The following is a 57,671-nucleotide window of genomic DNA, read 5'->3' on the forward strand; positions in this document are numbered from 1 at the left end:
TATAATCCCCTACTTGGAATTTTTAACAGTCCTTGGGTGGGACTAGAGGAGTTTAGAAATTTTTTAGCCTCCCCCAACTTTGGAATGCTCCTATCTAATACCTTAAAGTTAAGTGTTTATGGATTGCTTTTGGGATTTTTTCCACCAATTATACTAGCAATCATGTTAAATCAGATTTTAAGTGATAAAGCTAAAAAAAGAATTCAATTAGTTTTGTACGCACCTAACTTTATTTCAGTTATTGTTATTGTGGGTATGATTTTTCTCTTCTTCTCTGTGGAAGGCCCTGTCAATGCTATCCTATCATTCATCGGAATAAAGGCTGATTTTATGACAGATCCTGATTATTTTAGACCACTTTATATCATGAGTGGTATTTGGCAAGGAATGGGCTGGGCTTCAACTTTATATACAGCTACTTTGGTTAATGTAGATCCCTCTTTAGTGGAAGCTGCTCAATTGGATGGTGCTAATATCTTTCAAAGAATTCGTCATATTGATCTACCTGCATTAAAACCAATTATGGTCATACAATTTATCTTAGCTGCTGGGAACATTATGAATGTAGGATATGAAAAAGCTTATTTGATGCAGACGTCATTGAATCTAACAGCTTCAGAAATTATTTCAACTTACGTTTATAAAGTTGGTTTGGTATCTGGAGATTATTCTTATTCAACAGCAGTTGGTTTATTTAATTCTATTATCAATATGGTTTTACTATTCTCTGTTAATAAAATTGTTGAGCGTTTGAACGATGGAGAGGGTTTATAAGGAGCATAATATGAATACAAGAATGTTAACTAATTTCGATAAACGTGTGTTAGTCATGAACCGTGTTTTGATTGCTTTATTAGTTTTAATTACAGTAGTACCAATGGGATACATTCTGATTGCATCTTTTATGGATCCACAGGTATTAGTGAATCAAGGGATCAGCTTTAACCCAAAGGACTGGACGGTTGAAGGGTACCAAAGAGTATTTAGCGATGATTCAATTTTACGAGGATTTATCAATTCGTTACTTTATTCAACAATTTTTGCAGCATTGACGGTAGTTATTTCTGTTATGACTGCATATCCTCTATCGAAGAAAGATTTAATTGGACGTAGATGGGTCAACTACTTTCTGATTTTTACCATGTTCTTTGGTGGTGGGCTTGTTCCAACCTATTTGTTGGTAAAAAATCTTGGTATGTTAAACTCTATGTGGGCAATTGTTCTACCAGGTGCTGTTAATGTTTGGAATATTATTCTTGCTAGAACTTATTTTCAAAGTTTGCCAGATGAACTAATAGAAGCAGCGGTTATCGACGGAGCTAATGAGTTTCAAATTTTCTTAAAAGTCATTCTGCCATTAGCAAAACCGATTATGTTTGTTCTTTTTCTCTACGCTTTTGTTGGACAATGGAATTCTTATTTTGATGCGATGATTTATATTAAAGATCCTGATAAGGCTCCATTACAACTAGTGCTACGAAACATATTGATTCAAAACGAAGTCAATGCAAACATGATTGGCGCCCAAGCAGCCATCAATGAATTAAAACGAATTGCTGAAATTGTTAAATATGCGACAATTGTTATATCAAGTCTACCATTAATTGTACTATATCCATTCTTCCAAAAATACTTTGATAAAGGTATTATGGCAGGATCGCTTAAAGGTTAATAAATAGAATTAGATATCAAAATGAAATTAGTTATCCGCACTTTTAAAATTTGTGTGTGATGATAGTTAGTTTTTGTATTGAATTTGAAATAAATAAAAAAGGGGTTCATTTAAAATGAAAACAATGAATTTAAATAAATGGTTTAAGATAAGTGCTCTTCTAACTACTAGTGCTGTCTTGTTAGCAGCTTGTGGTAACTCGTCAAGTGAAACGGCAAGTAAAGATTATGGATTGAAAGATATTAAATTCCCACTCAAGGATAAAGTAACATTAAAATTTATGACTACTAGCTCAACGTTAGCTCCAAAAGATCCCAATAAAAAGTTGATTTTTAAACGTCTTGAACAGGAAACTGGAGTTCATATTGATTGGACGAATTACCAAAGTGATTTTGCTGAAAAACGCAATTTAGATATTTCATCTGGTGATGTTCCAGACGCTATTCACAATGATGGTGCTTCTGATGTAGAGTTGATGAAATGGGCAGAACAAGGAGTTATTGTCCCCGTAGAAGATTTGATTGATGAACATATGCCAAACTTGAAAAAAATCCTTGATGAAAATCCTCAATATCGTGCTCTTATCACAGCACCGGATGGCCATATTTATTCTTTCCCTTGGATTGAAGAATTAGGTGAGGGTAAAGAGTCAATTCATAGTGTTAACGATATGGCCTGGATAAATAAAAAGTGGCTAGATGAATTAGGTCTTGATATGCCTAAAACAACTGATGAGTTAGTGAAAGTTTTAGAAGCCTTCAAAACAAAGGATCCAAACAGAAATGGTAAGGCAGATGAAATCCCACTGTCATTTATTAATAGTGCTGGAAATGAAGATTTTAAAGTACTCTTTGGTTCCTTTGGTACTGGGGATAATGATGAGCATGTGGTTGTTGGAAATGACGGAAAAGTTGATTTTACAGCCGATAATGATGACTATAAAGAAGGTATCAAATTCATGCGCTCTCTATATGAAAAAGGACTTATTGATTCTGAGGCATTTGAACAAGATTGGAATACATATACATCTAAAGGAAATGATCAAAAGTACGGAGTTTACTTTACGTGGGATAAAAATAATGTAACAGGAAGTAATGAAGATTATCAAGTCCTACCTGTACTAGAGGGTCCAGATGGAGAGAAAAATGTTACTCGTACTAATAATGTTGGCTTCCAACGTGACCGCATGGTTATCACCAGTGTCAACAAAAATCTTGAATTGACTGCTAAATGGATTGATGCGCAATATGAACCAATACAATCCGTTCAAAATAATTGGGGAACGTATGGTGACACTAAGCAACAAAATATTTTTGAATTTAACAAAGAAACAAATAGTCTTAAGCATTTACCTTTAGATGGTACTGCTCCTACTGAATTGCGACAAAAAACAGAAGTTGGTGGACCATTAGCCATTCTTGATAGCTATTACGGTGATGTCACAACTATGCCTGATGATGCAAAGTGGCGTTTAGATTTACTGCAAGCTAACTATGTTCCTTACATGAAAAATGATGAAATCTATCCTAAGGTTTTTATGGAAGAAAAAGACTTAGATAAAATTGCTCAAGTCGAAGCTGATATGATGGATTATGTAACTCGTAAACGTTCAGAATGGATTACCAATGGTGGGATTGACGATGAATGGGATAGTTATTTGAAAGAACTTGAAAAATATGGTTTAAAAGACTACATGAAGTTAAAACAGAAATATTACGATGAGTTCAAAAAGAATCAAGAATAGGAGGTCAGAATGCTAAACGACTATACGACTACGAGAGCTAATCACTATATTCTGGAACATAAAAAAGAAATCAATCATCAGTTTAAACCTGTAAATCACTTTTCAGCAGAGATGGGTTGGATAAATGATCCAAATGGTTTTGTTTATTTTCGTGGTGAGTACCATCTGTTTTATCAATTTTATCCTTATGATAGTGTTTGGGGTCCAATGCATTGGGGACATGCAAAAACGTCAGATTTTGTCCATTGGGAGCACTTACCGGTAGCATTGGCACCAGATATGTCATATGATAAAGATGGCTGTTTTTCCGGATCAGCTATTGTTAAAGATGATGTTTTGTGGCTAATGTACACTGGTAATATTGAACAAGAAGATGGTAGTATCCGTCAAGTTCAGAATATGGCCTACTCTAAAGACGGTATTGTTTTTACAAAAATTGCTGAGAATCCAGTAGCTACGGGAGAATGTTTGCCGAAAGAATTGATTTCGTCAGATTTTCGTGATCCAAAATTATTTGAAAAAGATGGCAAGTATTATGCCGTGGTCGCTGCTAAGCATCAGGATGATGTGGGAACAATTGTTTTACTTGGTTCAGATAACTTGATAGACTGGACATTTGAATCAATTTTCTTAAAAGGGACACCTGAACAAGGTATCATGTGGGAATGTCCGGATTATTTCAATTTGGAAGGCACTGATGTATTGGTAATGTCTCCTATGAGAGTGGCACGTGACAAATATCATTTTAGAAACATTAATGCTTCAGTAGTCTTAACAGGAAAGGTGGACTGGGACGAGAAACGATTTAAATTAGAGTCCATTCATGAATTAGACCATGGTCATGATTTTTATGCCCCTCAATCTTTATTAGATGATAAAGGTCGACGTATTATGATTGCATGGCTACATACTTGGGGACGTCAACTTCCTCCACATGAGTTGCAACATAGATGGGCTGGTAGTATGACTTTGCCACGTGAGTTGACGTTGAAGGATACTCGAGTTCTTCAGAATATCCTTCCAGAAACTCTCGAAGCTCTTCCAATGATTGAAATGAATCAGAATCTGACTAAAACTGGATTCTTTGAAATTGAAGTCAATGGTAGGTTACAAATGAGATTAGGAACTTTAGATGACTATATTAGTTTTGGATTTGATGAAGAAGAAGGAGTTGTATTCATAGATCGCAAACACCTCAAATATAAGCTCAAAGGTGATGAAACATGGCAAACAGACTTACGATCAATTCCTATCCAAGCTAAAAAATTAGTTGTCGTGATTGACTATAATAGTATTGAAATTTTTGTGAATGATGGTGAAGAAACACTCAGTTCGGCTTATTACATCGAAGGAGATTGTTATTTAAGCCGTATTGTGTAATCATATTTTCTAGCCTTAAAAGTCTAATCTGAATGAAACGAATAAGCATCCCCAATCAACTGGTTGGGGATTTTTTCCGTATAGCAAAGGAAAATCTTAGTTTTTCATGGGATATTATTTAAGGGTTATTTTAGGTATACTAGTAGGTAAGCGTATACAAAAAGGAGGTAATGATGGCATCTATTAAGCTGGTTACGATAGGCGGTGGTTCTAGCTATACACCGGAATTGGTGGAGGGAATGATCTTAAGAAGTCATTTGATTTCTATCTCAGAGTGGTGGTTTGTTGATGTGCCAGAAGGTGAAGAAAAGCTTCATATCGTTGTAGAGCTTGCTAAACGAATGGTTGAAAAAGCAGGCTTAGATTGGAAGATAAAAGCTACCTTAAATCGTCAGGAAGCGCTAAAGGACGCTGATTTTGTGACGTCTCAATTTCGTGTTGGTGGCTTGGACGCGCGCTATCTTGATGAAAGTATCCCTCTGTCAAGGGGGATTATTGGTCAAGAGACAAATGGAGCAGGTGGACTTTTTAAAGCATTTAGAACCGTTGAAGCTTACAAATCCATTGTTTCTGATATGAAAACCTTCTGTCCAGATGCTTGGTTGATTAATTTTACCAATCCGGCAGGTATGGTGACGGAAGCCTTAATCAATAGACTAGGATGGAAGAAAACAATTGGTTTGTGCAATATCCCTATTGGCCAGCAAAAGGCAGCTGCGAGTGCATTAGCCTTGGACGAAAGTGAGCTTACCCTAAGACATGTGGGTCTTAATCATTACCATTTTCATCAGGTTTGGGATAAGAATGGCCATAATCGAACAGGTGAGTTGATTGAGCGATTTTATGGGCGTTTAAAGGCTAAAGAACAAGAGACTGTTAAAAACATTACCAACCTAGAGTTTCCTATTAGTTTTTTAAGGTCTATTCAAATGCTTCCTTGTGATTATCATCGCTACTACTTTTTAGAAAAAGAGATGTTAGCAGATGCTCTCGCCCAATATCGTGAAGGGCATATTAGAGCAGCAGTGGTTAAAGATGTCGAGAAGGAACTCTTTGAACTTTATCAAGATCCTAATCTGAAAGAAAAACCCAAACAATTGGAGCAAAGGGGCGGAGCTTATTATAGTGATATTGCCTGTCAAATTATTGTTGCTATAATCACTGATAGTCATGAAACCTTAACCGTTTCAACTGTCAATCACGGCGTGATTCCATTTTTACCTAAGGACAGTGTTGTGGAGGTTTCAGCCATGATAACCTCTCAGGGTGCTATTCCTTTGGCGACACCTGATGTTCCAAAAGTGTTAGAAGGGCAACTTCAATTGATGAAAAAAATGGAGCAAGTTACAGTGGAAGCTGCTATTTCAGGTGATTACCATACCGCTTTACAGGCCTTTTTCTTAAATCCACTGATTCCCAATGGGTCTGAAACAGAACTATTATTGAAAGAATTACTACTGGCTCATGACACTTATCTACCGCAATTTCAACCGACAATTGCTGCTATTAAGGAAGGAAAGCTATAAATGACGACAACACAGACTTATCAATTTCCTGAAGGTTTCTTATGGGGAACATCAACATCTGGACCGCAAAGTGAAGGAAGTATTGAGGGTGATGGAAAGGGAATGAATAACTGGGATTACTGGTACAGTATTGCACCTGAAAAATTTCATGATGGCATTGGACCAAGTCAAACCTCAACCTTCTATCAACATTATAAAGAAGACATTGGCTTGTTGAAGGAGACAGGGCAAACTGTTTTTCGTCCATCCATCCAGTGGGCGCGTTTAATACCTGATGGTACCGGCAAGGTTAATGGGAAAGCCGTTGCCTTTTACCGGGATGTTTTTAAGAGCATCAAAGATGTAGGTGTTAAACCCATCGTCAATTTATATCATTTTGATTTGCCCTATGCTCTCCAGGAAAAAGGTGGTTGGGAAAACAAAGAGACTGTCTATGCCTATGAAGCTTATGCAAGAAAGTGCTTTGAGTTATTTGGAGATTTAGTGGATACTTGGATCACCTTTAATGAGCCGATTGTTCCTGTTGAGTGTGGCTATATGAATGACTTGCATTATCCTTGCAAAGTTGATCCTAAAGCGGCAGTGGCTGTTGCCTATCACACCCAATTAGCTAGCAGTTTAGCCGTAAAAGCCTGCCACGATGTTAATGCTAGCCACAAAATCAGTATTGTCCTCAATTTGACGCCTGCTTATCCTAGAAGTGAGTCTGAGGAAGACCGCCAAGCAGCGCACATCGCAGAGTTATTTCAAACCAAGAGTTTCCTTGATCCGTCTGTTCTAGGGACTTATCCAGATGACTTGGTAGAAATCATTAGAAAGCATGATTTGATGCCAGAGGTAACTTCAGAAGAATTAGACATTATTCGCCAGCATACCGTAGACTTCCTAGGGGTTAACTATTATCAGCCCATGCGTGTCAAAGCACCAGAAAGCCATAGTGGTTTAGATCAGGCATTTAGTCTAGACCTTTATTTTGAACACTATGATATGCCAGGTAAAAAGATTAATCCTCATCGTGGTTGGGAAATTTACGAACAAGGGATTTACGATATTGCGATGACGATTAGAGATCATTATGGCAATATTGACTGGTTGGTAACTGAAAATGGCATGGGTGTTGAGGGAGAAGAAAAATTTCTTAAAGATGGTGTGATTCAAGATGATTATCGCATTGCCTTTATCAAAGACCATCTGATTGAACTTCATAAAGCGATTGAAGAGGGGGCTAACTGTAAAGGATACATGCTATGGACGTTTATTGACTGTTGGTCTTGGCTAAACGCCTATAAAAATCGCTATGGGTTGGTTTCGCTTGATTTAGAAACACAAGAGCGTCGTCTGAAGAAATCTGGTTACTGGTTTAAAGAACTCAGTCAAAATAATGGTTTTTCACAATAAGGAGAGAGAATATGGTCACATTTGGTTTTTCCATCTACCCTGAAAAGCATGAGCTTAACAAGATTAAATCATACATGGATTTGTTGAAAAAGTATGGTGCTGAGCGCATTTTTATGAGTCTCTTGCAATTAGAAGCAGGAGATACCACAACTTTTGACAAGTATAAGGCTATTATTCACTATGCTAATGAACTGAATATGCGCGTGATTGCTGATATTAGTCCAAGTTTTATTGAACAAAATGCTTGGGAAGATCAGTTGATTCTCAAAGCAAAGGAATTTGGGTTAGCCGGTTTACGCCTTGATGAAGCCCTCTCTATTGACGACATTGTCTCCTTAACTCAAAATCAGCTTGGTTTAAAAATTGAATTAAACATGAGTACAGATAAGACCTTGGTTAATGATCTTTTAGCGAGTGATGCTAATTTTGATAATATTATTGCCTGTCATAATTTCTATCCTCATGAGTTCACTGCCCTATCGCAGCAACATTTTAGAGAGATGTCGGCTTTTTATAATGAAAAAGGGATTGAAACTGCTGCTTTTGTTAGCAGTCAAACAGCCAAAGAAGGTCCTTGGCCACTTTCTGAAGGCTTGCCAACCGTGGAGGACCATCGCCATTTGCCAATAGCTCAGCAGGTTCAACTGATGAAAGCGGTTGGTACCATTGACAATATTCTGATTTCTAATCAGTTTATCTCTGAAGAAGAGTTAAAGACTTGTCACCAAGCTCTAGTCTCAGAAGTCAAGTGTTTGGAAGTTTCTGTTTTGGATGATCTTAGTAGCGTCGAAGAAGCGATTGTAAGCTTTGATCATAACTATCGCGGCGATATCTCAGATTATGTGATTCGCTCAACCATTCCTAGAACGATTTATACAGATGTTTCCCTCCCTCCACGAGACAATCAGTCTAAAAAAGTCAAGCGAGGGAGTCTTATCATTGATAATGACCGATACACGCGCTACAAGGGAGAATTACAGATTGCTTTAAAAGATTTTACCATTAGTGATAAGGCCAATGTAGTAGGACACATTTGTGAGACTTCCTTGCCTTTACTAGAGACGTTAGAGGCTTGGGAAGACTTTAAATTAATCATTAAATCTTAGTCACTGATTTTCAGTTTCACAACGGAAAAAGACAGGCTTTTTACCAGGTAATCTTCTGCTATAATGAGAAATGTAAGGGCTAACATAATCAGGAGTGAAAGGAGGACGAATGCTTTCTAAAAAAGAAATGTCACTAATGGATTTTTTAATAAAGCAGAGGTCTACATTTGTCTCTAGTGAAGATATTGGTCATCAGCTAGGGATGAGTGATCGCACGGTCAGAAAGTACCTCAGTCAGTTATCAGACACGATTGTTGGACATGGTGCTAGTATTATCTCTAAGAGAGGTTATGGTTACCAACTGATGGTTGATGATCAGCCGATGTTTGAGCTTTTTTGGCAAAACCTGTTAGCAGCAAAACGCAATGTGAAAGACGTTTTACAAATTGAGGAGGCAGAAGATCGTAAACACTACATCTTAAATAAACTCTTTTTTGAAGATAAACAGCAGTCCTTAAAAAGCCTTGCTAAAGAATTATTCATTAGTCGCACAACCTTAAATAATGTCCTTTCTCTGATTCGTGAGACTCTCCTGCCTTATGGTTTAACCCTATTGACAAATAAACAGATGATCACTGTTCTGGGGTCTGAAGCAGATATGAGGCGCTTTATTATGGACTATTTCTTTGTCAATAGTTTTGATGAGTCCATGTCTGGCATGGTAGAACACTATTTTGTGTCGACGATCAATTTTCCAGAATTGACCATTTTTGTCATAGATGAATGTCGCAATGCTGACTTGAAATTATCTGATTTTATTATTCAGAATTTAGTGCTACACATTGCGCTAATGCTTCAACGAATACGACTTGGTTATCCTTTAAAAAGCTTTAATAGTTCTGATGTCATTGAATCATCTGAAGAATACCGCGTCGCTAAGAGAATCTTAAATCGAGTTGAAGAGGCTTATGATATCAGTTTTCCTAAGGAAGAAGCTAATTATATCGCCCTTCATTTGACAGTTAAGAATTCATCAGTCAATCCTGCTACAACAGGATTTTCGACAGGTTTAATTGAGTATCATCTGAAAGAAAAATTTGTAGAAGCGAGCCAGCTCATTGCCGTTCCTTTTTATTTGGATAATGATCTCCTTAATGGCTTGACTGCCCATATGACACCGCTTCTAAGTCGCTTGAAAAATAAGATTCAAATGACCAATCCTCTGACAGAACAACTAAAACAGGATTACCCAGAAGTTTTCGAGATGACCAAGCATGTTTTTAAAGACATGCCGGAATTGTCACCCTATCAGGTAACTGACGATGAATGGGCCTATATTACCCTTCATCTGATGGCAGCTATTGAGCGTTATTCCAACAAAAATAAATTAAATGTCTTGGTAGTCTGTGCGACAGGATACGGTAGTGCCTTGATGCTAAAAAATCGTTTGGAAAAAGAATTTGGCGGTAGCTTGCAGATTGTGGATGCGATTAGTTACTATGAATTATCTGAAAAAAGACTTCAGTCTATTGATCTGATTATTTCATCCATTAGTCTTTCCAATCTGATGTTTTTAACGCCTGTCATAAATGTTAGCGTTTTCTTAAATGACGAAGACATTGCGAGAATAAGAAGTTATTTATCAGAAGAAATCTCTGTAAACTATAACAGTAGGGGGCAGAGGAAGCTAAGCGATGAAAAAGCTTGTCAGATTGCCGAAGAGATGTTTGTTTCAAAACGCTTTTTCTATTTTGAACAAGAACTCTCTAAAGCTGAAGTCCTTGAGACTATGGTCAGCAGTTTAGAAGAATCAAGAGATGACCAGTTCGTTGAGCAATTTTTAAAACAAATGGAATTACGTGAAAGTTATAGTCCCATTGTTTATGGTAATACGCTAGCCTTTCCGCACCCGTCATCAGCTATGTCTTTGTCTGAACAAGTGGTTGTTGGTGTTCTTAAAGAACCCCTTCAGTGGAATGAAGAGCATTGCGTTAACTTTATCTTTTTGTTGTCACCATCAAAAGGAAGCAACCCATATTTAAAACATCTGTCACCTAGTTTAGTTGACTTTGTCGAGCAGACAGAACTTCAAGAACAACTTTTAGCTAGTCCAACTGTCAATAACGTCAAAAAAATATTTATCCCTTTAATTGGGAAACATTAGGAGGAATTTTTATGAAATCAATTATGTTAGTTTGTAACGCTGGTATGTCAACAAGTATGCTAGTTACTAAAATGCAAAAAGCCGCAGAAGATAAAGGTGTGGATGTTAAAATCTGGGCCGTTCCTGTGTCAGAAGCGGCTAATGAAGTAGCCGACAACGCTATTGATGTCCTACTCTTAGGCCCACAGGTCAAATTCTTGGTTAAAGAGTTTAAGGAAAAGTATGAACCAGAAATCAAAGTAGATAGCATTAACATGGTCGACTACGGGACAATGAATGGCGCAAATGTGTTGGAGACAGCGCTTAAAATGATGGAGGACTGAGTATGACTGAACCCACAAATTTAGAAGCGATTATGGGGTTAATCATGTATGGTGGAGAAGCTAAAGGTAAAGCTGTGGAAGCCATCCGTGAGGCAAAATTAGGAAATATTGCCCAAGCAAGAACGCGAATTGATGACGCTTACAACTCCTTGAATGTTGCACATAATTCTCAGACCGAGCTATTATCGCAAGAAGCTGCCGGACAGTCAGTGGAATTATCGCTTTTAATGGTTCATGGTCAAGATCACTTAATGACGGCTCTAACCTTTATTGATATGGCAAAAGAAGTGATTGATGTTTATGAAAAATTAGCAGAGTTGAGTTAGTTTTATGGAAATAATCAAAACAGCAGATGTATCGATAACAGCTTTGTTTCAGGTTGTCACCGACTCCTTAAAGAGAGATTATCATGAAAATACGCTCAAAAAGCTAACAGACGAAGCCATTGTTCCTGGATTGAATTACATCAAAACCTTTGGGTCATCTCAGCAACACCAAATCAAAGTGGTGGTGGAAAACTTTGACGCCCCAAATCAATATGTCGTAAGCTTTCATTCCAATCGAGGAAAACAGACCATTTCTTATCATTTTAAAGCGCTAGAGGCGAACAAGACACTGATTGCTTATGCCCAAGACTTGCAAGCGAGTGATATTTTCCAAAAAGGAAACCGTTTTCTCATGAATACGGTATTCAAGAAAAGCATTGAAAAGCAAACGCAAGCACAACTAGACGCTCTAGTCATGCACGCTAAGGATCTGGACACATCAGAAAAGGAAAGACAATCATGACAAATCAGATATCGCATATCCCCAAAGACTTTCTCTGGGGATCAGCGTCAGCAGCCTACCAGGTCGAAGGGGCTTGGGATGCTGATGGCAAGTCACCATCTGTCTGGGATAATCATGTCAAACTCCCAGGAACTACCTTTAAAGGAACGACAGGTGACATTGCAGTAGATCATTATCATCGCTACAAAGAGGACGTGGCTCTGATGGCTGAGATGGGCTTAAAAGCTTATCGCTTCTCGATTGCTTGGACACGTATTTTACCAGAAGGTCGTGGTCCTGTTAATGAAGAAGGCATTCAATTTTATTCAGATTTGATTGATGAATTACTAAAACACCATATTGAACCCTTGATTACGCTTTATCATTGGGATTTGCCACAGTGCTTAATGGATGAGTACGGTGGTTGGGAGTCACGTCAGATTATTGATGATTTTAACGAATACGCTAGCGTTCTCTTTGACCGTTTTGGCGACCGGGTTAAATACTGGATTAGCCTAAATGAGCAAAACATTTTTGTTAGCTTGGGCTATCAGTTGGGGTTACACCCACCAGGTGTTCGAGATGATGAGCGTATGTACCAAGTGAATCATATTGCTAATCTGGCCAATGCTAAGGTGATTAATACCTTCCATCAGATGATTCCTGATGGAAAGATTGGACCAAGCTTTGCATACTCTCCAATCTATGCTAAAGATAGTCATCCCATCAATGTTTTAGCTGCTGAAAGAGCTGAGGACATGCAGTCCCATTTTTGGATGGACATTTACCTCAAAGGCAGATACCCTAAATTTGCTTTGGATAATCTGGCTAAGCAAGGCATCAGTATTGATATTCAAGAGGGAGATATGGCGCTCATCGCTTCAGCTAAACCAGATTTTTTAGGTATTAACTATTATCAATCAAATACCATGGCTTATAACCCAATTGATGGGGTAGGACGTGGTGAGATGAATACAACCGGTAAAAAAGGAAGTTCAGGGGAATCAGGAGTTCCTGGTTTGTATAAACGCATTGAGAATCCTTTTGTTGAACGAACAAACTGGGATTGGGAAATTGATCCCATGGGTCTTCAAATTGCCATCCAACGCATTAGCAGTCGTTATGATGTTCCTGTCCTCATCACGGAAAATGGTCTTGGAGAATACGATCAAGTTGCAGAAGATGGTCACATCCATGATGACTATCGTATTGATTATCTCAGTCAGCATGTGACAGCTATTAATGATGCTATTCAAGATGGTGCCAGCGTTCTTGGCTACTGTACTTGGTCCTTTACTGATTTACTGTCATGGCTCAATGGCTATCAAAAACGTTATGGCTTTGTTTATGTTGATAAACATGAAGTTGAAGAGGGTACCCTTGAAAGAAAACCCAAGGATAGTTTTTACTGGTATCAAGGGTTGATTAAGAAACATCACATTGCTAAAAATAATTAAAGTTTAGGAGAAACACTATGTCAAATTTTTCTGATAAATTTATGGAAATATCTGGGAAAATAGGCTCTCAACGTCACCTTGTTGCGATCCGAGATTCCTTTATTTCAATGATGCCAATTACTATGGCGGGTTCTGTTGCTGTTTTGCTCAACGTTTTTCTAAGAGATATTCCAACCAATCTAGGCTGGGAGAGCTTTACGGCAGCTATGCAACCCATTATTGATATCAATGGTTATGTTTACTTTGGTACCATCAGTATCATGGCCCTATTCTTTGCTTTTGCCTTTGGGTACAACTTATCAGTCATGCACAAGGTTAACCCTCTGGCTGGTGGTTTGATTTCGTTTGCGTCTTTTGTAGCCACTATTCCTCAAAGTATTACAGTCTCAACGGCTCTTGAAAAAGTGAGCCCGTCTAATATTGCTCTGTTAAAAGAGCTTGGTTTGACAGTAGTAAAAGCGGACGGTGCGACAAGTATTGAAGCAAGCCAATGGGGAGCTATCGCTCTTAGTTACGCTGGGGCGACAGGTCTCTTCACAGCTCTTGTTATTGGATTTCTTTCCATGTTCGTCTATGCCGCTTTGACCAAGCGTAACATTACGATAAAATTGCCTGATAGTGTTCCACCTGCTGTTAATAAAGCCTTTGCAGCGATTATTCCTGGTACAGCAGCTATTTATGCTTCAGCCATTGTGGCTTACCTTGCTTTTGCAACAACTGGTTTAGCTTTGGGAGACTTGGTGTCTACCTATGTGCAAAAACCGCTCATGGGCTTATCACAAGGTATTGGTTCAGTTGTTTTCCTATCATTCTTAGTTCAATTGTTCTGGTTCTTCGGTCTTCATGGCCACAACGTGTTAGCACCTGTGATGGATGGTATTTATGGTGTTGCTCTTAACGAAAATACAGCAGTTTATGAAGCGACACGAAAAGTTTCAGAATTGCCATGGGATTGGACACGTGGCTCATTTGACGCTTACGGGCAAATGGGTGGTTCAGGTATTACCCTAGCCTTGATTATTGCTATCTTTATCTTTTCAAAACGTGAAGAGCATAAAACCATCGCTAAATTGTCTGCGCCAATGGGTGTTTTCAATATTAACGAACCAATTATCTTTGGTATGCCAATTGTGCTTAACCCAAGTTTTGTGATTCCTTGGTTGATTGTCCCACCAGTATGTAATGCCATCGCTTATGTTGCGACCACTACGGGATTGATTCCACCAGTATTCTTAGCCGTTCCTTGGATTACACCTGCTGGACTTTATGCTTACCTTGCTACGGGTGGTAGCTTTATGGCTGGCTTGGTATCTCTCTTTAACTTATTTGTGGCTTTCCTCATTTGGACGCCATTTGTGATTTCTGCCAATAAGATTAAACCAGGAGAATAGCAATGGAAAAAAACGGCTCATCCTTTTTGATCGCTTTTGGATTTTTTATCATTGCGGTTAGTCCCACCTTCGGAAATCAATATTATAATCTGATTACGGGCTTTCTATTCATCTTTTTAGGCTTCTATTGGATGAAGAAACGTCGAAACAAGATAAACCAAAAGAAACAAGATTAGATTTTTAGATAAAAACGGTCTTTCTTGACTTTAGGAGTGACGATAAACGCTATCAAAAGCTTGTCGTCACTTTTTTATTGTCTGGGCAACAATCATCTCCAGTAGCTATTGTGATCAGATAGGAATTGGCTAGTCCTATTATCTTCGAGTTGGTTGATAGCTTTTACCATCAATGACAGTAGTAAACAAGGGAGATGAAGTTGCCATATCGTTATGATTGGTAGTTAATGAGAGGACTTATCGGTCATTTTTATTTTACCTGCTTTTTTATCGACACTTGCCAAGCAAAATGGTCCTATTATTTAGGTAGCTAAACCTTGTTTTTAAGACAGGTCAATGTAGGTTCGTTCAAAGGTGGCGTTTATTTGCTAGCGTAAGAGTTATGGCATAAAAGGATAATAGCGATTTAGAAGATAGCTTGCCATGTCTTTTTAAAGTTTCTCTGTTTCAAAAATTTGCAAACGTTTACGAAAAAGATTACAATAATGATAACACTGAAAAAGGAGATTTTTATGGCTTATCAAACGATTTACCCCTACACAAATGAAGTGCTCCATCAATTTGACAATGTTTCAGATGCAGATGTCGAAAAAGCGCTGGAAACAGGTCACCAGCTTTATAAACAATGGCGCCGAGAAGATCATTTAGAGGATCGCAAAGCGCAACTTCACAAGATTGCCGACTTACTCCGCCGCGATCGTGATAAATATGCGGAAGTAATGACTAAGGATATGGGTAAACTCTTCACAGAAGCTCAAGGTGAAGTGGAACTCTGTGCTGATATTGCGGATTACTATGCTGATAAGGCTGATGAGTTTTTGAAACCAGTTCCTCTGGAAACCGATACTGGTGATGCTTATTACCTTAAACAAGCAACTGGTGTGATCTTAGCGGTAGAGCCTTGGAATTTCCCATTCTATCAAATCATGCGCGTGTTTGCACCTAACTTCATTGGTGGTAACCCAATGGTCTTAAAACATGCGTCAAACTGTCCAGCCTCTGCCCAAGCTTTCGAAGATTTAGTTCTTGAAGCTGGTGTGCCAGAAGGAGGATTCAAAAACCTTTTCGTTTCTTATGATCAAGTTAACACTATCATTGCAGATAAACGGGTTACTGGTGTCTGCTTAACAGGTTCTGAGCGTGGTGGAGCATCGGTCGCTGAAGCAGCGGGACGTCATCTGAAGAAATCATCACTTGAACTTGGCGGAAATGATGCCTTCATTATCCTTGAAGACGCTGATTTTGACTTACTGAAAGAGACCATTTTCTTTGCTCGACTTTATAATGCTGGTCAAGTATGTACCTCTTCCAAACGTTTCATCGTTGTAGGTGAAGAAAACTATAACAAATTTGTGGATATGGTTGTGGAAACCTTTAAAACAGCTAAATGGGGCGACCCTATGGCATCTGAGACCAGTTTAGCGCCTCTATCATCAGCTGGTGCTAAAGAAGAAGTCTTGGAGCAGATTAAATTAGCCATAGATAATGGGGCAACTGTTGAATACGGTAACGAGTTAATCGATCATCCAGGCAACTTTGTTATGCCAACGGTCTTGACCAACATTACTAATGAAAATCCAATTTACAACCAAGAAATCTTTGGTCCAGTAGCTTCCATTTACAAAGTTGATACTGAAGAAGAAGCGATTGAATTAGCGAACGATTCTAGCTACGGTCTTGGTGGTACAGTCTTCTCAAGCAATCAAGAACATGCCGAACGTGTCGCAGCTCAAATTGAAACAGGTATGAGTTTCATCAACTCTGGCTGGGCATCACTTCCAGAATTGCCATTTGGTGGGGTCAAAAATGCTGGTTATGGACGCGAACTCAGTGAACTAGGTTTTGCAACCTTCTTGAATGAGCATTTAGTCTACACACCAAAACGTTAATCATATATAAAAAAGGGCTTCGATGAAGCTCTTTTTAGATAGCATTATGGTTCTTTAAAACGACAAGGTATTGACCTTCTTCAATGCTTCGCCAAGTTAGTAGTATAGTATCATCATTTCCGAGAAAATCACCATCATTTTAATCATGAAAAGGCTATACTAGAGTTAATAAAGTCATTTAAAGGAGATATTATGCAATACAAAACGCTTAAACCATTTCCAGATAACTTCTTTTGGGGAGCTTCAACGTCAGCTTATCAAGTTGAGGGAGCAGCTTTAGAAGACGGCAAAGGACCATCATGTCAAGATGTTAAGGAAATTCCAGAAGGGACTTCGGATTTATCTGTTTCAGTAGATCATTATCACCATTACAAGGAAGATATTGCTCTGATGGCAGAAATGGGCTTTAACTCATACCGCTTTTCCATCTCTTGGTCTCGTATTTTACCAGAAGGTACAGGGGCGGTAAATCCTCAAGGCATTGAGTTTTACAACAATCTGATTGATGAGTGCTTGAAATATCATATTGAACCAATCGTGACCATGTTCCACTTTGATATGCCGGCTAAATTAGATGAGCGTGGTTCCTGGTCTAATCGTGAGTCTATCGATTGGTTTGCGGATTTTGCTAAAGTGTTATTCAAAAACTTTGGAGATCGTGTCAAATACTGGCTTACCATCAATGAGCAAAACATGTTGACATTGGTTGGTCCTGTCATTGGTACCCTTCATGTGCCAGAAGGGACTGACAACTTGACGCGTGAAATTTACCAACAAAATCACCACCAATTGGTAGCCCAAGCCAAGGCTATGCAGCTCTGTCATGAGATGCTTCCAGAAGCCAAGATTGGTCCTGCTCCAAATATTTCTCTAGTCTATGCAGCATCTTCAAAACCAGAAGATGTTTTGGCATCACAGAACTTTAATGCCATCCGTAACTGGTTCTACCTAGATGCAGCGGTTTACGGTGTTTATAATCATTTAGTATGGTCATATTTGGAAGAAAATGATGTCGTGCCAGATGTAACAGCAGATGACCTAGCTATCATGAAAGCAGGGAAACCTGATTTTATTGGTTTTAATTATTACAATACTGCCACAGCAGCAGCGTCAGATGGTAGCGAAAGTGACTTCTCAACACATGCTGATCAACAATCTAAACAAGGTGTGGCTAATGTCTTTAGGACAGTAAACAATCCGAATCTTCCTAAGACAGAATTTGGCTGGGAAATTGATCCAGTGGGCTTTCGTGCAACAGTCCGCGAAATGTATAGCCGTTACCGTTTGCCATTATTGGTAACGGAAAATGGTCTGGGTGCCTATGATACTTTAACCGAAGATGGCAAAATCCATGACAGCTATCGTATCAAATACTTGCAGGATCACATCGAGCAAATACAACTTGCCATTACAGATGGTGTTGACATGATGGGTTACAACCCTTGGTCAGCGATTGATCTCATTTCAACGCATGAGGGGATTAAAAAACGTTATGGCTTTATCTATGTTGACCGTGACGATTTTGACCTCAAAACGCTCAAACGTTACCGCAAAGATTCTTTCTACTGGTACCAACGTGTTATTAAGACAAATGGTCAAGATTTGAGTGATCTGTAAGTGAGTTTAATCACATTATGAAAAAAGAGTGGGGCAGCCATCTGTAACTCAGTGAGTACGATGATTACCCACTTTTTAATATTGGCTTTTCCGCTTCTTGCTCCGAGGGTTTGACAAAACGACATTAGCTGTCCCAAAACGTTCAAAGACTATCTAGTAGAAGCATCCGTCCATCTTGTGATAGCAAAACAATTCTGACCATGAAATGACGGCATCCTTCTTTGGTCATTTGAAAGTGAGAATGCTTAGAGGCCTGTAACTTCTCACCAGTCTATGGATGAACCTGAGTATATAAGATTATAGCAACCATCAGCGAATAACATAAAACGATCTAGTCCTGCGAAGTCTAGTCTCTCCTTTTAAAAGGCAACCATTGAAAAGATGAGAGTTCTCATTTTCAAAATAGACTTGCCTGAAACAACAACAAGACGAAAATACTTCAAAAAAGTATGGCCATTAGACCATACTTTTTTGACTTATTTCCTGAACATTGAGTGGATATGCTAAATGTTCGTAAAAAGCTTAAGAAAATTGTCCAAAATGGAGTGTTTCTTAAACCTGAAAGGTTCTCACTTGAGAAGTATTGTTACCCTGTCTTAGTCACGTCCTTCAAAAACAGGAAGGCTGATGATTTCAATTTTGTAACCATCTGGATCTGTGATGAAGTAAAACATTGGTTTTTGATCTGGCAATCCTTTGATGTCTGTGATGGTGTAACCAGCTTCTTGATGAGCCTTATGAAGGCCTTCAATATCTTCAACACCAAGAGCAATATGACCATAGCCATCACCAAGTTCATAAGCAGCGTGGCCATAATTGTAGGTCAACTCGAGTTCGTATTCATAACCATCTGCACGTAGGTAAACAATGGTAAATTCTTGCTTTGGGAAGTCTAAACGACGATCTTCAGTCAATGACAAAGCGTCTGCGTAGAATTTTAAGGAAGCATCTAAATCTTTGACGCGAACACAGGTATGCAATGGTTTCATATTAGTCTCCTTTTTCGAAATGCTGACTATTTTTAATTCAATTATTATCTTATCAAAAAGGCTAGTCTTTTACTAATGATAATGTTTACGTTATGTCATTTACTAGTTGAAAGTGGAGATGACTGTGTGACGTTCTTTGCGTTGACGCGGGTGTTTAGGGTCTTCCAAGCGATAACCTAATGACATCATGCTTGCAATTCCTTCTTTGTTACTGTCAATCACACCGTATTCATCTAAGAGAGCATTAACTTTTTGATAAGGGAAGCCTTCAATGGGACAGGAATCAATGCCTAATAAAGCAGCAGAGGTCATCATATTTCCTAGAGCGATATAAGTTTGTTTTGCTGTCCAATCCCATAGACGGTCTTTGTTATCTGCGATTTCCATATCTGATTCTTGAAAGATTTGGTACTGCTTTAAGCGAGTTTTTATAGCTTCTGGTTCAGAAATACCACGGCGGACAAGGCTGTCATAGACCGACTCGCTATCGTAGCGGGCATTTTTCTCAGCGATTAAAAGAATAAAATGACTTGCTGTCTCTAACTGCGATTTAGCACCCCAAGAAACGGCTTTGATGGCCTCTTTAACGGCTGCATTTTCCAAAACGACAAAGCGCCAGCCTTCTAAACCAATGGAAGATGGGCTTAACCAAGCAGCATCTAAAATAGTGTCTAAATCCTCTTGAGGAATTTTTTTGTCTTGATAGACACGCATGGCGACACGTTTTTGATAAGCATCTTGAAGTTGTTGGCGAACGATTTGATTATCCATAATGTCTCCTTTTCTTTGGAAATATGATACCATTTTTTGGTGATGATGACGATGATTACCCCTTGAAAGTGTGTCTTAAAACGTGTTAAGATAGAGGTATTTAGGATAAAATTCACAGGAGGCATTATGGATCAGCATCAAAAAGCTAGGTCGTATTTATCAGAATCGATTTTATTTCTCATTTTCAGGGGGATTATTGTCGGGCTGTTGGCAGGATTTGTGGTGAGTAGTTTTAGATTACTTATTCAAGTAGTTTATGAAAAGGTTTTGCATTTATATGAACTCGCTCACGAACAAAGTATTTATTTAGCACTTATTCTTGGCTTATATGCCCTTATTGCTTTAATCGTAGGGAAATTGCTGCTATCAGAGCCACAAATTAAGGGATCCGGTATCCCTCAAGTTGAGGCTGAACTCAAAGGATTCATGCACTTGAATTGGTGGAGCGTACTCTGGAAAAAATTTGTAGCAGGTTTATTAGCTATTTCAAGTGGTATGCTTCTAGGTAGAGAAGGCCCTAGTATTCAACTGGGTGCTATGGTTGGTAAAGGCGTTGCAACCAAGTTTGGCTTAGCCTCTTTTGGAGAGAAAACCTTGATTGCTAGTGGTTCGGCAGCAGGGATTGCAGCAGCTTTTGGCGCACCGATTGCTGGGCTTCTTTTTGTCGTTGAAGAAGTTTATCATCATTTTTCACGAACGGTTTGGATTACGACTCTAACGGCCAGTCTGACAGCAGATCTGGTCTCCAAACAGTTCTTTGGGATGGCCCCTGTGCTTGATTTTGCTTCCCATTTAGCCCGCCTACCCTTAGAGGCTTATTGGTTGTATCTCATTATGGGTCTTGTTTTTGGCTTTTTGGCGTTTGGTTACGAAAAAGTGGTCTTGGTTGTTGGAGACTGCTACCAGAAACTAGGGAAAATACTTCATATCCAGCCAGCCTATTTTAGCATTGTTGCCCTCATTGCTATCATGCCCTTAACTTATTTTCTTCCCATCCTTTCTGGAGGAGGTCATGAAGTCATTGTCACCCTTCCTAAACTTAATCTAAGTTTTTGGGTCTTGTTAATGTGGCTAGTTATTCGTTTTGTTTACTGCATGATTTCTTATGGTAGTGGTGTTCCGGGTGGTATTTTTCTGCCCATCTTATCCCTTGGAGCCCTGTCAGGTGCGGCCTTTGGTGCCTTAGCTGTTCAACTTGGTTTGATTGATAACAGCATGTTTAGTATTTTTATTATCGCAGGGATGAGTGCCTACTTCGGCGCTGTTTCAAAAGCCCCACTGACCGCTATTGTCTTGGTTTGTGAAATGGTTGGAAATCTCTCGCAACTCATGCCTCTAGCCTTTGTTACCCTTGTGTCATATACCGTTATGGATCTGCTTAAAGGTGCCCCAGTCTATGAAGCCATGTTGGAAAAAATGTTTGCCAACAAGGAAGTCGACGTTTCTGAAAAACTCATGCTTCTGCAGTGGCCAGTATCAGATAAAATTGCTGGTAAACAAGTTCGCGAATTAGAGCTACCGCGACAAATTTTGATTACCAATCAAGTCGTCAATGGCAAAAATGAAGTCGTGTCTGGATCGTCTGTTTTGTATTTGGGGAATACTATCGATATCATCATCCGAGAGTCTGATCGTCATTTAGCTGAGAAATATTTACTCTAAGTTAGAAGACTGACGCATGAACGTAATGATTTTGAATATTTTCCACATCCATTGTAATGCTATTTGAGAAAGAAAAACTCTCAGAAAGGGTTATTTAGTCCCCTTTCTGGGAGTTTTTTTATGGATATGTTAGTCACGCATTGTCAATCTTGCTATTGATTAGAAGATTGGTCTATATTCTGAAATAACTAATGATAGATCGGTTGTTCTCTGCTATCATTGGCTGTCGGACTAGCCTTCAAAATAAAGTAGTTCTTTTGGTGTTTTGGTGAAGGTTTCAAAGCCATTTTTGGTGACATAGCCGCAATCTTCAATTCGAACACCAACCTTGCCAGGAATGTAGATACCTGGTTCTACGGAGAAACACATGCCTTCTTGGATTTCCATATCATTGCCTTCCATAATGGATGGGAATTCATGAACATCCATACCAAGCCCATGTCCAAGACGGTGGTTGAAGTATTCTCCGTAACCAGCTTTTTCAATGACCCGCCGTGCAGCAGCATCAACTTCAGCAGCAGTGACACCTGGTTTGATAAATTCTTGGGCAGTTAATTGAGCTTCTAGGCAGAGGTTATAAATATCTTTTTTGAATTGATCTGGCTGCCCAACGGCGACGGTTCTGGTCATATCACTAGTATAGCCAAGTGTTTCAACCCCCAAATCAAAGAGGAGTAGGGCATCATTTTCGATCTTGTTGACTCCCGGAATACCGTGAGGATTGGCAGCATTATCGCCAGTGAGTACCATGGTCTCAAAACTCATTTTGGAAATGCCCTGTTTTTTGAGTTCAAATTCAATCTGAGCGATGATATCAGTCTCTGTTTTATCGAGTGAAATGGTGTCAAAACCGATTTGCACAGCCTTATCAGCCCAGTCACCAGCAACCAACATCTTTTGGATTTCATCATCAGATTTAATTAATCGCATGTTTTGGATTAAAGGAGTCAAGTTGACAAAGGCACTTGTGAAGACAGCTTCTAAGCCTTTAAATTTAGTAACATTAAGGTTGTCGAATTCCACAGCCACTTTGGCAAAATCAGTTTGTGGCAAAACGGCTTTGATTTTATCCCATGGATTTTCAGCATCTTGATAGCCAACGACTGGAAAGTCGATGACGCTTTCAGCGCGTGCGGCGTCAAGCGCCGGTAAGAAAAGGAGAGGTTGCTTATCAGCCATCAAAAAGAGGAACATATAGCGTTCGTGGGGATCGCTAGCAAATCCTGTTAGGTAATTGATGGTAACAGGATCAGAAACAACAGCTGCTGGTACATCCTGTTTAAGTAAGTTCTCTAAAAGTAAATCAATTTTTGTCATGTCATCCCTTCTTTCTGTCTCTTATTTTTTCAGAAACTGCCTTAAAAATCAAGCTTTTACAGTCTTTTTCCTCAGATTCTCAAATAAATAAAAGAAAAAATAGCGTTAGACTTGAAAGTGTTTCCAAATCGTGATAGTATAGACTATGAAAGCGTGATTTTCAGGTAAAAAAATACAACGAAAGGAACATTCATATGAATACAGATGATACTATTACCATTTATGATGTCGCCAGAGAAGCAGGTGTATCAATGGCAACCGTTAGTCGTGTTGTCAATGGTAACAAAAATGTGAAAGAAAATACCCGTCAAAAGGTCCTAGAGGTTATCGATCGTTTAGACTACCGTCCTAATGCCGTAGCGCGTGGTCTTGCTAGCAAGAAAACGACGACAGTTGGAGTTGTTATTCCTAATATTTCTAATGCCTACTTTGCCCTTTTGGCTAAAGGTATCGATGATATCGCTGAAATGTACAAATACAACATTGTATTGGCTTCGAGTGATGAAGATGAAGATAAGGAAGTCAACGTGGTTAACACGCTATTTGCTAAGCAAGTTGACGGGATTATCTTCATGGGGCACCGGTTGACTGATAAGATTCGTGCTGAGTTTTCACGCTCACGCACTCCAGTCGTTCTTGCGGGAACAATTGATTTAGAGCATCAATTGCCAAGTGTTAATATTGATTACGAAAAAGCGGTTGAAGGTGTTGTTTCAGACCTAGCCAAACACCACAAAAAGATTGCATTCGTTTCAGGCCCTCTTCTTGATGACATCAATGGAAAAGTACGCCTTGCTGGCTATAAAGCTGGTTTACAATCGCATCAGCTTGACTATACAGAAGGTCTTGTTTTTGAAGCCAAATACCGTTATGAAGATGGTTTTGAACTAGCAGAACGTGTGATTAACTCAGGTGCAACAGCTGCCTATGTTGGCGAAGACGAACTTGCTGTTGGTCTTTTGAACGGTCTCTTTGCTGCTGGCAAACGTGTCCCAGAAGATTTCGAAATTATTACAAGTAATGATTCCGAAATTGTGAAATACACACGACCAAACTTGTCATCTATCAACCAGCCAATTTATGATTTAGGTGCGGTTGCTATGCGTATGTTGACTAAAATCATGAACAAAGAAGAATTAGAAGAAAAAGAAATTATTCTTAATCATGGTGTTACTAAGCGTGCATCTACAAAATAAGCAAGTGACATGACTTCTTAGTAGAGTCATGTTTTCTTATTTCTAAAAATAGTGGTAGAATAGACCAAATAATGAAAAGAGAGACAATCTATGACAAATGAAACCCTCATGCAGTATTTTGAATGGTACTTACCAGCAGACGGCCAGCATTGGCAACGCCTTATCGATGATGTTGATACCTTAAAACAACTCGGAGTCAATAAGGTTTGGATGCCACCGGCTTTTAAGGGAACAGGTTTTGAAGATGTTGGCTACGGCGTTTACGATCTCTTTGACTTAGGAGAATTTGACCAAAAAGGAACTGTTCCAACAAAGTATGGAACCAAGGAAGATTATCTGCGAGCAACCAAAGTGCTAAATGAGGCTGGCATCATGCCTATTGCTGATGTGGTTCTTAACCATAAGGCGAATGGTGATGATAAAGAACGTTTTAAGGTTTTGAAAATGAATCAGTCCAATCGTCAAGAACCTATATCAGAGCCTTATGATATTGAGGCTTGGACGCATTTTGCCTTCCCTGGCCGGCAAAAGCACTATGATGATTTTGAATGGCACTGGTATCACTTCTCAGGAACGGACTATGATGCGCTTCATAACGAAACTGGTCTATATATGGTCATGGGAGACAATAAGGGCTGGGCTGATCAAGACAGTGTTGATGAAGAAAATGGTAATTATGATTACCTTATGTTCAATGATGTCGATTTTAGGCATCCAGAGGTAGTGGCTAATCTACAAAAGTGGGTCGGTTGGTTTCTAGAAACAAGTCAGGTAGGAGGATTTCGATTAGACGCTGTTAAACATATTGATTCCGAATTCATGGCTAATTTTATCCGATATATCCGTGAGAATCACAAAGACAATCTTTATGTTTTTGGAGAGTACTGGAAGGATGACACTGAGGAAAATATCGACTATTTGGAAAATGTCGACTTGCAATTTGACCTGGTGGATGTTGTTTTACACATGAACCTCTATCAGGCCTCTCTAGATGGTCAGAACTTTGATTTAACAAGGATTTTAGACGGTAGCTTGATGCAAACTAGACCAGATTTTGCGGTTACTTTTGTGGACAATCATGACTCTCAAAGAGGTCAGTCTTTGGAGTCGACGGTGGAAGACTGGTTTAAACCCCTTGCTTACAGCCTGATTATGCTGCGCCAGCAAGGAAAACCTTGTCTTTTTTATGGGGATTACTATGGTATTGAGGGCGAGTTTGCTCAGGCTTCTTTCAAAGAAATCATTGACAAATTAGCCTACCTCAGACAAAAATATGTTTATGGCAGTCAAGTGGACTATTTTGATCATCCTAATTGTATCGGATGGGTCAATCAAGGTGATGAAAACCACCCCCACCCACTAGCAGTTGTCATGTCAAATGGTGATGCTGGTTGGAAAGACATGGAAATTGGCCAGCTACATGCTGGAAAAACCTTTATTGATTACCTAGGTCATTCAGAGGAAGAAGTGGTTATTGGTGATCAGGGTTGGGCAACATTTCCAGTTCAAGCTGGATCAGTCTCAGCATGGATCCAAAAAGGAGAATGACGCCAGTTTTTAGACAGGTTCAGATGGAAGAAACCGTTTATTTCGGATATTCACTTCCATCTTTTTTATTTTAGAAAATAAACTTCTTAGAAAGATGGTTTTATTGGCAATCATGTCTGGTCTCCTTCATTTCTTCATCGTTTAGGCGTTTTGTCTACAATACGAGTCAGTCCTTGGACTGATTTTTTGTTTTGTTAATGAAAATGTCCCCTGTTTGCGTTATAATAGGCCATATGAAAGTATTACTGTATTTAGAAGCGCCAGAACAATTGAGCAAATCAGGCATTGGTCGGGCTATCAAACATCAAAAAAAGGCTTTAGAGTTAGCAGGGATTGACTATACGACTGATCCCAATGATGACTATGATCTCGTCCATATCAATACTTACGGCCTCAAAAGTTGGCATCTTTTAAGGAAATCTCAAAAAGCGGGCAAACGTGTGATTATGCACGCGCATTCCACAAAAGAAGACTTTGAAAATTCATTTATTGGGTCAAATATGGCTGCGCCTCTTTTTAAAAAACATCTTATGCGCTTTTACCAAGCGGCGGATTATCTTATTACGCCAACAGCCTATTCTAAACAATTGATTCAATCCTACGGTATTACGACACCCATTTCAGCTATTTCCAATGGTATTGATTTGACACGTTATCAACAAAGTCATAGCAAGGAAGCTATTTTTAGGGCACATTTTAACCTTAAAAAAAGCGATAAAGTTGTCATTTCTGCTGGTCTCTTTTTTGAGCGTAAAGGAATTGATGACTTTGTCAAAGTCGCAAGACTCATGCCTCACGTCACTTTTATCTGGTTTGGCCATATTAACCATTATTTAATTCCAAGCCATATTAGACAGATTGTCGAAGGTGATCATCCAGATAATGTTATTTTCCCAGGCTACATTAAGGGAGATATCTATGAAGGTGCCATGACGGGAGCGGATGCCTTTTTCTTCCCAAGTCGTGAAGAAACCGAAGGTATCGTTGTCCTTGAAGCGCTAGCTAGTCGTCAACAGCTAGTTTTACGCGATATTCCGGTCTATGAAGGCTGGATTGATGAGCATTCTGCCTATTTAGCTAAAAATGTTGTTGGTTTTGTCTACGCTCTAGAAAAAGTTCTGGCTGGTAAAGAAAATAAAGTTGAGGCTGGTTACCAGGTTGCCGCAAGTAAGGATATCAAGTTGGTTGCAGAGCAATTAGCAGCCGTCTACCAAAAAGTATTGGAGCTCTAAAATGAGAGTTGGATTATTCACGGATACCTACTTCCCACAGATTTCAGGGGTAGCAACGAGTATCAAAACCTTAAAAACAGAGTTGGAAAAATTAGGGCATGAGGTTTTTATTTTTACAGCAGCAGAAAAAAACATTCGTATTGATGACGACCCCACCATTATTCGCTTACCAAGTGTTCCATTTGTAGCTTTTAGTGAGAGACGTGTCGTTTATTCTGGGTTGTCGTCAGCCTATAAGATTGCTAAGGAACATCATCTCGATATTATCCATACCCAAACGGAGTTTAGCGTTGGCATTTTTGGCTGGATGATTGGGAAAGAATTAGGGATTCCTGTTGTACACACCTACCACACCCACTATGAAGACTATGTGCATTATATTGCCAAAGGTCGATTGATTAGACCAGGTATGGTCAAGTATTTTGTGCGCAATTTTTTGAAAGATTGCGATGGTGTTATTTGCCCAAGTCGTATTGTCTTGAATATTTTGGATTCTTATAGGGTCAAAATCCCTAAAAGGATTATCCCGACTGGAATTGAGTTGGAGCAGTACAAGCGCCCTGAGATTCAAGAAGCAGATATTTTAGCTTTGCGGCAAGAATTGGGGATTGCTAGTGATGATACCATGCTGTTAAGTTTATCTCGCATTTCCTATGAAAAAAATATTCAAGCTGTTTTGCGTGCTCTTCCCGAGGTTATTGCAGAAAATCCCAAAGTTAAATGTGTGGTGGTTGGTAGTGGTCCTTACCTAGATGATTTAAAAGACTTAGTGGCTGCATTAGGGTTGGATGATCATGTCATTTTTACAGGGATGATAGCTCAGGAAATGACAGCTTATTACTATAAGGCAGCTGATTTTCTCGTATCTGCTTCAACCAGTGAAACACAAGGCTTGACCTATACTGAAAGTTTGGTTAGTGGGACGCCAATTATCGCACATAGTAACTCTTATTTAGAAGATTTGTTGGATTGTCCTATGTTTGGCTATCTCTATGATGATAGTGAGGGGATTACTCAGGCTATTTTAAATGCTATCGCTGATACGCCAAGAATGACAGAGGAATGTTTAACGCACAAACTTTATGAGATATCATCGGAGCGCTTTGCCTTATCGGTTTATGAACTCTACATTGATGCCATTATTTCGAAAGAGTATCAAGTGAGCACAAGTCCTTTTGCTTTGGACGGTAAGAAAAAATACACACATATTAAATTAATGAGAAATACCTTTGGAGTGCCGTCAACCCTTGTCCGAACAACAGCTCAAACCTCTGTTAGAGTATTAAAAACGCCAAAATTATTAGTTGATCGGATTAGAACGGTTTCGCTACGTGATAGGGACTCAGATGACTAGACAATAATCCAATATTTGACTTGACAATCTGTTGAATTATGATATTCTAAACCATAGAAGACACGTCTGTCAGTCGTCATTTTTGAGAGAGTATCCGGTTGGTGTGAGGATATAGATGGCCTGATGAGATACTACTTCTCATGATTTTATGCAAACATAAAAGGGTGGTTCCCTTATCGCCGTTAGAGTTCTGGGGTCTTTTTTGTCGTCCCTAGATAAACTAAGGTGGAACCACGTTACGACGTCCTTTTTGAGGGCGTCGTATTTTCTTTTCTCAATCTTCTTTTTTAAGAAGTTTGAGTCCTTCTTGAAAGTAGAAGAGAGTAAAATCAGAAGTGGTGTTTTGGACACCTGTCTAATAATCTAGCAAGACTAAAGATCTTGTTTACTAAACGAAACAAAAGGAGATTCTTATGATTAAGATTACTTTTCCAGATGGTGCCATTCGTGAGTATGAATCTGGTGTATCGACAGTTGATATTGCTGAATCTATCAGTAAATCTTTAGCTAAAAAAGCCTTGGCTGGTAAATTCAATGGTCAATTATTGGATACTGTTCGTCCGCTTACAGAGGACGGCTCACTTGAAATTGTCACCCCAGACCATGACGATGCCTATGATGTCCTCCGTCACTCAGCGGCTCACTTGTTTGCCCAAGCAGCGAAACGCCTTTTCCCTAAGCTCCACTTAGGTGTTGGACCTGCCATCCAAGACGGTTTTTACTACGATACTGATAATGCTGACGGACAAATCTCTAATGAGGACCTTCCTCGTATCGAAGAAGAAATGCAAAAAATTGTTCGCGAAAACTTCCCATGTATTCGTGAAGAAATTTCAAAAGAAGCTGCACTTGAACTGTTTAAAGATGACCCTTACAAAGTTGAATTGATTAGCGAACATGCTGACGATGCTGCTGGTTTGACCATCTATCGTCAGGGAGAATTCGTTGACCTTTGCCGTGGTCCTCACGTTCCTTCAACTGGTCATATCAAAGTGTTCAAATTGCTCAATGTAGCTGGGGCATACTGGCGTGGAAATTCTGACAACAACATGATGCAACGTGTTTACGGAACAGCTTGGTTTGACAAAAAAGACCTTAAAAACTATCTCAAAATGCGCGAAGAAGCCAAAGAACGTGATCATCGTAAACTTGGTAAAGAACTTGATCTTTTCATGATTTCACAAGAAGTTGGACAAGGTTTCCCATTCTGGTTACCAGACGGTGCTACTATCCGCCGTACTTTGGAACGCTATATTACCGACAAAGAGTTGGCTTCAGGCTACCAACACGTTTATACCCCACCTCTTGCTTCAGTAGAATTGTACAAAACGTCAGGTCACTGGGACCACTATCAAGACGATATGTTCCCAACGATGGACATGGGTGATGGTGAAGAAATCGTTCTTCGTCCAATGAACTGTCCGCACCACATTCAAGTTTATAAAAACCATGTGCGTTCTTACCGTGAATTACCAGTACGTATTGCCGAACTTGGTATGATGCACCGTTATGAAAAATCAGGAGCCCTTACTGGACTTCAGCGTGTGCGTGAAATGACGTTGAATGACGGTCATATCTTCGTAACTCCAGAGCAAATTCAAGAAGAATTCCAAAAAGCCCTTCAATTGATTATTGATGTCTACGAGGATTTCAACTTAACTGACTATCGTTTCCGCTTGTCCTATCGTGATCCTGAAGACAAGGAAAAATACTATGACAATGATGACATGTGGGAAAATGCACAGAGCATGCTCAAAGCGGCACTCGATGAAATGGAATTGGATTACTTTGAGGCAGAAGGCGAAGCAGCCTTCTACGGTCCGAAACTTGATATTCAGGTAAAAACAGCCCTCGGTAATGAAGAGACCTTGTCAACCATCCAACTTGACTTCCTACTTCCTGAACGTTTTAATCTTTCTTACGTTGGTGCTGATGGAGAAGAACACCGTCCAGTCATGATTCACCGTGGTATCATTTCAACGATGGAACGCTTCACGGCTATTTTGATTGAAACTTATAAAGGAGCCTTCCCAACATGGCTTGCACCACATCAAGTAACCGTTATTCCAATCTCAAATGAAGCGCATGTAGACTACGCTTGGGAAGTGGCTAAAAAACTTCGAGACCTTGGTATTCGTGCAGATGTTGATGAGCGTAATGAAAAAATGCAATACAAGATTCGTCAAAGCCAAACGAGCAAAATCCCTTATCAATTAATTGTTGGGGATAAAGAGATGGAAGATAAGTCAGTTAACGTTCGTCGCTATGGTAAGAAAGCAACCGAAACGGTATCCATTGAAAGCTTTATCGAAGCTATCCAAGCAGACATTGCTCGTAAATCAAGACCAGCTGAAGAAGCAGCTCAATAATAGGTTTCATCTTCAGATGACTTTCAAGGACTAGATGATTAGTCTAAGTATTTGGTTTGAGTTAGAGATTGATACAGTTTAGCATTTAGCAAAGTAGACGATATTGACAAGAAACGGTCCTAAAGCAGCTGCTAAAGGTCTTATAATTATCGTTAACTAGACCAGGTGAGATCTTTTGGGCAGACCGTTCCCTTTATGTCATAGCCGTATGGTAACTGTTAGGATTGATAGGCTATTTAGTAACTAAGCGGTCAGTTATAGCGATGATGCCTGAGAAGGTATCAGACATGATAATAAGGATTTAGCTCTCTGGGCTAAGTCCTTTCTTTTATTTTTAGAAGGATTGATAGGATGTTGACGTAGGAAACATTATCCAATACTCAATGAAACACAAAAGCAGACTAATGGATTGCTTGAAGTGAGTTGATGAGTTTGTGGATTGATGGGAAAGCTTATCACTGTGCTATCGGCTTATTTTTGCTAGAATAGACTTATGACAATGATAAACACAAAGGAAGATTTAAGGCAACAGGGCTGGCCTGATGCCTTGTTAAGCATTTTTAATGAGGCGATAGAAGAAGGAATAGATTTGACAGTCGGAGAGCCTTTTTTTAATCGTTTCTGGGCAAACAGCCAATGGTTCATGTCTCCCAAGGAGCGACTTGAAGCCTTCTTGAATGTTATTAGGATGCCCAGCGATTTGGTGGGAGAGGCTAGAGAAAATAAGCAGCTGGTTCAAAAAATAAGTTTGGACTTAGCACCGGATGATCCTTTTTGGTACGAGTTTGCTGCCTTGGTTGCTAAAGCCTTTCCAGAGAGTAGCCTAGCTCAAGCGGGAGATCTGGAAAGACGTTTGCACCAGTTTCGTTATATTATTTCTAGTCATCAGGCTCAGTTTGTTCGAGAACATTTTAAAAAAAGGGGGATGACTGATCGGGATGCACTAGCCCTTTATTTAAAAGATAAGAAACGAGAAACCTTGTTTTGTAAGGGTGATTATACCCTTAGTGAGTCTTCACGGCTCCATAATAAAATAGCCATTCAAAAAGGTCAGATCGCCTACCCTGATCAAGAGCCTTCTGCTAATATCAAGGTTCTGATGGGCTTTCATACCGAATTTATCCTTGATAGTAAGGGGTGTTTTTTAAATGAAAATGATGCTGAAGTAGTGACTGAAAATGGTATTGTTAATGGGGCGAGTTTTAATTATGGAACAAAGGGAAAGAGGCATTGGCAATTAGATGTCGATCCTGTCCGACGGCATGATCCTATGTTTCGTAAGCAGATTACGCGAGCTTTTCGAGCTCCCAATCGTCGGCGAAATTGGCTATTTAAGGTGAAAGAAGACTATGACCGAAGCTATTTTAATGCAAAGGGGAAGTACAGTGTTGATCAACTTAGTCGTCAACAGTTGGTTTCCAAGGAAGTAAAACGTTTTAAAAAGGAAATCAGGCAAGCTTAAACCAACTGGAGACGGCAGATGTTGGCTAATATGGCTTTGTAAGTCTCGCTTTGTTAACCCTGGTGATTTCCAAAATGTTACCAATCTGTGGTGTCGCTGTGGGGCGGCCAGTTATAAAAAAACGATTGGCAGCTTTAATAGAAAGATGAGGAGAAATCGTGCATACAATTTATGTGGCTGATGACGAAAAGTCAATCCGTGATTTAATCAAGATGGTTTTACAAGAGGAAGATATGATTGTCAAAACCTTCGAGACAGGTGATCAGCTCTTACTGGCTTTTATGGAAAAGCAGGCTGACCTTGTTATTTTAGATGTTATGATGCCAGGTAGTGATGGTTTTAGTATCGCTAGAAAGATCAGGCAAGTCTCTCAAGTACCTCTCTTTTTATTGACAGCGCTGGATTCTGATCAAGATTATATTGATGGTTTCAGTACTGGCATAGATGATTACCTTACCAAACCCTTTTCTCCTGTTAAACTAGCTCTCAAGGTTAAAGCTATCTTGACTAGGCAATCTTCTGCAGCAACACTCAACAAACTGAGTTTTGAATCATTAAGCCTTTTGAGCGCTCCGCCTCAGTTAATGATCGACGGACACACCATTGGCTTAACCAATACAGAATACAAAGTGATGAAACTGCTGCTAACAGAGCCGAATTATTCTGTTTCAAGAGAGCAGTTATTAGATGAGGTTTGGGAACTAGACAGCGATGTGGAGACACGAGTGACAGATGATACAATGAAACGATTACGAAAAAAATTAAGGCAGGTAGATAGTCATGTCATTATTGAAACGGTTTGGGGATATGGTTTCAAATTGTCTAAAAAAGAGAGTTCCTAAAGCACCGAGTCTAAAGATTATTCTGTTACGGCGACCTTTGTTGGTCATTGCGGGGACATTCCTACTCTTATTTTTGGGATTTAATCTGGCTGTGACGCGATTGGTGAATATCCAGACTCGCTCAGCGATTCAATCACAATTCAATCGCTTAGATGTTCTCTACCGATCAGAAAAAGCAAAACTTGAAGTAGAAGCACTAGTTGGCACGTCCTATCTTATTTTGGATCAGCAGTTTAAACCAGTCTATGTCTCAGAAAGCTTATCTCACCAGGAAGATGAAGAGTTAATAGAAGCACTCTCAGATTTTGTCGAACGTAGACAGCATTTCTGGACAATTGATAAGGCAGATGATGCGACAGATGATGAATCCGTCGTTTTAGACCGTCAAACGCAACACCGTCTTAATAAACGTTCAGGATTAGTGAGAGTCGATGGTGAGAGCTATACGATTAGGTTACAAAAATATTTTGGTAAACTAGCGGGTGACCACATCAATAGAACACAACGGTATCGAGCACAGACCTACTATGTCATCGCTTTTGCCAATGTTACGCCCATTCAAGATTGGCTGATTGGGGTGAACATGGTTTTAGGCATTTTGTTATTGCTTAGTGCTTTGACGCTATTAGCCTTCATTTGGTCTATTGCTAGGAAAACGCAAAAAGATTTTCAGAAGCTAAGCTACTATTTAATGGCGATTGGTGAGAGGATAGAAGAGCGTGAAGAACCTATGCTGCGCTATCAAGAATTTCAAGCATTGGGACAGGCCGCAACTCGCATGGATAACTTGATTAGTCGCCATCAAGAAAGTCAAAAAATCTTTTTCCAAAATGCTTCTCATGAATTACGCACTCCTCTAACATCTATTAAAGGTTATGCCGAAGGACTAAAAGCAGGTCTTATCACAGATAGCTCATCAGCAGCAGAAACGATTTATCAGGAAAGCCAAAAAATGTCTCATTTAATTGATGATATTTTGACCCTATCCCGTTTAGAAGTTCAAGGTGATAACTTGATGTTAGAGCGTTTTGCCATTAAGGACTTCCTCTATGATCTGTCTTGGCGTTTTGAACATCAGATAAAATCAGCTAATCTAAGCTTGTTACATGACTTTCCAGCAGATCATGTTGATATTATTGCCGACGAAGACTTGCTAGATAGAGCTCTGTCAACGATTATGAGTAATGCTATTCGTTATGCTGAAAGAACTATTAGCATTAGTTATGCATCATCTCCTCCTCATCTAAAGATTAGTATCGCTAATGATGGACCGCCCATTATTCAGAAAGACCTTCCTTACATTTTTGATCGCTTTTATAAGGGGGAATCCGGCCATTTTGGTATTGGTCTGGCTATGGCTAAAGAGATTGTGAGTCAGCATGGAGGTGATATTAGAGTTTTATCCAATCAGAAAGAAACACGATTTACAATCTACTTGCCACAGTAAAAAGTCTTTGCCACCATTTTGCCACAATTTTACCCCAAAATTTCCCAGCATTTTAAAACCATCTCGTGTATACTTAGAGTATCACTACAAGAAAAGAGGAATGTTTATGAAAACATTAATTCGTTTTATAGTTACTTTATTAGTCATTTTAGGATTGGGAGCTGGTGGCTATTTTGTTTACCAGCAATCCCAATTTAAGGTTTCAGAGTCAACAGCCAAGCAAACAGCGATGAAAGATGCTAATCTAACAGCAAAAGATGTCACAAGAACAAAGATTGAAAAAAGTCTTGATGATGGTTTAGCAGTCTATGAAATTGATTTAACGACCATCGATGGCGAGTACGAATACACCATTGATGGAAAGACTGGTGATATTATCACACGGGATACCGACTTGTCAGAAACAAGGCAGTCTTCATCTAAAGATCAGCAAAAACAAAACGATCATTCCGATAGCTCATCAACACAAAAAGCATCAAGCTCTAGCTCATCTGCTAAAATAAGCGCTGCTGATGCGATACAAATTGCCTTAAAAGATGCGGGACTAACAGAAGATCAAATTATTAATTTAGAAGCCGAAGAAGATACAAAGAATGGTCATTTGTACTATGAGATTGAATTTGATAATCCAGCTACCAATGAAGAACACAACTACGACATTGACACACAATCAGGAAAGATTGTCCACAAAACTAAAGAACCGTTAGACAATCACTAAGCAGCTATGGAAGCATCTTAAGAGAGAAGCAGGAAGAAAAATACCTGACTTCTCTCTTTTTTCTTATGTCAGATCTAGTCTGGCGCTACCTAGCAGGTGTGCGATAAATACGGCAAAGCCATGAGGATACTGACTTGATGAGACAATTCTTGAGCAACTCCTAACGGATTTCGTGTTATCATCTGAACCCAAGCGTACAGGACAAAATCAACAACATCAATAATCGGATTCGCAACTTTTCCCCAGCTTATTGACAGCCGGTGTAACCAAATAGTAATATGATGACAGTTTATCATTATTAATTGATACAACAAGAGGATATCTTGTGTGCTACAAAATGCATGTGCTATTTTTCAGCTACATGCCTCTTTTCGAAGTATTTTCATAGATTTGGTAAACTAGCACAAGTCGTTTCTTGTTTTCAAGGGCATTACAAGACATTTTCTATCTAAAAGTGGGCAATGTCAACACAAACCGTTTTTTGAAAACGACCATTTCTTTATGCGATTGATGGGCCAATTTTTCTGATCTGTTTTACGGAAATCTAGTGAAGAAGCCATACCATTAGGAGACTTGTATGTGTACTGTCATGGGAACAAGATAAAGCGCATCAGAGAGTATTGTACAATTGAGCTCTTTGTTGTTGCTTTGCCTGATAAGTTATTGGTTAAATCTAACATGGCCAAGCCTGATGACTACTGTCAACCAGAAAACCGTGATAGGGGTATGGGGATTGAGTCTAGGATGATTCAGCATCGAGTCGGCTGGGTTGGAATGAACTAGTTGTCCTTCCCTCAGTCTCATAAGCCATGCCGCAATGTTCCGAGGTTTAACGCAGAACGGCTAGCAAAAGTAAGTCTGGTTAAAAAATATGGTACAATGTGTCTATGATTGCAATGGAAGAAATGGAGACCCTAACCCTAAAAAATCTCCCCTTAATTACAGTGATTACAGGTGAGGACTTGGGTCAATACACTCAATTAAAAGAATTATTCTTAACACAGATAGGCTATGATGCTTCAGATTTAAATATGACTTATTTTGATTTAAGCATAGTACCTTACAGCGATGCTGCCTTAGATTTGGAAAGTTTGTCCTTTTTCGCGGAAGAAAAAGTGGTGCTTTTAGATCAGTTTGCAGATATTACGACGAACAAAAAATCTTATCTCTCTGACAAGGAATTGAAACAATTCGAAGCCTATGTTGAAAATCCTGTGGAAACCACACGATTGGTCATTTTTGCCCCAGGGAAATTAGATGGCCGAAGTCGACTGACCAAGCGTTTAAAAAGGGATAGTCGCCTGTTTGAAGCTGCTCCTCTAAAAGATACTGAACTACGTGCCTATCTTCAACATTACGCCCAAAAACAGGCTATTCAGTTCGAAGAAGACGCTCTTGAAGCTTTGATGATTAAATCTAACTTTGATTTTTCAGATAGTCTTAGTAATCTAGCTTTTTTAGAAAGTTACCAAAAAAAAGGTCTGATCACGACGGATGATATTGAAGAAGCTATTCCTAAAAGTCTGCAGGATAACATTTTTGACTTAACAAAGTTAATGTTAAACAGTGAGGTTGATGCTGTTCAGAGTCTTGTCAAAGATTTACGGTTGCAAGGAGAAGATGATGTCAAGTTGATTGCCATTATTCTGGGGCAATTTCGTATGTTTTTACAGGTTAATATACTGGCTCAGCGAGGAAAGACTGAGCAACAGATGGTTGAGGAATTGTCAGCTATTTTAGGGCGCAAGGTCAATCCTTATCAAGTCAAATTCGCTTTGAGAGACTCTGCGCATTTAAGCCTAACGTTTCTGCAAAACAGTATCCGTTACTTGATAGAGGCTGACTATCAGATTAAGCAAGGCTTGGTTGATAAGGATTATCTGTTGGACATTGCCTTATTGAAAATCATGACGAACACCGCAAAGGTGTAGAAATAAAATCATCGTAAGCGAATGACTCGTTTGTCCTTATTATGGTATTTTTTCAGTGGTTTATTTACTTGCCCAGTGCTAGTCTCTTTATTGTGAATGATAGAACACATCTCTTAAACAAATTTCTTGAAAGCATTCTCAAAAAAGGTTAAGATTAAAGTACCAAATAAATGAAAGAGGTACTAACATGGCAATTACATTACCAGAACTTCCATATGCTTACGATGCACTTGAACCACAATTTGATGCGGAGACAATGACGCTTCACCATGATAAGCACCATGCGACATATGTGAACAACGCCAATGCTGCTTTGGAAAAACACCCTGAAATTGGCGAAGACCTTGAAGCTCTCTTGTCAGATGTGAACAGTATTCCTGAGGATATCCGTCAAGCGCTTATCAACAATGGTGGTGGACATCTTAACCATGCCCTATTCTGGGAGCTTCTTTCACCAGAAAAAACAGAAATCACAGAAGATGTGAAAGCAGCTATTGATGACGCTTTTGGTTCATTTGATGCTTTCCAAGAAAAATTCACGACAGCAGCTACAACACGCTTTGGATCTGGCTGGGCTTGGTTAGTGGTTAACGCTGAAGGTAAACTTGAAGTGACCTCAACACCAAACCAAGACACGCCACTTATGGAAGGCAAAAAACCAATCCTTGGACTCGATGTTTGGGAACATGCTTATTACCTTAACTATCGCAATGTACGTCCAGACTACATTAAAGCCTTCTTCGAAATCATCAACTGGAATAAAGTTGACCAACTTTACAAGGCTGCTAAATAATTTAGGAAGAGTAGGGAAACCTGCTCTTTTTGTTTGGCTATTAAAAATCTTAACAATATCAACACGTCTGTCTCTTAGTTCTAGAAGTTTAGTGAAAAAGGAGAAATTTTTCCTCAAAACAATTGAAAAATATCAATTTTCCTTTATAATATTAGAGGTTAGGGGAAAAGTTGTGAATTTTAAACGTATCAATCAAATATTATTAGGTGCTATTGTTATAAGTTTCGTCTTGTTGGTGATTGTTGGCTTTGAAGACTACATTAAGCCTTTTTTTGCTGTAGCAGATACTAATAAGACACAGCGCATTACGAAATCATCATCAAGTAGTCGCCAGAAAGAAACAACCAGTAAACGTTCAAAAAGAAAAAGACAGAATTTTGCTGAGAAAAGCCAGGCAGATAAAGATGCTGCTCAGTTAGCAGATTCGGGTATGATGGCAACTTATGGTTTAACTTTTGATTATGCTCATATGACCTTGCCTGAAGTTGTGACAGCCTATATGGATTTACAGGGTATTGATCATAGTAATATCGCCTTTTCTTACAAGGATATAACGACTGGTAAAACTTATGCTATGAATGATACACAACCAATGACAGCTGGTTCTACCTATAAGTTGCCTTTAAATATGTTGGTCGTTGATAAGGTTGCCAAGGGGAAACTGTCGATGACAGAGCGCTTTGATATCACCAATACCACCTATGAATACAAGCCCGAGCATGATTCTTATGTCGCTGCCTTCAACGGAGCCATGACCATTCCAGAAATGCAGGAATACTCGCTCGTTTATTCTGAGAACACACCAGCTTATGCTTTGTCAGAGCGTTTAGGAGGTATGACAAAAGCTTATCAAAAATTAGATCGCTATGGAAAGTCGAAAGCAAAGGTCAAAACCATCCAACGCGAAGGTAACAAAACAACAAGTGATTACTATATTCAAGTGTTAGATTACCTATGGCACCACCAAAAAAAATATAAAGATATTCTTTATTATATTGATCAATCTTTCCCAGGCCAATACTATGAAACCTACTTACCTTCTGAGATACAAGTTTATCAAAAACCAGGCTATGTCCGTGAAGCTTTGAATATTGACGCGATTGTCAAAGAAGAAAATCCTTATATGGTGGCTTTATATACTCGTTACTTGGGAGGGTCTGACGAAAACTCAGAAGAAATCAATCCCTACGGTTATAATCAGTTAGCTCAAGTGGCTTATGTGATAAACCAATGGCACCGAGTTAATATGAATGGTCTGAAAGAAAACTAATCAACAAAATCAAAAACGAAGTAGTCAGACTAAAGACAAAGTCCTTAGAACTAAGTTTCTGAGGGCTTTTTACTAATTTTCAGCGTATATTAATAAAAGAGAAGAGCTCGTGAGGGTACCGTATGTTCTATAAAGAAAAACCTGACTATAATAGCAACCAATTTGAATATTATAGTCTTGACCAGCTCATTCCTGAGGATCACTTTCTTTGTCAAGTGGAGCAAGTCATCAATTTTGAGTTTATTTATGAGTTAGTATGAAGATACCTATTCTTCTGATAATGGTCGCCCGAGTTTGGATTCTGTCATGTTAATCAAGATCCCTCTTATTCAATGTTTCGATGGAATTCACTTCATGCGCCAGACTATCAAAGAGGTTGGAGCGAATACTGCCTATCGTTGGTTTCTTGGGTTAAGTTTGGCATGTCTCAATATCAAAAAGCTGGTAAAATTAATGACAAGAAGACCTTTTGATTTTGGTCGAGTTCAATTTTATTATCCATTTTTTGACTTCAAAAGCATGAGAAACCAAAAAAGACAAACCTCTTTTTGGAGGTTTGTCTTCAATCTGAACGACGTTAGTATTTTTCCAACTTCGTTTTTTTTGATGGTTTTAATTTACTTTGTCAGAGCGTTTGAGGAACATGGCATCTCCAAAACTAAAGAAACGGTATTGTTCATTGATGGCATGTTTGTAGGCCTCTAAGATAAAGTCGCGACCTGCAAATGCTGATACTAGCATGACTAGGGTAGACTTGGGTAAATGAAAGTTAGTTGAAAAGGCATCGACAACCGTAAAATCATAACCTGGTTTAATAAAGATGTTAGTCCAGCCAGAGTCGGCTGCTAACTTGCCGCCTAATTTATTACCAATGGTTTCAAGTGTACGGATGGATGTCGTTCCAACAGCGACAACACGCCCCCCAGTAGCCTTAACCTGGTTAAGAGTATCAGCAGCTTCTTGGCTGAGTTGGTAAAATTCTGAGTGCATTTCGTGTTCGTCCACATTGTCTACGGAAACAGGGCGGAAGGTACCGAGTCCAACATGAAGGGTAAGATAGACTAACTTGACGCCTTTAGCTTGTATTTTTTTCAACAGTTCAGGTGTGAAATGAAGACCAGCTGTCGGGGCAGCAGCAGAGCCATTTTCCTTAGCATAAACCGTTTGGTACCGGTCGCGGTCATCTAATTTTTCATGAATATAGGGAGGTAGTGGCATCTCACCTAGACTTTCAAGAACTTCTAGGAAAATCCCATCATATGAAAAGCGAACGATACGACCTCCGTGATCAAGTTCTTTAATGATTTCTGCCATGAGGCGCCCATCACCAAAAGACACTTTTGTTCCAACTTTGAGCCGTTTAGCGGGTTTGGCAAGGACTTCCCAGTCATCACCAGCTGTGTTTTTTAACAGGAGAAACTCGACGTGCCCATGAGTATCAGTTTTTTCGCCATAAAGACGAGCAGGGAGGACGCGCGTGTTGTTCAAGACCAAAGCATCACCAGGGTTTAGCTCGTCAATGATGTGATCGAAGTGAGTATCTGTCATTTCTTTGCTTACTGGATCTAAAACGAGCAGTTTGGAGCTATCGCGTTTTTCTAGAGGCGTCTGTGCAATCAGTTCTTCAGGTAAATCAAAATCAAAATCCTTAGTATTCATAAGTCTCCTTTAATGTTTTGTCATTCTTATCTCTTGAAACAGCATTCTTATTGTAACACTTGTTTCTAGATTTGTTTAGTCATAGGGTTAGAATTCTTATCTTGACAAAAATTGGTATATACCATATAATGAAAGTATCAATTGATATAGACCAATAACAAAGGAGTTCAAAATGAAAGTCATTACTGTAAAAAATGCTCAAGAAGGTGGCAAACTTGCTTTTACATTGTTGAAAGAAAAGATGGCACAAGGTATTCAAACATTAGGTTTGGCAACAGGTTCAACTCCTGAAACCTTTTATCAAGAAATCCGTCAGTCTGATTTGGATTTTTCAGAAATGACCAGTATCAATCTTGATGAGTACGTCGGCTTAGATCAAGCAAGTGACCAATCCTATGCTTATTTTATGAAAGAGCATCTCTTTGATGCTAAACCGTTCAAAATGACTTATTTGCCAGATGGTAAGGCTACAGACTTAGAAGCAGCAGCCAAAGACTATGACCGGATTATTGCTGAAAATCCAATCGATTTCCAAATCTTAGGTATTGGTCGAAATGGTCATATTGGCTTTAATGAGCCAGGGACATCTTTTGATCAGACGACTCATGTGGTAGATTTGGCACCCTCGACTATCGAAGCCAATAGTCGCTTCTTTGATAGTATTGATGATGTTCCAAAACAAGCCATGTCAATGGGGATTGCCTCAATCATGGCTTCAAAAACCATTGTTTTAGTAGCCTTTGGATCTGAAAAAGCTGATGCCATCAAGGAAATGGTGGAAGGCCCAGTTACAGAAGAGCTACCAGCTAGTGTTCTTCAAAAACATGATGATGTCATTGTCATTGTAGATGAAGCTGCAGCTAGCAAATTAGCATAATCAAAAACCCAGTCTGAAAAAATCAGGCTGGGTTTTAGGATGTCTTAAAGTGACCAATCAATGTCTGGGCCAACTGGAATGATACCATTGGGATTGATGGTTTTGTGGCTGCCGTAGTAGTGGGTCTTGATATGATCAAAATCAACCGTATCAGCTATTCCAGGGAGGTTGTAAATACGTTTGGTGTATTGCCATAAATTAGGGTAGTCGATTAAGCGTTTTAGATTGCACTTGAAATGACCAAAGTAAACAGGATCAAATCGCACTAGGGTTGTAAAGAGTCTGATATCTGCTTCAGTCATTCTGTCACCGACCAACCACTCCTGAGTTTCCAGATGCCTTTCAAGGTTATCAAGTCCAGCAAAGAGGTTTTGTAGTTCTTTTTCGTAAACGGTTTGTTCTGTGGCAAAACCAGTTTTATAAACCCCGTTGTTAACTTTATCATAGACTAGACTATTGATGTCGTCGATATCAGTCTGATATTCTTTAGGATAATAGTCGTCAGTATTTCCGGTAATATCATTAAAGGCTGTGTTAAACATGCGAATGATGTCAGATGACTCATTGCTGACAATAGTTTGGGTTTTCTTATCCCATAGGACTGGCACGGTCACACGACCAGAATAGTTAGGATCAGCTTTTAAATACACTTGGTACAGGTATTGACTATTGAAAAGACTATCAGATATAACACCTGGATAATCTTCAAAAGTCCAACCATTGTCTAGCATGTAGGGATTAACAACAGACAGGGAAATATGGTCTTCTAAATCCTTCAATCGGCGCATGATTAGCGTTCGACTTGCCCAAGGACAAGCGAGAGAAATATAGAGATGGTAGCGACCAGACTCAGCCTTAAAGCCAGCTTTACCAGTCGGACCAGCACTACCCTCAGCCGTTATCCAGTTGCGAAATTGAGCCTTGGAACGAACGAATTTACCTCCTGTTGACTTAGTGTCATACCATTTATCCTGCCATTTGCCCTCTACTAAAAGTCCCATTTATTTCCTCCTTTATATGTTACTAACTAGTATTATATCATTATCTGAACGCAATGGCTAATGAAATTATCTCAGATGATCTTAGCTCGACACTGTGATTGCTAGCTTATTTTAGATGATTTACGATAAGCAAAGACTTCAGTTTGAGAAATAGCATCGAATTAACAGGTATTAATAAAAAAATATCGATAACGACTGTATTGAGACATATTGTCCTATCTTTTTCGAATGAATAGGTAGGAGGAGATATGTTAATTGCAAAGACAGTTGATGGACGATTAGCCAGGGCATTTGATAATGACCTAAATGAAACGCACTATTATTGCCCTGCTTGTTTAGGTCCTGTCCATTTCAAAAAGGGGGCGATTAAAACTTGGCATTTTGCACATCTATCGACTCAAAACTGTCAATTTAGTTTTGAAAACGAATCGGCTGAACATTTATCTTTAAAAGCTAAGCTTTTTACTTCCTTATCTCAGAATCATCAAGTAGCCATTGAACACTATTTTTCTAAATACCAGCAAATAGCAGATGTTTTTGTCGCACCTAAGTTGGTGTTGGAAGTTCAGTGCTCACCAATCAGTAATCAGAAGTGGGCAGAGCGAACAAAGGCATACCAGTATCAAGGGCTCTATCCCATTTGGCTCTTTGGAGAAAAGTTGTGGTTGAAGAAACGTTTATCACCTTTTCAAAGAACGGTTCTCTCTTATAGTGATCGACTTGGTTTTTATTTTTGGGAGTTGGACAATGCTAAAGAAGAATTACGATTGCACTATTTGATCCATGAAAAATTGGATGGAGAGCTGGTCTATTTGACGAAAACGTGTTCATTCTCTGATGACATCATGACCTTGTTACGATTTCCTTTTCAAAAGAAGAAGCTTGTCAGTTTGACTTGTTCGGGTATGACAAATCCTCAACAGTTCATTCAAAAGCAGCTGTTTTACAAAAATCCAAAATGGTTAAAAGAGCAGGAATTGGCTTATCAGCGCGGTGACAATTTGTTAATGCAAGAGACTGACTTTTTCTTCCCACAAATCAAACCACCTCAAATTAGCAGTCAAAATTATTCAGAGCATGAAAAAATTGAGCGCTATTTTAAGCAGTTTGAGCGCTATTATAAAAATCAACGGTTGAAAACTTCTCAGACCCTGTATCCACCCTACTTTTATGATAAAATGGTAGAAAAACAGACAAGGAGAACAACATGACTGATAATCGTAGCCATCTGAAAAAAGAAGAAACCTGGGATTTGACTACCATTTTTGAAACGGATGAGGCGTGGGAAGCAGAGCGCCAAGCGTTAGAAAACGATTTGAAAGCTTCTCAAAGTAATGCAGGCCACCTTTTGGATTCAGCTAAGAGTTTATTGCGTATTACGGAAACTGCTCTAGAGTTGATGCGTCGTTTAGAGAAACTATATGTGTACGCATCTATGAAAAATGATCAAGATACAACGATTGCAACTTATCAAGAGATGGAAGCAAAAGCGACAGCCTTATCGTCACTTTATAGTCAGACCTTTGCTTTTTATGAACCTGAATTTTTGACCATGTCAGAGCAGCAACTAGAAGACTATAAGGCAGAAGAGCCTGGCCTTCTTTCTTATGATCATTATTTTGAAAAATTATTAGCCACTAAAGATCATGTCTTGCCGAAAGAGGCTGAAGAATTATTGGCAGGTGCCTCTGAGATTTTTGGTTCTGCTGCTGAAACCTTCTCTATCTTTGATAATGCTGATGTGACCTATCCTTGGGTTACCAATGATGAGGGAGACCTTGTGGAATTAACCCATGGTAATTTTATTAGCCTTATGGAATCTAAAAATCGAGAAGTTCGTAAAGGTGCCTATGATGCTTACTATGGTGTTTATGAGCAGTTCCAACACACCTATGCTAAAACCTTACAAACCAATGTCAAGGTTCATAATTACCAAGCGAAAGTTCGTGGGTATGAATCAGCTCGCCATGCCGCTCTTTCGGCTAATTTCATTCCTGAAGAGGTTTACGATACCTTACTGGCAGTTGTGAATAAGCACTTGCCACTCTTACATCGTTACATGAAGTTACGCCAAGAGTTACTGGGTCTTGATGATCTCAAGATGTATGACGTTTATACGCCGCTTTCAGAGCATGATATGGCTATTACTTATCCAGAAGCACTTGAAAAATCTCGTCAAGTCTTGACAGTGTTTGGTAAAGATTATAGTGATCGCGTTGATCGTGCCTTTTCAGAGCGCTGGATTGATGTTCATGTTAATAAGGGCAAGCGCTCAGGAGCATATTCGGGTGGTTCATACGATACCAATGCCTTTATGCTGCTCAACTGGCAGGATACTTTAGATAATCTTTATACCTTGATTCATGAAACAGGCCATAGCTTACATTCAACTTTTACTCGTGAAAATCAACCCTATGTCTATGGGGATTACAGCATTTTCTTGGCTGAGATTGCCTCAACAACCAATGAAAATATCTTGACGGAAACTCTGCTCGAAGAGGTGACTGATGATAAAGAACGCTTCGCTATTCTCAATCACTATTTGGATGGCTTTAAAGGAACTATCTTCCGTCAAACACAGTTTGCAGAATTTGAATTGGCCATTCATCAGGCTGACCAAGAAGGAAAAGTCTTGACCAGTGATTTTCTTAACCAAACATACGCTAAACTTAACGAAAAATATTATGGTTTAGCAGCTGATGATAATCATAACATTCAGTTTGAGTGGGCTCGTATTCCGCATTTTTACTATAATTTCTATGTTTATCAATATGCGACTGGGTTTGCAGCAGCTTCCTACCTAGCAGACAGAATTGTCCATGGAACAGACCAAGACCGAGAAAACTATCTAGATTATCTTAAAGCTGGTAATTCGGATTACCCACTGAATGTCATCGCTAAAGCAGGTGTTGATATGACAAGCGCTGATTACTTAGAAGGAGCTTTCAAAGTATTTAAGCAACGCTTGGAAGAATTGGAAGCATTGGTGGCAAAACGAGAAGTCAACTAAAAGGAGACACTGGTTATGCTTCAATCGATGATTAGCAAGCTGTTCAAAGACCAATCTATGGTTTTGAAAAAACAAGATAAGCCAATAACCATTTTAAAAAAGAAAAGAGATCGTTTTTACCTTAAAGAAAATCCTGAAGATATGCTTAGGGTAACAAAACTCGCTTTCAATCCGCCGTTGCCTTATTCGGGACCTGGTGTGTCAAGAGGAGCCGTAGCTGGTGCTGGTGTTTATGCCGCCTTGGGTAGAGATCGCCTAAAAGGAGCCATCGTAGGCGACTGGTTAGAAAAAAGAAGAAAAGGTAGAGAAGTCCATCAGATGTCTTTGATTTTAGAGTCTGAGACTGGACGTCAAGAAACCATTGACATGAAGGTTAAGCAAGATTCTGCAATCAAAATATATCGATTTTTCAAAGAATCCTAACAGATGGACCAGATCAAACCCAATTGATCTGGTTTCTTGATGATGCCGCGTTTGAAGTGCAGCCTTATTTTGGAAATAACTAAGGAACCTAGAGATAATTGGCACAGATGTGATGTCAAATAGAGAAACCTTCAAAAGCTACTAATAGCATAAATTCATAAAGTGAATTGAGCTACTATTGCCGGGAAAGTCATTAATTTAGGTAGGCTTTGTCTAAAGTCTTAGAAAATTATACAGACAAGACTAGTTGGTTAATCCTCAAAAATATCTAAGGTTTTGGTCAGGACGAGTCAATAATCATGATTTTTTCTGGCTAGAAAATGGATGCAGTTGATGTCGTAAGAGTAAGAGAGTAAGACAATGTATTGGCTGTATTACTTTTTTGAAACACAGTCAAAGAGACCTTGTGACGACGTTGTTATAGTGTGCTGTACTGAGAACGTGGGATTTCACAGGATTTGAAGGTTACGATGGGGTGTAATCAGAAGAATTGAAAGACAATTGAACAAGCTGGTGAATATTGGAATAGTTCATCACATTTGAAGGATTGTAGGAATCAATATATAGTAGCTCAACCTGTCTTTTATCAGGTAGATTCGGAGAAGCAAGATGGCTAGAACAACTTTTATATGGGACTTTGATGGCACTTTGGTAGATTCTTATCCAGCTATTCTGGAATCACTGAAGATGACCTATCAGGCCTTTCAGATTCCATTTGATGCTGGCGCTGTGGAAAAGTATATTTTAGAGAAATCGACAGGTGACTTATTGTTAGAGCTGGAGAGAGTTTATCATATTCCATTCGAACGGTTGAAGAAAAAGCAATCGATGGAACAGGCGGCGCGTGATGATCGTATTGTCTTAATGCCAGGAGCCAGAGAGGTTTTAGAATGGACAAGAAAGCAAGGGATTCAAAATATGATCTACACGCACAAGGGGGCGACTACCGAATCAGTTTTGAAAAAATTGGGTATCTCTGACTATTTTAGAGAAATCATAACCTCAGCCGATGGTTTTAAACGAAAACCGCATTCTCAAGCAGTGGATTACCTTGTGGAAAAATACCACTTAGCTAGAGCCTCAACGGTCTATATAGGCGATAGAAGTATTGATATGGATTTAGCATTTCAGTCAGGTATTAAGTCCATTAATTTGACGCAAGTAGACAATACGTTTAATCATAAGATAACAAAATTGACCGATATTTTTGAGATTATCGATTAACGACCATTTTGTTTTGGAAACGGTGCAACTGACTTTATCAACAGATACGAACAATCCAGTATCGTGAGTCTTTCTGTTACAAACATGCTTGTATAGCCTTCTTGACATTTGTCTGGTCATAAAATATACTATGCCTATGGTAGAAAGTTATTCACAAAACGCAAACCACAATATGAGACGTCCTGTTGTTAAGGAAGAAATTGTGGATTATATGCGAACACACTTATTAGAAAACCAAGGTCATTTAGCAGAGATTGAAGCGTTTGCCCATGAGCATAATATTCCTATTATTCAGCATGAGGTAGTAGCTTATTTTCGTCTATTAATGAAAACTTTGGCTCCTAAACATATCTTAGAGATTGGGACAGCAATAGGTTTTTCAGCTCTTTTGATGGCAGAGTTTGCACCAGAATCTCAAATCACAACGATTGATCGTAACCCTGAGATGATTGGATTAGCTAAAGAAAATTTTGATCAGTATGACAGTCGCAAACAAATTAGGCTTTTAGAAGGGGATGCAGTAGATTTGATCAAGGGCTTGGATCAAGAGTATGATTTTGTCTTCATGGATTCAGCTAAATCTAAATATATTGTATTCTTACCGGAAATTCTTAAACATGTGAAAAAAGGTGGCCTTATTGTCTTTGACGATATTTTCCAAGGAGGAGATATTGCCAAGCCGATAGAAGAGGTGCGACGTGGGCAGAGAACCATTTATCGAGGCTTACATCGACTTTTTGATAGCACCCTAAAACATCCAGGACTAACTGCAAGTCTTATTCCAATGAGTGATGGGTTATTGTTGTTGAGAAAAGATGAGGATGACGTTATCCTCTCAGATTAAGCCACATTTAAGCTAACTTATGCTATAATGGATAGCGTTAATGAAAGTGGGAGTAATCCAGCAGTGATTAACTCCCTTTTTGAAGGAGTTCCACGAAATGAAAAAACAAACCAAATTGTTGACAGGTGTTGTTACCTTGATGTCAGTATTAACCCTAGCTGCTTGTTCTCAAGAAACAAGTCCAAAGGACAATCTTGTTACGATGAAAGGTGATACCCTTACTGTATCAGACTTTTACAATCAAGCTAAAGAAACAACGGCAGGAAAACAAGCGATGCTTACCTTGGTATTGGATCGTGTTTTTGAGAAACAGTATGGTGACAAAATTAGTGATAAAGAAGTCACTAAGGCCTATAACGAGCAAGTTGATGCTTATGGTTCAAACTTTGCAGCTGCTCTAACTTCAGCTGGTATGACGGAAAAAACTTATAAACAACAAATTCGTATTAAAAAAATGATTGACTTTGCTGTTGAAAAAGCTGCTAAAAAGGAATTGACAGATAGTAATTATCAAAAAGCTTATCAAAACTATACCCCAGAAACCACAGCACAAGTCATTAAATTAGACACTGAAGAAAAGGCTAAAGAAACGCTTGAGAAAGCTAAAGCTGAAGGAGCTGACTTTGGCAAGATTGCTAAGGAGAATACTAAGTCTGATAAAGTAGACTATAAGTTTGATTCATCAGATACAACCTTGCCGAAAGAAGTTAAAGAGGCAGCCTTCAAACTTCAAGAAGGCGAAGTGTCAGAAGTGGTCAAAGTGGTTGATACAAAGACTTATAAGCCAGACTACTATATTGTTAAAACAAACAAAAAAGAGGCTAAAAATCCAGATTGGAAAACTTACAAGAAACGTTTGACAGAAACCATTATCAATGATAAAAAATCAGACGCAAGTTTCCAAAACCAAGTGATCGGCAAAGCGCTTGAAAAAGCCAATGTCAAAATCAAAGACAAGAGCTTTAGCAATATCTTGTCACAATATACGGCAACGAACTCAAGCACACCGTCAAGTTCCTCAAAATAGTCTGTCTTGACCAAAAGAAGAAAAATGATTATAATGTAGACAGTAAGAATAATCTTTTAGAGGTCTTCTTCAGAAAGCTGATGGTTGTTGCGAATCAGCGAGGCTTAAAAGATTTGCTACTTACTCGTTAACAATTTGACATAATAAAGAGAATGACAAGTTCATTGAATGAAGGTGGTACCGCGGTTTTCGCCCTTCGTTTGGTGGACTTGTCTTATTTTGGAGGAAAGCCTATGAAGACCTTTCACGTTAAGCAAAAAATGTTATCTCTAGGTGGTAAATTCACGATTGCTGATGACTTAGGCATACCAACCTATCAGGTCGAAGGATCATTTTTAAAATTTCCCAAAACGTTTACGATATCAGATATCGAGGGACGAGAAGTCAGTCGAATTGAAAAGAAATTCCTCAGTTTCTTACCCCGATTTGATGTGAAATTAGCAGACGGGAATCACTTTGTTATCAAGAAAGCTTTCACTTTTTTCAAATCTCGGTATCAGATTGAAGGTCTGGGAATCGAGGTTAAAGGAGATGTTTGGGATTTATCGTTTAATTTGCAAAAAGATGGGCATCAGATTGCTAACATTAAGAAAGAGTTATGGCACTTGACCTCTACTTATATCGTCGAAGTCTACGATGAAACTTATAGTGACTTGGTCATTTCCCTGGTTATAGCTATTGATTATGTCAAAGAGCAAGAAGCCGCACAAGCCTCATCAAGTTCTGTTTAATGAAACTCGGTGGGTGACAATAAAACCGCTCAGAAGCGTACACAAAAAAGGAGATAGTAATGAAATCTTTATCATCAGCAGAAATTCGCCAAATGTGGCTTGATTTTTGGAAATCAAAGGGTCACTCTGTTGAACCCTCTGCCAACTTGGTTCCTGTTAATGATCCAACATTGTTGTGGATTAACTCAGGTGTCGCAACTCTCAAAAAATATTTTGACGGGTCAGTTATTCCTGAAAATCCACGTATTACCAATGCTCAAAAATCAATTCGAACCAATGACATTGAAAATGTTGGTAAAACGGCTCGCCATCATACCATGTTTGAGATGCTTGGTAACTTCTCAATTGGGGATTATTTCCGTGATGAAGCGATTGAGTGGGGATTTGAACTCCTAACCAGTCCTGAATGGTTTGCTTTTCCAAAAGAAAAACTCTACATCACTTATTATCCTGAAGATAAGGACACCTACAATCGTTGGATTGCCTTAGGGGTAGAACCTGACCATCTTGTTCCTTTAGAAGAAAACTTCTGGGAAATCGGTAGCGGCCCATCTGGACCTGATACTGAGATTTTCTTTGATCGCGGAGAAGCCTTTGATCCTGAAAATATCGGCATCCGTCTGCTTGAAGAAGATTTGGAAAATGATCGTTATATCGAAATCTGGAATATTGTCTTATCACAATTTAATGCAGATCCTGAAATCCCACGTTCTGAGTACAAAGAATTACCAAGTAAAAACATTGATACGGGTGCAGGTCTAGAGCGTCTGGCAGCTATTTTCCAAGGAGCCAAAACAAACTTTGAAACAGACCTCTTTATGCCAATTATCAGTGAAGTGGAGAAATTGTCTGGTAAGACTTATGATCCAGATGGCGACAACATGAGTTTCAAGGTCATTGCTGACCATATTCGCGCCCTTTCGTTTGCGATTGGTGACGGGGCGCTTCCTGGTAATGAAGGTCGTGGCTACGTTCTTCGTCGCCTGCTTCGTCGCGCAGTAATGCACGGTCGTCATTTGGGGATTACTGAGGCTTTCCTTTACAAGCTTGTGGCAACGGTAGGTCATATCATGGAGAGTTATTATCCAGAAGTTCTTGAAAAACGTGACTTTATTGAAAAAATTGTCAAACGTGAAGAGGAAACATTTGCTCGTACCATTGATGCTGGTACAGGCCACCTAGAGGACCTCTTATCAGGACTTAAAGCTGCTGGTAAGGACACGCTTGACGGTAAAAATATCTTTAAACTATACGATACTTATGGCTTCCCAGTCGAATTAACAGAAGAATTAGCAGAAGATGCTGGTTACAAAATTGACCATGAGGGCTTTAAAGCAGCTATGAAAGAGCAACAAGATCGTGCGCGTGCGGCTGTTGTTAAGGGCGGCTCAATGGGGATGCAAAATGAAACCCTTGCTGGTATCACGGAACCATCTGAATTTGTTTACGACGCTGATAACTTGGAATCAAATCTTTCTGTTATCATTGTGGATAATGAACGTTCGGAAGTCGTTTCTGAAGGTCAAGCACTTCTTGTTTTCGAGAAAACACCATTCTATGCTGAAATGGGTGGACAAGTAGCTGATCGTGGTGTCATCAAAAACGATAAAGGGGACATTGTTGCCAAGGTGACTGATGTTCAAAAAGCACCAAATGGCCAAGCGCTTCACACGGTTGATGTTTTAGCAAGCCTTTCTATTGGGACCAGTTATTCACTTGAAATCGATAAAGAGCGTCGTTTCTCAGTAGAGAAAAACCACACGGCAACACACTTACTACATGCTGCGCTGCATCATGTTATCGGTGAGCACGCTACTCAGGCTGGTTCTTTGAATGAAGAAGGTTTCCTTCGTTTTGACTTCACACATTTCGAGGCTGTGACAGTAGAGGAACTCCGTCAAATTGAAACAGAGGTCAATGAACAAATCTGGAATGCCATTGCTGTTAAAACGGTTGAAACAGATGTGGAAACTGCCAAAGAAATGGGAGCTATGGCTCTCTTTGGTGAAAAATACGGTAAGGTTGTTCGTGTTGTCACTATTGGTGATTATTCTGTGGAACTTTGTGGTGGTACCCATGTATCAAATACTTCTGAAATTGGACTCTTCAAGATTGTCAAAGAAGAAGGAATCGGATCAGGTACTCGCCGTATTCTAGCGGTTACTGGTAAAGAAGCTTTTCAAGCTTTCCGCGCTCAAGAAGATGCTCTAAAAACGATTGCAAGAGCCCTTAAAGTACCACAATTGAAGGAAGTTCCAAATAAGGTCAATAGCCTTAACGAGCAATTGCGTGATCTTCAAAAAGAAAATGCAGAACTCAAAGAAAAAGCAGCTGCGGCACAAGCAGGCGATGTCTTTAAAGATGTCAAAGAAGCCAATGGTGTGCGCTACATTGCTACACAAGTTGAAGTGGCAGATGCAGGTGCCCTTCGTACCTTCGCTGATAACTGGAAACAAAAAGATTACTCTGATGTTCTTGTCCTCGCAGCAAGCATTGGTGAGAAGGTCAATGTTCTTGTGGCCAGCAAAGCTAAAGCAGTTCATGCAGGTAATACTATTAAAGCCCTTGCGCCAATCGTATCAGGTCGCGGTGGTGGTAAACCAGACATGGCTATGGCTGGAGGATCAGATGCTTCTAAGATGGCTGACTTATTAGCAGCAGTGCCAGAGCAATTCTAAAACAATCGTCATATCACAAAAATCAATCAGCTAGGCTGGTTGATTTTTTGGTTATGAGGCTTTAAGCCCCGTCTCGCTCCGCTAGGTACGAGACAAATCAACCCCGCTATGCGGGTGTGCTTGAATGTTATACAAAAAATCTCCAAAAACGCTACAATAAAGGTGTTCAAGCCTACTGTAAAGCGAAAGGAGATACTAATATGGCACAAAAGGCACATAGTTTATCGCACACAAAATGGATGTGTAAATATTACATTGTGTTTATCCCTAAGTATAGACGAAAAATCATCTATAAACAATATAGAAGTAGTTTGTCGTGTGTTTTCAACTATTAGTGTTAGCACTTAGAAAAAATTGGGTATAATTAGGCTGTTAACGAGAGAAAATTTAATATTTTTTTCAAAAAAGTTATGAAATTGTTTAAAAAATTACACTTATCAAAAATTAGGATAGGTGCAATTTTTCATGCGTTTGATGTTGTTTTTTTCATATTTCTACGATTTCGATGAATTTTATGATAAAATAGTTAGGTTGAGTTTTCTTTTGAAAACCATAAATTTTTATTCACAAAGGGGAAAATAGTGACTATTTTTCGTCAAAAAAATACCAGTCTTGATAAGACTGAAATGAAGCGTCATCTAAAAGTTATTGATCTTGTCTTTTTAGGACTTGGTTCAATGGTGGGGACTGGTATTTTCACTATTACAGGGATTGGTGCAGCACAATACGCTGGACCAGCTCTGATTGTTTCAATTGCCTTATCAGCCATTGCTGTCGGAATTTTCGCTCTCTTTTACGCTGAGTTTGCCTCACGTATTCCTGCAAATGGTGGCGCCTATTCCTATATTTATGCTACCTTAGGCGAGTTTCCAGCTTGGATAGCTGGCTGGATGATTATCATGGAATTTCTTTTTGCAGTCTCTAGTGTCGCCTCAGGCTGGAGTTCTTATTTGAAAGGTTTGCTAGCTAATTACGGCATCCAGTTACCTGCTGCTATAAATGGTACGTTTAATCCTGGTAAGGGTCAGTATATCGACCTTTTGCCAGTTTTAGTCATGTTTTTTGTGACAGCCATTGTCCTCATGGATTCTAAAAAAGCGATGCGATTTAATAGCGCTTTGGTTGTTCTCAAATTTTCAGCCTTGGCACTTTTTATTCTTTTAGGATTATTCTTTCTAAAACCTGAAAACTGGACGCCTTTCTCACCATTTGGTTGGGGAAACCCTGTTGGAGGGCAATCAGGGATAATGGCAGGTGCTTCCATCATGTTCTTTGCCTTTCTTGGCTTCGAGTCCATTTCTATGGCAGTCGATGAAGTTCATGACCCACAGCAAAAAGTCCCCAAAGGAATCACCTTATCTTTGATCATTGTGACAGCTATCTATATGGTGGTTACTTTGATTCTAACAGGTATGGTGCATTACACAAAACTTAATGTACCTGATGCAGTAGCATATGCGCTTCGCTCGGTAGGATTGACATGGGCTGGTAATTATGTATCGGTTGTTGCTATCTTAACCTTGATTACTGTCTGTATTTCAATGACATTTGCCTTGTCACGGACCATTTACAGTATCAGTCGAGATGGTTTACTTCCAAAAGCATTGAGTCAAGTGACTAAGACATCACGTATACCACGAAATGCAACCTTAGTAACCGGTCTAGGAGCTATGGTATTTGCCGGTATGGTGCCATTAGCCAGTTTAGCAGAATTTGTTAATATTACAACGCTTGCTTATATGATGCTTTTAGCTATTGCTATTATCGTCTTACGTAAGCAACAAGGGTTACCGAAAGCTGGCGAATTCAAGATGCCATTTGTTCCCATCTTACCCATTTTGGGAATTGTGATTTGTTTAGTCTTTATGAGTCAATATCAAGTAGTGACATGGATCGCTTTCTTGATATCATTGGTTATAGGAGCCTTGATCTATTTCGGTTATGGTTACAAACATTCGACAATTAACAATGACAAATAAGAGGTATCCATATGGTTAAAAAAATGACTATCGTTTCCATTATTTTTATGTCAGTGGCTACCATTGCCCATCTGGTGATGTCTATAATCGCTTTTCAAAATGGTGCTAGTCTCAGTAAAAATATTCTAAATGGCATTTTAATGATCGTCTTTGTTAGTATTATCAAAACCTTATTGGAACTTAGAAAAACAAAATAACCAAGTAGAGTTATGCTCTCTACTTGGTTTTTTCATGTCTAAAAGGCAAATTCGATCGTTACGAATTCAAAAGAATGTTGCAAATCTTCGAGGATCAGTGGTTTGAGATTTACAGAATGTGAGATGAGATTTAAATCAGTTGGGTCAATGATGTGCACGCGAATATTGATATGAGTCCCTTGTTTATAAATAGAGATATCCAGGCCGTGATATTGCTTATTAAAATGTGTCTGGAAAATATCATGGATCAGAGGCACAATTTGCTTATTTCGTATTGGTGATTGTGTGAATTCTTTAAAAGAATCCGTTAAAACAGCTAAGGGTTCTTTATAGGAAAAAATAACCAGAATTAGGGTGATGAAAAAATCTGCTGTATAGTGGAGAAAGCCAAGTTTGCTTTCTATCGGGATGACCGTAAGAAGTAAAATGGCGATACCGACACCCGCAGATATAAGACCATCGATAAAATTACCTTTACTTTCTGCTGCAATAATAGTAGACAAATTATTGATTTGATGATTTTTCTGACGATTATAAAATCCTAAACCAAAGCAAAGAATAACCATTGTAATCGTGTAAGGAAGAACCAGATTTGTCTCAACCACATCCCCTTTTCCGTGGATAAAATAAGCATAAGCTGCAGCACTGGTTTCTAGCAGAGTGATAATCAGCAACATAAAGGTAGCGATAGATTTTAAAATACCGTATAGTGGTTCTAAGAAATACATTCCATTTGGGAAAGTTGTCGTTTTACGGTGACTATTACTAGAAATAAAAACGGCAGCCAAAGTTGATATAAATGCAATTAAGGAGAAAACACCGTCTAAAAGAAGAGCATTTAAATCAGTTACAATATAGATAATAAGTCCAGAAAGTCCAATAATAAAATTTCCGATTGTAGATACAATAAGTGATTGCCTCTCAACTTGTTTTTGAGTCATAGTTGCTCCTTGAAAAGAATGTCTTAGTTTTAGTATAACAATTTTTAGAAGTTGCTTCAAATGCAAATGAAATCGTCAGATAGTTATTAGATTCAAAAAAACCAAGCCCGGAAGCTTGGTTTCTAGCTGAAATAGAGAAGATTGTTAAAGTCCCATATTATAATCATCATCTTGCATAGCTTCAACGCTACCAAGGAGATAACCATTACCAACCTGACTAAAGAAGTCATGGTTAGAAGTTCCGGTTGAAATACCGTTCATAACGATGGGGTTGACGTCATTTGCAGTATCTGGGAAGAGGGGATCTTGACCTAAGTTCATGAGGGCCTTGTTAGCGTTATAGCGAAGGAAGGTCATCACTTCCTCAGTCCAGCCAACATTGTCATAAAGTGTTTGGGTGTATAATTCCTCGTTCTCATAGAGGCTGTATAGTAAATCGTACATCCATTCGCGAAATTCTTCTTGTTTGTCTTCTGGTAATTCGTTGAAACCTAATTGGAATTTATACCCAATATAAGTTCCATGAACAGATTCATCACGGATAATTAATTTAATAATTTCAGCGACGTTAGCTAGTTTATTATTACCAAGATAATAAAGTGGGGTGAAGAAACCAGAGTAGAATAAGAAGGTTTCTAGGAAGGTAGAAGCTACTTTTTTCTGAAGAGCATCACCATTCTTGTAGATTTCATTGATAATTTCAGCTTTACGTTGGAGATAAGGATTGGTATTGGTCCATTCAAAGATATCTTCAATCTCTTTTTTAGTATTTAAAGTCGAAAAGATCGAAGAATAAGATTTCGCATGGACAGATTCCATAAACTGGATATTATTGAGGACAGCTTCTTCGTGAGGCGTGCGAACATCTGCACGAATAGCTTCGACGCCGGTTTCAGATTGAAGGGTGTCAAGAAGCGTTAGACCACCAAAAACTTTACCGACAAGATCTTTTTCTTCGGCAGAAAGTTTACGCCAATCGTCTAAGTCATTAGACAAAGGAATGCGGGTATCGAGCCAGAATTGTTCCGTTAACTTCTCCCAAGTAGACTTATCGATAACATCTTCGATTTCATTCCAGTTGATCGCTTCATAATAAGTAAAATGTGACATGGAGACTCCTTAAAAACAGAAATAGTAAAAAACTTACGCTTATAGTTTAACATAAACAAGCAGCCAACTTCAAAATAAGCTGGCTGAATGTCGGATAGAGTGGCGGTAATGCTAGATAGGCTTCAAAGATATAGGTTAGTAATATGGCTCATTGTCCTAAATGACGAAAAGAGTCATTCGATATCAAGGACTTGTTAAGACGGTAAGGCATTGACCTTTTGATCCTATTATTGGCATATCATTTGATGAGTTACTAGCAGAAACTACTAAGATAGGTTATACCAAGATGAAATCCCTTCTATCCATTAGCTAGAAAAGACTTGGTTGCAGAAAGAGATAATCCATAATGATGGGTATTGTTCTCTTGTGCTTTAATAATAGGTATATCCTTAAATCACGCAGCTTTCACATTGGTTAGCACCAACTTCATCGCCATCATCTGTGTAGGTACGAACATAATAGATGGATTTAATGCCTTTGTTGAAGGCGTAGTTACGTAGGATGGATAAATCACGTGT

Annotated in this window: 47 protein-coding genes and 2 pseudogenes (2 of these 49 running past the window's edge); 41 read left to right on the plus strand and 8 right to left on the minus strand. The window is 39.0% G+C overall.

The window, feature by feature from the left end:
- The 15 genes from A2G56_RS00505 to A2G56_RS00575 form a co-directional block, all read left to right on the plus strand.
- Positions 1–774, plus strand: the 3' portion of a protein-coding gene (locus A2G56_RS00505; protein WP_062707533.1) for an ABC transporter permease. It extends 141 nt beyond the left edge of the window; only the last 774 of its 915 coding nucleotides appear in the window; its start codon lies beyond the left edge, outside the window; its stop codon occupies positions 772–774.
- 10 nt (positions 775–784) lie between these two features.
- A complete protein-coding gene (locus tag A2G56_RS00510) occupies positions 785–1,672 on the plus strand; it encodes a carbohydrate ABC transporter permease (RefSeq protein WP_062707536.1) in 888 nt (295 codons plus the stop codon).
- Between the two features lie 124 nt (positions 1,673–1,796).
- Positions 1,797–3,416, plus strand: coding sequence for an ABC transporter substrate-binding protein (locus A2G56_RS00515; RefSeq protein ID WP_099091490.1), 1,620 nt, complete (start codon positions 1,797–1,799; stop codon positions 3,414–3,416).
- A gap of 9 nt (positions 3,417–3,425) precedes the next feature.
- Positions 3,426–4,796 carry a glycoside hydrolase family 32 protein gene (locus A2G56_RS00520; RefSeq protein ID WP_062707541.1) on the plus strand — a complete coding sequence of 457 codons (1,371 nt, stop codon included), beginning with the start codon at positions 3,426–3,428 and terminating at the stop codon, positions 4,794–4,796.
- A 170-nt stretch (positions 4,797–4,966) separates the two neighbouring features.
- Positions 4,967–6,322, plus strand: a complete 1,356-nt coding sequence (locus tag A2G56_RS00525) for a 6-phospho-beta-glucosidase (RefSeq protein WP_062707545.1) — start codon at positions 4,967–4,969, stop codon at positions 6,320–6,322.
- A complete protein-coding gene (locus A2G56_RS00530) occupies positions 6,323–7,720 on the plus strand; it encodes a glycoside hydrolase family 1 protein (protein WP_062707548.1) in 1,398 nt (465 codons plus the stop codon).
- A gap of 11 nt (positions 7,721–7,731) precedes the next feature.
- On the plus strand, positions 7,732–8,826 hold the full coding sequence (locus A2G56_RS00535; RefSeq protein WP_062707550.1) for a DUF871 domain-containing protein: 1,095 nt from the start codon (positions 7,732–7,734) through the stop codon (positions 8,824–8,826).
- A gap of 109 nt (positions 8,827–8,935) precedes the next feature.
- Positions 8,936–10,930, plus strand: coding sequence for a BglG family transcription antiterminator (locus A2G56_RS00540; RefSeq protein WP_062707552.1), 1,995 nt, complete (start codon positions 8,936–8,938; stop codon positions 10,928–10,930).
- An 11-nt stretch (positions 10,931–10,941) separates the two neighbouring features.
- The gene (locus A2G56_RS00545; RefSeq protein WP_062707555.1) at positions 10,942–11,253 is read left to right on the plus strand and encodes a PTS sugar transporter subunit IIB; all 312 of its coding nucleotides are present in this window, start codon (positions 10,942–10,944) and stop codon (positions 11,251–11,253) included.
- 2 nt (positions 11,254–11,255) lie between these two features.
- On the plus strand, positions 11,256–11,579 hold the full coding sequence (locus A2G56_RS00550) for a PTS lactose/cellobiose transporter subunit IIA (protein WP_062707558.1): 324 nt from the start codon (positions 11,256–11,258) through the stop codon (positions 11,577–11,579).
- Positions 11,580–11,583: 4 nt separating this feature from the next.
- On the plus strand, positions 11,584–12,042 hold the full coding sequence (locus A2G56_RS00555) for a DUF3284 domain-containing protein (protein WP_062707560.1): 459 nt from the start codon (positions 11,584–11,586) through the stop codon (positions 12,040–12,042).
- Entirely contained in the window at positions 12,039–13,478 is a 1,440-nt protein-coding gene (locus A2G56_RS00560; RefSeq protein WP_062707563.1) for a glycoside hydrolase family 1 protein, read from the plus strand. The genes A2G56_RS00555 and A2G56_RS00560 overlap by 4 nt, the downstream gene beginning before the upstream one ends.
- A 17-nt stretch (positions 13,479–13,495) precedes the next feature.
- The gene (locus A2G56_RS00565; RefSeq protein ID WP_062707565.1) at positions 13,496–14,869 is read left to right on the plus strand and encodes a PTS sugar transporter subunit IIC; all 1,374 of its coding nucleotides are present in this window, start codon (positions 13,496–13,498) and stop codon (positions 14,867–14,869) included.
- Positions 14,870–15,557: 688 nt separating this feature from the next.
- A complete protein-coding gene (locus A2G56_RS00570; RefSeq protein ID WP_062707568.1) occupies positions 15,558–16,934 on the plus strand; it encodes an NAD-dependent succinate-semialdehyde dehydrogenase in 1,377 nt (458 codons plus the stop codon).
- A gap of 192 nt (positions 16,935–17,126) precedes the next feature.
- On the plus strand, positions 17,127–18,551 hold the full coding sequence (locus tag A2G56_RS00575; RefSeq protein ID WP_062707571.1) for a glycoside hydrolase family 1 protein: 1,425 nt from the start codon (positions 17,127–17,129) through the stop codon (positions 18,549–18,551).
- Between the two features lie 596 nt (positions 18,552–19,147).
- On the opposite strand, the gene gloA is transcribed toward A2G56_RS00575, so the two are convergent.
- Entirely contained in the window at positions 19,148–19,540 is a 393-nt protein-coding gene (gene gloA, locus A2G56_RS00580) for a lactoylglutathione lyase (RefSeq protein WP_062707574.1), read from the minus strand.
- 102 nt (positions 19,541–19,642) lie between these two features.
- On the minus strand, positions 19,643–20,311 hold the full coding sequence (locus A2G56_RS00585; protein WP_062707576.1) for an NAD(P)H-dependent oxidoreductase: 669 nt from the start codon (positions 20,309–20,311) through the stop codon (positions 19,643–19,645).
- A gap of 126 nt (positions 20,312–20,437) precedes the next feature.
- Between A2G56_RS00585 and A2G56_RS00590 the strand changes: the two genes are divergently transcribed.
- Positions 20,438–21,973, plus strand: a complete 1,536-nt coding sequence (locus tag A2G56_RS00590) for a ClC family H(+)/Cl(-) exchange transporter (RefSeq protein WP_062707579.1) — start codon at positions 20,438–20,440, stop codon at positions 21,971–21,973.
- Positions 21,974–22,204: 231 nt separating this feature from the next.
- Here A2G56_RS00590 and A2G56_RS00595 read toward each other — a convergent pair whose 3' ends face one another.
- The gene (locus A2G56_RS00595; RefSeq protein WP_062707581.1) at positions 22,205–23,290 is read right to left on the minus strand and encodes a M24 family metallopeptidase; all 1,086 of its coding nucleotides are present in this window, start codon (positions 23,288–23,290) and stop codon (positions 22,205–22,207) included.
- Between the two features lie 194 nt (positions 23,291–23,484).
- On the opposite strand from A2G56_RS00595, the gene ccpA reads away from it, so the two are divergent.
- The 13 genes and pseudogenes from ccpA to A2G56_RS00665 all read left to right on the plus strand — a co-directional run.
- Entirely contained in the window at positions 23,485–24,486 is a 1,002-nt protein-coding gene (gene ccpA / locus A2G56_RS00600) for a catabolite control protein A (RefSeq protein ID WP_062707584.1), read from the plus strand.
- A gap of 90 nt (positions 24,487–24,576) precedes the next feature.
- Positions 24,577–26,034: an alpha-amylase gene (locus A2G56_RS00605; RefSeq protein WP_062707587.1), complete on the plus strand. Its 1,458-nt coding sequence runs from the start codon at positions 24,577–24,579 to the stop codon at positions 26,032–26,034.
- A gap of 233 nt (positions 26,035–26,267) precedes the next feature.
- Entirely contained in the window at positions 26,268–27,266 is a 999-nt protein-coding gene (locus A2G56_RS00610) for an LTA glycolipid anchor biosynthesis glycosyltransferase, IagA/BgsA family (RefSeq protein ID WP_062707591.1), read from the plus strand.
- A 1-nt stretch (position 27,267) separates the two neighbouring features.
- The gene (locus A2G56_RS00615; RefSeq protein WP_062707594.1) at positions 27,268–28,620 is read left to right on the plus strand and encodes a glycosyltransferase family 4 protein; all 1,353 of its coding nucleotides are present in this window, start codon (positions 27,268–27,270) and stop codon (positions 28,618–28,620) included.
- A gap of 413 nt (positions 28,621–29,033) precedes the next feature.
- Positions 29,034–30,989 carry a threonine--tRNA ligase gene (thrS, locus tag A2G56_RS00620; RefSeq protein WP_062707597.1) on the plus strand — a complete coding sequence of 652 codons (1,956 nt, stop codon included), beginning with the start codon at positions 29,034–29,036 and terminating at the stop codon, positions 30,987–30,989.
- A 493-nt stretch (positions 30,990–31,482) separates the two neighbouring features.
- Positions 31,483–32,451 (plus strand): DUF3114 domain-containing protein, encoded by a 969-nt coding sequence (locus A2G56_RS00625; RefSeq protein ID WP_237334422.1) that lies wholly within the window; start codon positions 31,483–31,485, stop codon positions 32,449–32,451.
- Between the two features lie 158 nt (positions 32,452–32,609).
- Positions 32,610–33,293, plus strand: coding sequence for a response regulator transcription factor (locus tag A2G56_RS00630; protein ID WP_082785078.1), 684 nt, complete (start codon positions 32,610–32,612; stop codon positions 33,291–33,293).
- Positions 33,232–34,740, plus strand: coding sequence for a sensor histidine kinase (locus tag A2G56_RS00635; protein WP_082785079.1), 1,509 nt, complete (start codon positions 33,232–33,234; stop codon positions 34,738–34,740). Before A2G56_RS00630 ends, A2G56_RS00635 begins: the two co-directional genes overlap by 62 nt.
- 106 nt (positions 34,741–34,846) lie before the next feature.
- Positions 34,847–35,458 (plus strand): PepSY domain-containing protein, encoded by a 612-nt coding sequence (locus A2G56_RS00640; RefSeq protein ID WP_062707605.1) that lies wholly within the window; start codon positions 34,847–34,849, stop codon positions 35,456–35,458.
- Positions 35,459–36,345: 887 nt separating this feature from the next.
- Positions 36,346–37,389, plus strand: coding sequence for a DNA polymerase III subunit delta (holA, locus tag A2G56_RS00650; RefSeq protein WP_062707610.1), 1,044 nt, complete (start codon positions 36,346–36,348; stop codon positions 37,387–37,389).
- Between the two features lie 187 nt (positions 37,390–37,576).
- The gene (sodA, locus tag A2G56_RS00655; protein ID WP_062707613.1) at positions 37,577–38,182 is read left to right on the plus strand and encodes a superoxide dismutase SodA; all 606 of its coding nucleotides are present in this window, start codon (positions 37,577–37,579) and stop codon (positions 38,180–38,182) included.
- Between the two features lie 172 nt (positions 38,183–38,354).
- Positions 38,355–39,452, plus strand: a complete 1,098-nt coding sequence (locus tag A2G56_RS00660; RefSeq protein ID WP_062707616.1) for a serine hydrolase — start codon at positions 38,355–38,357, stop codon at positions 39,450–39,452.
- A 122-nt stretch (positions 39,453–39,574) separates the two neighbouring features.
- Positions 39,575–39,872, plus strand: a pseudogene (locus A2G56_RS00665) (transposase); the annotation flags it as partial.
- A 192-nt stretch (positions 39,873–40,064) separates the two neighbouring features.
- Here A2G56_RS00665 and queA read toward each other — a convergent pair.
- On the minus strand, positions 40,065–41,111 hold the full coding sequence (gene queA / locus A2G56_RS00670; RefSeq protein ID WP_062707618.1) for a tRNA preQ1(34) S-adenosylmethionine ribosyltransferase-isomerase QueA: 1,047 nt from the start codon (positions 41,109–41,111) through the stop codon (positions 40,065–40,067).
- Between the two features lie 172 nt (positions 41,112–41,283).
- Between queA and nagB the strand changes: the two genes are divergently transcribed.
- On the plus strand, positions 41,284–41,988 hold the full coding sequence (nagB, locus tag A2G56_RS00675) for a glucosamine-6-phosphate deaminase (RefSeq protein ID WP_062707621.1): 705 nt from the start codon (positions 41,284–41,286) through the stop codon (positions 41,986–41,988).
- 44 nt (positions 41,989–42,032) lie between these two features.
- Here the strand turns inward: nagB and A2G56_RS00680 are convergent, their stop codons facing one another.
- Complete coding sequence (locus tag A2G56_RS00680) at positions 42,033–42,989, minus strand: glutathione S-transferase family protein (protein ID WP_062707626.1); 957 nt, start codon at positions 42,987–42,989, stop codon at positions 42,033–42,035.
- Between the two features lie 248 nt (positions 42,990–43,237).
- Here A2G56_RS00680 and A2G56_RS00685 point away from each other — a divergent pair, with 248 nt between their 5' ends.
- The 11 genes and pseudogenes from A2G56_RS00685 (at position 43,238) to A2G56_RS00730 (ending at position 55,102) form a co-directional block, all read left to right on the plus strand.
- Positions 43,238–44,200: a competence protein CoiA gene (locus A2G56_RS00685; protein WP_062707629.1), complete on the plus strand. Its 963-nt coding sequence runs from the start codon at positions 43,238–43,240 to the stop codon at positions 44,198–44,200.
- Positions 44,197–45,999, plus strand: a complete 1,803-nt coding sequence (gene pepF, locus A2G56_RS00690; protein WP_062707631.1) for an oligoendopeptidase F — start codon at positions 44,197–44,199, stop codon at positions 45,997–45,999. Before A2G56_RS00685 ends, pepF begins: the two co-directional genes overlap by 4 nt.
- Before the next feature lie 15 nt (positions 46,000–46,014).
- Complete coding sequence (locus A2G56_RS00695; protein ID WP_237334423.1) at positions 46,015–46,422, plus strand: hypothetical protein; 408 nt, start codon at positions 46,015–46,017, stop codon at positions 46,420–46,422.
- Positions 46,423–47,031: 609 nt separating this feature from the next.
- A complete protein-coding gene (locus A2G56_RS00700; protein ID WP_062707634.1) occupies positions 47,032–47,646 on the plus strand; it encodes an HAD-IA family hydrolase in 615 nt (204 codons plus the stop codon).
- Positions 47,647–47,782: 136 nt separating this feature from the next.
- Complete coding sequence (locus A2G56_RS00705) at positions 47,783–48,490, plus strand: O-methyltransferase (protein ID WP_062712295.1); 708 nt, start codon at positions 47,783–47,785, stop codon at positions 48,488–48,490.
- A 97-nt stretch (positions 48,491–48,587) separates the two neighbouring features.
- Positions 48,588–49,517 (plus strand): peptidylprolyl isomerase PrsA, encoded by a 930-nt coding sequence (gene prsA / locus A2G56_RS00710; protein ID WP_062707637.1) that lies wholly within the window; start codon positions 48,588–48,590, stop codon positions 49,515–49,517.
- Between the two features lie 233 nt (positions 49,518–49,750).
- A complete protein-coding gene (locus tag A2G56_RS00715; protein ID WP_062712297.1) occupies positions 49,751–50,248 on the plus strand; it encodes an LURP-one-related/scramblase family protein in 498 nt (165 codons plus the stop codon).
- Positions 50,249–50,307: 59 nt separating this feature from the next.
- Positions 50,308–52,926 carry an alanine--tRNA ligase gene (gene alaS / locus A2G56_RS00720; protein ID WP_062707640.1) on the plus strand — a complete coding sequence of 873 codons (2,619 nt, stop codon included), beginning with the start codon at positions 50,308–50,310 and terminating at the stop codon, positions 52,924–52,926.
- 200 nt (positions 52,927–53,126) lie between these two features.
- A pseudogene (locus A2G56_RS10415) lies at positions 53,127–53,240 on the plus strand (IS200/IS605 family transposase); the annotation flags it as partial.
- 264 nt (positions 53,241–53,504) lie between these two features.
- Positions 53,505–54,905, plus strand: coding sequence for an APC family permease (locus A2G56_RS00725; protein WP_172793798.1), 1,401 nt, complete (start codon positions 53,505–53,507; stop codon positions 54,903–54,905).
- Between the two features lie 11 nt (positions 54,906–54,916).
- Entirely contained in the window at positions 54,917–55,102 is a 186-nt protein-coding gene (locus A2G56_RS00730; protein WP_062707649.1) for a hypothetical protein, read from the plus strand.
- Between the two features lie 38 nt (positions 55,103–55,140).
- Here the strand turns inward: A2G56_RS00730 and A2G56_RS00735 are convergent, their stop codons facing one another.
- From A2G56_RS00735 to nrdE, 3 genes are all read right to left on the minus strand, one after another.
- Positions 55,141–56,043: a cation transporter gene (locus A2G56_RS00735; RefSeq protein ID WP_062707652.1), complete on the minus strand. Its 903-nt coding sequence runs from the start codon at positions 56,041–56,043 to the stop codon at positions 55,141–55,143.
- 144 nt (positions 56,044–56,187) lie between these two features.
- A complete protein-coding gene (gene nrdF, locus A2G56_RS00740; RefSeq protein WP_062707654.1) occupies positions 56,188–57,153 on the minus strand; it encodes a class 1b ribonucleoside-diphosphate reductase subunit beta in 966 nt (321 codons plus the stop codon).
- Between the two features lie 389 nt (positions 57,154–57,542).
- Positions 57,543–57,671, minus strand: the 3' portion of a protein-coding gene (nrdE, locus tag A2G56_RS00745) for a class 1b ribonucleoside-diphosphate reductase subunit alpha (RefSeq protein WP_062707657.1). The gene runs 2,034 nt beyond the window's last position; only the last 129 of its 2,163 coding nucleotides appear in the window; the start codon falls outside the window, past its right edge — the gene reads right to left on this strand; the stop codon is at positions 57,543–57,545.

This window comes from Streptococcus halotolerans (assembly GCF_001598035.1).
Lineage (GTDB): Bacteria > Bacillota > Bacilli > Lactobacillales > Streptococcaceae > Streptococcus > Streptococcus halotolerans.

Bases quoted from the DNA above. Each gene is read 5' to 3' on its own strand.
- A2G56_RS00510 (WP_062707536.1), top strand. From the start codon at position 785: ATGAATACAAGAATGTTAACTAATTTCGATAAACGTGTGTTAGTCATG.
- A2G56_RS00515 (WP_099091490.1), top strand. From the start codon at position 1,797: ATGAATTTAAATAAATGGTTTAAGATAAGTGCTCTTCTAACTACTAGT.
- A2G56_RS00520 (WP_062707541.1), top strand. From the start codon at position 3,426: ATGCTAAACGACTATACGACTACGAGAGCTAATCACTATATTCTGGAA.
- A2G56_RS00525 (WP_062707545.1), top strand. From the start codon at position 4,967: ATGATGGCATCTATTAAGCTGGTTACGATAGGCGGTGGTTCTAGCTAT.
- A2G56_RS00530 (WP_062707548.1), top strand. From the start codon at position 6,323: ATGACGACAACACAGACTTATCAATTTCCTGAAGGTTTCTTATGGGGA.
- A2G56_RS00535 (WP_062707550.1), top strand. From the start codon at position 7,732: ATGGTCACATTTGGTTTTTCCATCTACCCTGAAAAGCATGAGCTTAAC.
- A2G56_RS00540 (WP_062707552.1), top strand. From the start codon at position 8,936: ATGCTTTCTAAAAAAGAAATGTCACTAATGGATTTTTTAATAAAGCAG.
- A2G56_RS00545 (WP_062707555.1), top strand. From the start codon at position 10,942: ATGAAATCAATTATGTTAGTTTGTAACGCTGGTATGTCAACAAGTATG.
- A2G56_RS00550 (WP_062707558.1), top strand. From the start codon at position 11,256: ATGACTGAACCCACAAATTTAGAAGCGATTATGGGGTTAATCATGTAT.
- A2G56_RS00555 (WP_062707560.1), top strand. From the start codon at position 11,584: ATGGAAATAATCAAAACAGCAGATGTATCGATAACAGCTTTGTTTCAG.
- A2G56_RS00560 (WP_062707563.1), top strand. From the start codon at position 12,039: ATGACAAATCAGATATCGCATATCCCCAAAGACTTTCTCTGGGGATCA.
- A2G56_RS00565 (WP_062707565.1), top strand. From the start codon at position 13,496: ATGTCAAATTTTTCTGATAAATTTATGGAAATATCTGGGAAAATAGGC.
- A2G56_RS00570 (WP_062707568.1), top strand. From the start codon at position 15,558: ATGGCTTATCAAACGATTTACCCCTACACAAATGAAGTGCTCCATCAA.
- A2G56_RS00575 (WP_062707571.1), top strand. From the start codon at position 17,127: ATGCAATACAAAACGCTTAAACCATTTCCAGATAACTTCTTTTGGGGA.
- gloA (WP_062707574.1), bottom strand. From the start codon at position 19,540: ATGAAACCATTGCATACCTGTGTTCGCGTCAAAGATTTAGATGCTTCC.
- A2G56_RS00585 (WP_062707576.1), bottom strand. From the start codon at position 20,311: ATGGATAATCAAATCGTTCGCCAACAACTTCAAGATGCTTATCAAAAA.
- A2G56_RS00590 (WP_062707579.1), top strand. From the start codon at position 20,438: ATGGATCAGCATCAAAAAGCTAGGTCGTATTTATCAGAATCGATTTTA.
- A2G56_RS00595 (WP_062707581.1), bottom strand. From the start codon at position 23,290: ATGACAAAAATTGATTTACTTTTAGAGAACTTACTTAAACAGGATGTA.
- ccpA (WP_062707584.1), top strand. From the start codon at position 23,485: ATGAATACAGATGATACTATTACCATTTATGATGTCGCCAGAGAAGCA.
- A2G56_RS00605 (WP_062707587.1), top strand. From the start codon at position 24,577: ATGACAAATGAAACCCTCATGCAGTATTTTGAATGGTACTTACCAGCA.
- A2G56_RS00610 (WP_062707591.1), top strand. From the start codon at position 26,268: ATGAAAGTATTACTGTATTTAGAAGCGCCAGAACAATTGAGCAAATCA.
- A2G56_RS00615 (WP_062707594.1), top strand. From the start codon at position 27,268: ATGAGAGTTGGATTATTCACGGATACCTACTTCCCACAGATTTCAGGG.
- thrS (WP_062707597.1), top strand. From the start codon at position 29,034: ATGATTAAGATTACTTTTCCAGATGGTGCCATTCGTGAGTATGAATCT.
- A2G56_RS00625 (WP_237334422.1), top strand. From the start codon at position 31,483: ATGACAATGATAAACACAAAGGAAGATTTAAGGCAACAGGGCTGGCCT.
- A2G56_RS00635 (WP_082785079.1), top strand. From the start codon at position 33,232: ATGTCATTATTGAAACGGTTTGGGGATATGGTTTCAAATTGTCTAAAA.
- A2G56_RS00640 (WP_062707605.1), top strand. From the start codon at position 34,847: ATGAAAACATTAATTCGTTTTATAGTTACTTTATTAGTCATTTTAGGA.
- holA (WP_062707610.1), top strand. From the start codon at position 36,346: ATGATTGCAATGGAAGAAATGGAGACCCTAACCCTAAAAAATCTCCCC.
- sodA (WP_062707613.1), top strand. From the start codon at position 37,577: ATGGCAATTACATTACCAGAACTTCCATATGCTTACGATGCACTTGAA.
- queA (WP_062707618.1), bottom strand. From the start codon at position 41,111: ATGAATACTAAGGATTTTGATTTTGATTTACCTGAAGAACTGATTGCA.
- nagB (WP_062707621.1), top strand. From the start codon at position 41,284: ATGAAAGTCATTACTGTAAAAAATGCTCAAGAAGGTGGCAAACTTGCT.
- A2G56_RS00680 (WP_062707626.1), bottom strand. From the start codon at position 42,989: ATGGGACTTTTAGTAGAGGGCAAATGGCAGGATAAATGGTATGACACT.
- A2G56_RS00685 (WP_062707629.1), top strand. From the start codon at position 43,238: ATGTTAATTGCAAAGACAGTTGATGGACGATTAGCCAGGGCATTTGAT.
- pepF (WP_062707631.1), top strand. From the start codon at position 44,197: ATGACTGATAATCGTAGCCATCTGAAAAAAGAAGAAACCTGGGATTTG.
- A2G56_RS00695 (WP_237334423.1), top strand. From the start codon at position 46,015: ATGCTTCAATCGATGATTAGCAAGCTGTTCAAAGACCAATCTATGGTT.
- A2G56_RS00700 (WP_062707634.1), top strand. From the start codon at position 47,032: ATGGCTAGAACAACTTTTATATGGGACTTTGATGGCACTTTGGTAGAT.
- A2G56_RS00705 (WP_062712295.1), top strand. From the start codon at position 47,783: ATGGTAGAAAGTTATTCACAAAACGCAAACCACAATATGAGACGTCCT.
- prsA (WP_062707637.1), top strand. From the start codon at position 48,588: ATGAAAAAACAAACCAAATTGTTGACAGGTGTTGTTACCTTGATGTCA.
- A2G56_RS00715 (WP_062712297.1), top strand. From the start codon at position 49,751: ATGAAGACCTTTCACGTTAAGCAAAAAATGTTATCTCTAGGTGGTAAA.
- alaS (WP_062707640.1), top strand. From the start codon at position 50,308: ATGAAATCTTTATCATCAGCAGAAATTCGCCAAATGTGGCTTGATTTT.
- A2G56_RS00730 (WP_062707649.1), top strand. From the start codon at position 54,917: ATGGTTAAAAAAATGACTATCGTTTCCATTATTTTTATGTCAGTGGCT.
- A2G56_RS00735 (WP_062707652.1), bottom strand. From the start codon at position 56,043: ATGACTCAAAAACAAGTTGAGAGGCAATCACTTATTGTATCTACAATC.
- nrdF (WP_062707654.1), bottom strand. From the start codon at position 57,153: ATGTCACATTTTACTTATTATGAAGCGATCAACTGGAATGAAATCGAA.